Source organism: Brevundimonas intermedia, from assembly GCF_027922165.1.
Lineage (GTDB): Bacteria > Pseudomonadota > Alphaproteobacteria > Caulobacterales > Caulobacteraceae > Brevundimonas > Brevundimonas intermedia.
Genome location: NZ_BSFD01000003.1, coordinates 12943 through 66139, shown reverse-complemented (window position 1 = coordinate 66139; position 53197 = coordinate 12943). Strand labels below are relative to the sequence as shown.

Genomic DNA, 53197 nt, shown 5'->3' with positions numbered 1-53197 from the left:
GCAGCGCCTCGGCCGGTCCTGAACCGCCCTCGATCTCGATGACCCGCATGTCGCCTCCGCTTGCAATCGTCCGTATCCGGGCGTTCAGATAGGCGTCCCGGCCGCGTGCGGCCATGACTAGACGCAGAAAGGCGACGACGATGTTCGAGGACCTCGAGCCCCGCCCCCGGCGCGGAGACGCCCTGAACGCCCTGGGCCGCGAAGATCTGGACGCCTATTCGATCGAGGATCTGCAGGAACGGATTCAGGCTCTGGACGATGAAATCCGTCGCGCCCGCGCCGCCATAGACTCCAAGACGGCCAAGAAGAGCGCCGCTGACGCCCTGTTCAACTTCCGCTCATGAATCGCGCCCGCGCCAAATCCATGGCATGACGGTTGCAGTCGGCACGACAAAGGCCGCGTCTTGGCCCAAAGTCGTAACGAGCGTCCAATTCTCATGATGATGTCCACCATGACCCTGAGCGACAACCAGAGCACGGGCTCCACGCCAGACCGGGCCCGCGTTGTTCGGGACTTTTCCCGCTCGGAGCTGTTCGACCGCACCTTCCGCGAGGGCATGGACCTTGTCGAGGATACGGCCGCCTATCTGGACGGCGAAGGCCGCCGCGACTCCAAGATGCTGTCGCGCAGCGCCGCCCTGGCCTATGCGGCCGAGAGCATGAAGCTGACGACGCGCCTGATGCAGATCGCCTCCTGGCTGCTGGTCCAGCGGGCCGTGCGCGAGGACGACATGACGCCGGAAGCCGCCTGCGAGCCGCGCTATCGCCTCAATGACCGCAAGATCGAGAGCGAGCCCAGCCACGCCGAACTGCCGATCGCCCTGGTCGAATATCTGGTCCGGTCCGAGAAACTGTTCGACCGCACCCTGTACCTCGACCGCCGCATGTACCTGGACGCCCAGGAGGAGCAGCCGCAGAACCCGGTGCTCAGCCAGCACGGCCTGCTGGAAGCCGCGTTCAAGATCTGAAGCCAACCATTTCTCCCTCCCTCCCGCAGGGGGAGGGAAGGATTGTTGCCCTACGGCCCGACGTCGTTGGCGTCGCGGCGGCCGTCGTCCACCGGCTTGGGCAGGCTGACGGCGATGCCCAGGGCCTGGGCCAGCTTGTCGTCCCGGCCATAGACGTCTTCGCGGAACGCCACCCGGCCTTGACCGTCGACGAAGGCCGTCCAGTACAGCAGCCGCACGGTGATCTCCCGGCCCGTCGTCACCCGCGTGGTCTCGCGGCTGTCCTGGGCCGTGTCGAACTCGGACAGTTTGACGGGGTCGGGCGACAGCAGCAGCCGCGCGAACTCGACCGCGTTCTGCACCCGCACGCAGCCGTGGCTGCGCTGACGCATCGACAGATTGAAGGCCGCCTTCGACGGCGTGTCGTGCAGGAAGATGGCGTAGCTGTCGCGCAGTTCGAACTTCACATAGCCCAGGGCCGACTTGGGCCCCGCGCGTTGAATCACGGTTCCGTCCCGAACGAACATGTCGTTGGCGGCCAGATAGGCGGGCCCCTTGGGCAGGATCTCGCGACGCGCGATTCCGGCCGGCACATACCAGGGCGGATTGGCGACCACCGAGGCGAAGGGCTTCTCCAGGCTGGGGGTCTGGTTCTCCGCCGATCCGACCACGACCCGGTTGGAGTGGACCGGCTTGCCGTCCTTCCAGTAGACCATGATGGCGGCGGCGGTGTTGACCTCGATCCGCTCCGGCGCGACGTCGCGCTTCAGCCAGCGACGGCGTTCCAGGTTCAGCGCGATCTGGCGGGCGCGATCCTCGGCCGAGGCCGACAGCGACCGCTGGGTCCCCGTTCCGATCCGTCCGTCGGCCCCCAGGCCGTGCCGGACCTGGAAGCCCTGGACCGCCCGTTGCAGTTCGGCGCCATAGGTCAGGCCCTGCGCCTTCAGTCGCGCCCCGTCCGCCGCCGTCAGGTCGCCTTCCGCCGTCAGTCGGTCGATCAGCGCCGGAATGCGGCGATCGCTCATGTTCGGTTCGATGGTAGGCCCGACCGGGAAGGCCGGCCAGCCGCCCTGCGCCGCCAGACGACGATAGCGGACATAGCCGGCCGACAGGTTCTGATAGCCGATGTCGGTCGGGGCCAGCCCCTCGAACCAGTCCAGCAGGACATTGCGCGCCAGGGCGTCGCTCATGCCGCGCGGCAGATCGACCCGGTTCTTCTGCATCTCCCACAGGTCTTCGACCGTCTCGGGCCGAACCTTGCCCTCGGCCAGGATCCGGCCATAGGCCAGGGCCGCGGCGGTGGCGCGCAGGTCCGACGAGGCGGGGTCGGCGGCCAGGCCGACGAAGTCGAAATAGTCCCCGCCCGACAGGCCGTGGCGCTCGGCCCGGCCCGCAACGGCGTTCAGCGCCCGCATCCGCTCGGCGTTCCACACCGGCCGCCAGCCGTTCATTTCATAGAAGGCGCGGACATCGGCCTGCTGAGTCTCGGGCAGGCGGGAAATCTGGTCGTTGAAACTGTTGTAGAAGGCGGTCGCCTGCGGTCCGCGCTGCACGGTCACCTGCTGTGCGCGCGCTGTTGAGGCGAGGGCCATGGCCGCCGTCGCGACGCCCAGACCCATTTCCCGTCTATTCATAACCTGTCCGCTTCTCGATGGGTCGATCCCCGTGAATCGACGCCGGTACTGCCGTATCCGAACGCCGTCTACGTTACCGGCGTTCCGGGCAAACAAAAAGCGCCGGTCATCCGACCGGCGCTCTTCGTGATCCGATTGCCGCGATGTGTCGCAGCCAGGACGCGCTTACTTCTTGATGAAGCCGGCGAACTTGTTGTTGAAGCGCGAAACGCGACCGCCACGGTCCATCAGATGGGCGTTGCCGCCGGTCCAGGCCGGGTGGGTGGTCGGGTCGATGTCCAGGTTCAGCGTGTCGCCTTCCTTACCGTAGGTCGAACGGGTCTGGTAGGAAGTGCCGTCGGTCATCACCACATTGATGAAGTGGTAATCGGGGTGCGTGTCCGCTTTCATGGTCGTCGTCCGGTCTCTGGCGCGATGACGATGCCGACCGTCGCTGCGCATGAAATTGAGAATCCCGCCGAAAGATTCAGCGGGAAAGAGCGGGGCGTTTACACCGGGGGGCGTTCCGGGGCAAGAGGCGGGCGCAATGACCGATCAAACCGCCGCCTCCGCCCGTTCCGCCGCTGTTCCGGGGCGCGCTTCCGGCGTCGGAACGGCTGAAGGCCGCCCCAGCGCCGGCGCCCTGTTGATGGAGCAGATGTCCGAGGCGGGCGAGAAACGCGCCAAACGCCGCGACATTCGCCCCCTGGCCCGGCTGATTCCCTATGCCCTGCGCCACAAGGGTCATGCCCTGATGGCGGTCTTCTGGCTGCTGCTGTCCACCACCGCGTCTCTCGGACTGACGGTCCTCGCCCGCGGCGCCATCGATCACGGCTTCGAGGCTGGGGGCGCCAATCTGAACCTGTGGTTCCTGCTGCTGGGCGCCAACGCCCTGTTCCTGGGCCTGGCCACCGCCGCCCGCTATTTCTACGTCACTCGCACGGGCGAGCGCGTCATCGCCGATGTGCGCAAGGGGCTGTTCGGCCGCATCCTGACCCTGGACCCATCCTTCTACGCCCAGATGCGCACCGGCGAGGTGCTGTCGCGTTTGACCACCGACATCGCCCTGGTCGAGACCCTGATGACCACCTCGGTCTCCTATGCGCTGCGCAACTTCCTGACCCTGATCGGCGGGGTGATCCTGCTGTTCTTCGTCAGTCCGAAACTGACGGGCTTCGTCCTGCTGATCGTGCCCTTCCTGCTGGGCCCGATCTTCATCTTCGGCCGCCGGGTGCGCAAACTGACCGTCGCCTCCCAGGACCGGTTCGCCAACGCTGTTGGTTTCGCCGGCGAGAGCGTGGACGCCATCGAGACGGTCCAGGCCTTCGGCCGGGAACGCAGCGCCATCGCCCGCTTCGGCGCGGCGGTCGAGGACGCCTTCTCCGCTTCGCTCACTCGGATGCGGGCGCGGGCCTGGATGACCGCCCTGATCATCATCGTCATGTTCGGCGGCGTCACCCTGGTGCTGTGGCTGGGGGCCCAGGACGTGGTCGCCGGGACGATGTCGCCGGGCGCCCTTCTTCAGTTCGTGCTGCTGTCAGTGTTCGCCGCCGGCGCCGTGGGCGCCCTGGGCGAAAGCTGGGGCGATGTGCAAAAGGCCGCCGGCGCCATGGAGCGGATCGAGGAACTGATGCGGGCCACCCCGGACATCGCCCCCCCGGCCCAGCCCACGCCCCTGCCGTCGCCGCCGCGCGGCGAGGTGTCCATGTCCGCCGTCGGCTTCTCCTATCCCGGCCGTCCTGACCTGCCGGCCCTGAAGGGGTTCAGCCTGACCGTGCGGCCGGGCGAGACCGTCGCCCTGGTCGGTCCGTCCGGCGCCGGCAAGTCGACCGTCTTCCGTCTTCTGCTGCGCTTCTATGATCCCCAGACCGGCGTGGTCTCGGTCGACGGCGTCGATGTGCGCCAGGCCGATCCCGTCGCCGTGCGCGACCGGTTCGCCTGGGTGTCGCAGGAGACGCCGCTGTTCTCGGGCTCGGCATTGGAAAACATCCGCTTCGGCCGCGAGACCGCCACCCTGGATGAGGCCCGCGCCGTCGCCGACAAGGCCCAGGCCCTGGGCTTCATCGACGCCCTGCCGGAAGGCTTCGACACCCCGCTGGGCGAACGCGGCAAGAGCCTGTCGGGCGGCCAGCGCCAGCGTCTGGCCATCGCCCGGGCCCTGGTCCGCGACGCCCCCATCCTGCTGCTGGACGAGGCCACCAGCGCCCTGGACGCCGAAAGCGAACGCCTGGTCCAGATCGCCCTCGACCAGGCCATGGAAGAACGCACCACCCTGGTCATCGCCCACCGCCTGGCCACGGTCCTCCGCGCCGACCGCATCGTCGTCATGGACGACGGCCGCGTGGTGGAGGAGGGGACGCACGACCAACTGGTGGCGAAGGGCGGGCTCTATGCGCGTCTGGCGGAACTTCAGTTCAGGGCCGGTTGAGGCTTCCACCTTCCGTCCTCGGTCCCGCCGTCGCCTTCCGTCTTCCTCGCACCCTCCTTCATCCTCGGGCGGGGTATTCACCGGAACCGACAATGGCTGGCGGCGGCAATCTGAACGTCCGCTTGTCGGTCAGAAGCCAAGGCGCGCTTTCGACCCGTTGCGGACCTTTGCTGGCAGACCCAAACTCTTCGGAATGTGGGAGGCCGAAATGAAGCCAAGCAACGGCACTTTGCTAGCCAATTTACTGATCGTTTTCACACTCGCAGGATGTGAGCGAGCGGCGACAATCTCAGAGCCGAAGTCTCGCGCGACATTGGCCCGCTACTACGGGGACAGGGTCACCGTCCGCCAAGAGATTTCAGCAAATGGCGTGGTCTGCGGCTACGCGTATGTGCCCGATGCCATAACCGATTTCGCTTTCCTGGTTGAGGACAGCTCGCTCTCACTTTTCTCCGATCATCCTGAACGCTTTGATCGGTGTGGACCGGAGTTCGTCACTCCCCGGCTGGTAGGCCCCGTAGCCGATTAGAATCGCCCCACGCACCGAGCTCCGATGCGCGCTAACCACCCGTTGCTGACATTCTAGACAGCCTACATACTCATCCTATGTCTGCCCCATACCATTGGCCCCATGCTTGCTTTGCGTGCCGCAAGTCTTGGAAGCTCGCTGAGCGCTCTAACGCGAAGTGCCCAGAGTGTGGAGATCCGTTGCACTGGATGGGTCGCGCTTTCAAAGCGCCGAAGAAGACCGACAAGGAGCAGTGGAACAAGGTTAACTCCTTGTGGGGTGCCGGGTATCGCTTCATCAACCATGAAGGTTGGAGGGCGGTGGTCCCCTATCCAGAGCGGCTGACGGAGGTAGCGGCTTTTATCCGTGACAACCCAGACCACCCCTTCCGGGTGAAAGTCTAAACGACCGCTTCCCACCCTATCGGAAGTCCGCAACGTCCGCTCCTGGCAATGGCAACCGATGTCCGCTTTCGGGAAGTGAGCCAACTTCGCAAATCGACCCATTGCTGACACTAAAGTCGGCCAAAGTCTCGGTGCCCAACTCAATTCAAGGAGTCGCCATGCCCGCCGCTCGTCCCGTGCTAACAGCCGCGGTCGCATTTCTGGGGCTGACCTCTATCCCGGCTATTGCTCAAGACGCGACCACGCAGAGGCAAGCCCACTATCAGACGCGGCTCAACGGTCTCACGGCCGGTGACGTGAGTGAGTTGGCCGTGCTGCTCAAGGCAGCTCAGCAGGCGTTGAGGGAAGACAAGGGTGTAAGCTTCGAGCTCTTGTCCGGCGCCCCGGCGTCGTACCCCATGATCGCGACATCCCCACGCGACGCTTTTCTCGCGGTCGACTTTGATAACCCTTTCGAAGCCGAACGTCTGCCGGCGCCTAACAGCAACTGGAACCCATATAGGCTAACGCTGCTGCCGAACGGTCCTGGCGCATTGCTATGGGATGTAGAGGTAATTCTCGATGGCGCCGGAGCTCTCGCGCGGGTCGAGATGCTCTATCGGGCGCCCCATCCATTCTGAACATCGGATCGAAGATTGGGCCAGTAGACGGCCAGGCTTTTCTGTCCGCTTCCCACCCCTAGCTGAACTTAAGGGCGTCCACTCGCCGGCGCACAGGCCAACTTCCGTTGTGGGAAGCCATGCCTATTTTGCAAACCGACCCATTGAGGACGTACCGGACTCGGTGGAAAGGTCTTCATATGGCGAAGGCAAAGGTCGGTATTGGCGCGTTCGTATTTTTCCTGACGGCTGGCTGTCAGCCTGCTGAACCGACAGCCTCTTGCGGCGTAAACTTTTGCCTGCCGGATGGACTGACGTTTGCAGATGTCCAAGCCTACAATGGGACGTTCATTTACGTGGCTCTTCCCGGCGACGGCACCGGGATCATCATCGCGGAGACAAATGAGCAAGACTGGCCGCTGGGAGGGGGATCTGTCGCCAAAAGCGCCAACGGAACGCCGCTCCCGCTAGCTATCAACAAGGACGCAAGGTTTATCCCTTCAACGATACAAGGCGATGTGCCAGGGGCTGCGGTAGAGATGCACTTCTTGGGAAGCCCGTCCCCCCATGTCAGGCTGACTGGCTTCTGCGAGTCTAGTTCCTCGTGTGTCGTCGCCGACTTCGCGAAAAACCTGAGGCCACGCTAGTTCCGCTTTCCACCCCAAACCGACCTTCGGGATGTCCGCCTTCTGCGCCAGCGACCGGCTTTGTCGGTAGCGGTCTATCCCCCTCATTTCAGGGCTTGACCCGAGGATGACGGGGGAAGGGGAGGTCCAACCCGCCAGCGCTCCCAATTTTTCCGTCGAATAACTGACTTTTCAATGTCTTGGCGTCCGAAAACGCCGCTCAAGTCAGCACGCCCCAAAACCGTGAGATACTGTCGGCACGGTCTTTGAAAACCAAATCCCCGCTCAGTCCCGCGCCGCCTGAAAATTGCACTCTTTTGCACATTGCACCGCTTTTTCCGGCCTGTGCAATTCCATCGCGCCCGCGAAGAATGGACGAAAATAGACTCATTTTTTTCGCAGTGGATTGAGTCTATTCCTCAGCCGCCCCCTGTCGCGCCAGGGCCGGAAAGTCGCTGAACATCGCGTCCACGCCGGCCTCGGCGAAGGCGGCGGCGTATCCCGCCATGTCGCCGTGCTCCGCAAGACCTTCGCCCCGCCGCCGCTCGACGGGCAGGAAGGCGTTCTCGGCCCTCAGGGTCCAGATCACCACCTTCAGCCCCGCCGCATGGGCCTCCGCGACCAGGGCGCTGGGCGCGGTCGTGCGGCCCTCGGCGTCACGCGGCAGGACCAGGGTCATCTCGGGCGCGACCCAGTCGGCATAGCCGGCCATGGCCTTCAGGCCCTGCGGCGTGATCATCTGGGCATAGGTCACGTCCGGCCGGTCCGCCGGGCCGCCCGTGCTGCTGACCAACTGAGCCAGGGGCGCGTCGATCCGCGTCGCCAACCGCTCCAGCGGCCCCACCTCGAAACACTGGACGATGATCGGGGCGTCGGCGCCGGTCAGCCCCAGCCGCTCCAGTTCGGCGACGAACCCGTCCTCCATCGGCAGGCCGATCCCGGCGAAATAGGTCGGATGCTTCAACTCGGGCGCCACCGCGATGGTCCGCCCGGTCCGCACCGAGGCCTCGCGGGCGATGGCGACCACCTCGTCGAAGGTCAGGATCGCCTCTTGCCCGTCATAGGCGGCGCTGCCGGGCCTGAAGGCGGGCAGCCGCTCCTTGGCCCGCAGCGTCTTCAGCTCGGCCAGGGTGAAGTCCTCGGTGAACCACCCCGTGGTCGCGACGCCGTCGATGGTCTTGGTGGTCTTGCGATCCGCGAACTCCGGTCGCTCGCCCACATCGGTCGTGCCGCCGATCTCGTTCTCGTGCCGGTCGATGAAGACCCCGTCCTTCGACAGCACCAGGTCCGGCTCGATCACATCGGCCCCCTGTTCGATCGCCAGTTCATAGGCCGCCCCCGTATGCTCCGGCCGTTCGCCCGAGGCCCCGCGATGGGCGATGATCAGCGGCTGGGCCACGGCAGGCGTTCCGGTCAGCAGGACAAGGGCGGTGACGATGGCGCGGATCATGCCCCTTGGATAGGGCGGCCGCGCGACAAGCGAATGACGACGGCGTTTCTCCCTCCCCCTGCGGGGGAGGGGGGCGAAGCGCAGCGGAGCCGGGTGGGCCGGGCCGAGCGACGTCCCACAGACCTGATCGCCTCAGTCCGTGCGCCCTGGCCTTGCCGTCCCCACCCCGTCGCTTCGCGACGCCCCTCCCCGGTCGGGGAGGGAGAGGCGGCTGTACGGCCTCAGGACGCCTGAAGCACCTTGCGCAGCTGCGGATGGAGCTCGCTGTTGCTGGCCAGGATCGACACGCCCGTCTTGGGATCGCCGTCCGCCTCGATGGTCGTCACCGACCCCCCGGCCTCGGTGACGAACAGGATGCCCGCCGCCACGTCCCAGGGCTTCAGGCCGCGCTCATAGAAGGCGTCATAGCGGCCGGCCGCGACCCAGGCGAAGTCCAGGGCGGCCGAGCCCAGGCGGCGGATGCCGGCGACGCGCTGGCCGATGGCGTGGATGTCCTTGATGGCCTGGGCGTGGCCCGACTTGCCGATGAAGGGCAGGCCGGTGGCGATCAGGCTCTCCGACAGGTCGCGCCGACCGGCGACGCGGATCCGCTGGTCGTTCAGATAGCAGCCCTTGCCCTTCTCGGCCCAGAACAGCTCGTTCATGACGGGGTTGTAGGTCACCCCCGCGACGATCTCGCTCGACCCGTCGGGCGCGCGCCGCTCCAGCCCCACCGTGATGGCGAAGTGGGGCATGGCGTGCATGAAGTTGGTCGTGCCGTCGATCGGATCGACGATCCAGGTGTGGGACTTGTCCGTTCCCTCGATCATGCCGCGTTCCTCGCCCAGGAAGCCATAGCCGGGGCGGGCCTTCATCAGCAGTTCGTACAGGGTGTCTTCGGCCTTCAGATCGGCCGCCGTGACGAAGTCGCCGGGCCCCTTCCTCGACACCTGAAGCTGGGAGACTTCACCGAAGTCGCGCAGCATGGGGCGGGCGGTCTTGCGCACCGCGTCGAGCATGACTTGGAGCAGGGCGGAAGCGAGGGCCATCGGCGGATCTCCTGGTCCGCATGTCCTGAAAAGGCCCCTTCTGTGGGGCCCGGACATGCGGAGAAGTTCAAGAAGGGAACCGACCCTGGACCAGGGCCGGCCTTGGTGGGTCTTAGTCGGCGCGGCGGACGTATTCGCCGCTGGTCGTGTCGACGATGATGCGCTCACCCGCCGACATGTAAGGCGGGATCATGATCCGCACGCCGTTCGAGGCGATGGCGGGCTTATAGGAGGACGAGGCCGTCTGACCCTTCACGGTCGGCTCGGTCTCGGCGACTTCCAGCACGACCTGATCCGGCAGCTCCAGGCCGATCGGACGCTCTTCGTGCATCTCGATGATGACCTTCATGCCCTCTTGCAGATAGGGAATACGGTCCTCGCCGACCCAGTCCTTTTGCAGCTCGATCTGTTCGTAGGTGGCGTCGTCCATGAAGACCAGGCTGTCGCCGTTGTCGAACAGATAGGAGAAGTCCTTCTGCTCCAGCGTCACGCGCTCGACCTTGTCTTCCGACCGGAAGCGTTCGTTCAGCTTGTTGCCGGTCTCGAGGTTCTTGGCTTCGACGTTGGCGAAGGCGCCGCCCTTGCCGGGCTTGACGTGGCTGGCCTTGGTGACGACCCACAGGCCGCCATTGTGCTGCAGGACCATGCCGGGCTTGATGGTGTTGCCGTTGATCTTCATGGGGTCACATCGGGAATGGAGTTGCGCCCACGCGTCCGGTTGGGGCGTGGCGAATAGGGCGCGATCCCTAGAGGAAGCCCCGGCAAAGGGCAAGGCGGGCCTAGTGCAGGGTGCGTTCGCCCGACGCCTGGTCCACCTTGCGGTGCAGGAAGTTGCCCAGCCTTACGCCGCCGCCAGTCGGTGCGGCCATCTTGCCCGCCCCCTCGTCCAGCTTGCGCGCCTCATGGGCGAACGCGGCCGCCAGTCCCGCCGAGGACATAGCCGCCGCCACCTGTTTCCACATCGACGAGGGGCGCAGGCCCAGCCAGATGGCGTTGACGGTCTGGGCCGCGACCCACAGGCCCATGGCCGTCGTCCGCTCACGCTGCGGCGGCGCATTCCAGACCCGTACAGCCGACAGGGTGGTGGCCGAGAACACCGCCGGCAGGATCAGACTGAAGGCCCCGTGCGGCTTCTCGGTGATCGGCAAGTCCTTGTTGCGGACATGTTTCAGCTTGCGCTTCGGCGTCAAGGCGCCCGACGCGATGCCGGTCGCCAACAGGGCGAAGCCTACGGTCAGCGCCACGCCCATCGCAACATGTCCCGCGCTCCGCCCCTCGCTGTTCAGCAGGTCCACGGCGGCGTCCCGCACGTCGTCGATGGCGTCGTCGATATCAGTCATGGTCCACTCCAGCTTGCCCGCCGGAATCAAATGGGCGGCGCCGGACGCGGTTCCGTCACACTTCGTCTGGCTCGACCGGTTCTGTCTCGCGCGGATCGAAATCATAGTCCAGCAGGTCGCCGGGCCGGCACTCCAGCACCGCGCACAGCCGCGCCAGGGTGCTGAACCTTATGCCCTTCACCTTGCCGGACCGGAACAGCGAGAACTGCGTCTCGCTGAGGCCCACCTGGGCGGCGACATCGCGCGCCTTCAGGCCTTTACGCACCATCAGATCGTTCAGGGTCACGCGAACCGGCATTCAGATCATCTCGTCCATCTCGGCCTGTAGTCGAGTCGCCTGATCGAGAACCCGACCGAGCAGGAAAAGGGCGCCGCCGATCATGCCCAGGGTCATTCCCGCCACATCGAAATAGGCCCAACTGCTCCGTTCGTCGCCCAGAAGCCGCATCAAATTGGTGACGCCGAAGACGCTGAGCACCCCGCCGAAGCCCAGCGCCAGTCCCACCCGACGCAGCGCCGACGACAGGGTCGGCTGGATCAACCGCCCCCTGGCCAATTGACCCAGCGCCGACCCGATCGACCAGACGGCGAATAGGTAGAGGAGCGAAGGCGAGGCCCAGACGATCTCCCGAACCAGTAGCGTGAGATCTCTGTGTTCTCCGCGCACCACAAACACCGTCGGCACGATCACATACATCAGCGCCAAGATCGCGCCCACGCTGCAAACCATGAAGATCGCGAGCCGGCGGAACTGGCGGCACATGTGGCGGAAACGGGCGAGATCGTCGGCGGCCATGGGTCTGTCCGGGGATAGAAACCTGTCTTGTCTTTAATCTTGACTTAAAAATCTGTCGCTCGCAACTTTATCTGAGAGTTAAATATGAGGGCGGCGATATGGCGGCGATCGAGACGGAGGGGCTGACGCGAATCTTCGGGCGTCGGCGGGTGGTGGACGCGGTGTCCATGTGTGTGCCGGACCGGGCCGTCTACGGCTTCCTGGGGCGAAACGGCGCCGGCAAGACCACCACGATGAAGATGCTGATCGGCCTGCTTCGTCCGACCTCGGGCGGGGCGCGGGTCTGCGGCGTTGATGTGGTGCGAGACCGGATTGGCGCGGCGCGCACGATCGGCGCCCTGCTGGAGGCGCACGGCTTCTATGTCCATCTGACGGGCCGAGAGAATTTGGACCTGACGCGGCGTATGCTGGGTCTGCCTGCGACCGAGATCGACCGGGTGCTCGAGGTGGTCGATATGCTGCGCGACGGCGGTCGCCGGGTGTCCGACTATTCGCTGGGCATGCGCCAGAGGCTGGGGATCGCTCGAGCCATGCTGGGGGCGCCTCCGGTGTTGATGCTGGACGAGCCGACCAACGGCCTCGATCCGGACGGGATCGCCGACATGCGGCGCTTCCTGCGTGCTCTGCCGGAACGGGCGGGGGCGACGGTGCTCCTGTCCAGCCACCTGTTGGGTGAAATTGAGCAGACCGCCAGTCACGTCGGCATCATCCACGAGGGGCGGCTGGTCTTGGAAGGTGAACTGGCGCGTCTGAAGGCCGAACTGGCGCCCGAGATCGGTCTGAGGGTCGACGACGCCGACCGGGCTCGCGCCGTTCTGCGCGGCCGGGATCTGACTTTGGTCGAAGACGCCGAGGGTCTGGTGGCCCGGCTGCGGCCCGGCGACGACCATGACATCGTCTCCGCGGCCCTAAACCGCGATCTGATCGAGGCCGGTGTGTCGGTCTTCGCCATCGCGCCGCGCGCCCGTTCCCTGGAGGGGATCTATCGCGCCGCCTCCGCCATCGCGTCCCATCGTCAGGAGACCGTCTGATGCTCGCCGTCCTTTCCGTCGAAGTCCGCAAGTTGAACCGTTCCCTGGCCCTGCTGCTGGCCGCCGCCGCCCCCACGCTGATCGCAATCTTCGCCTTCGCCATGGTGCTGCGGTCCGAGAAGCCGTCAGAATGGTCGATGTGGATCGGCAGTGGCACGGCGATCTGGGCCTATTTCATGCTGCCTATGTGCGTCACAGCCCTCACCGCCCTGGTCGCTCACATGGAGCACGGGCCCCGCAGTTGGGACCACTTGCGCGCCCTGCCGGTTCCGCGCTGGACCCTCTATGCGTCTAAAGCCATCTGCGTGATCGGCTTGGTGGTGATCATGAGCGCGGCGGTGCTGGCCATGACAATAGGGGCGGTGGCCGTCGGCGGCCTCGTCAAGCCGGATGCGGCGGCGGTCGGCCGACTTGATCTCGCCGCCCACGCCTGGGTCCTGGCCCAGATGGCCCTTGCAGCCGTTCTGATGATCGCCCTGCAGTTTTGGACAGCGATCCGCTTCGCCAGTTTCGTGCCCGGACTGGTGCTGGGTATAGGCGGAACCTTCTTCGCCGTGGTGGCCACGTCGGCGAAACAGGGCGTCTTCATGCCTTGGCAGATGCCGGTGAACATCCTCGCGACGGAGGCGTGGCGGGTTCAGACGGCTTTGATGCTGGGCGGCGGTCTAGGCTTGGTCGTGCTCGCGGCGGCGGTGATCCACCTAGCCCGCCGCGAGGGCTGAGGATGGATCAGCCGCCGGTGGCGGCGCTGTCGGTGACGATTTCCTTCATGGCCGACTGGAGATAGTTCTGCGCGCCCATAAGTTCGATCAGCTTGTGCTGGTTCTCGAGGAAGTCGATATGCTCCTCGGTGTCGGCCAGGATCTTCATCAGCAGGTCGCGGCTGACGTAGTCGCGGGCCTCTTCGCACTGGGTCACGGCGGCGGCGGTGGTGGTTCGGCTGTCGAGCTCCAGTTGCAGGTCGGCGCCCAGGCATTCGATCGGATGCTCGCCGACCTTCAGCTTGTGCAAATCCTGCAGATTGGGCAGGCCGTCCAGAAACAGGATGCGCTTTATCAGCATGTCGGCGTGTTTCATCTCGCCGATCGATTCTTCGTAGATCACGTGCCCGAGGTGGGCCAGGCCCCAGCTTTCAAACATGCGGGCGTGCAGGAAATACTGATTCACCGCCGTCAGTTCGTTGGTCAGCACCGCGTTTAGGGTGCGGAGGATCGCGGGATCGCCCTTCATGGCCATGGTCCTTGGTCTCTCGGCGGCGCCTTCGCCGTCCTTCGAGCTCTGCGATACCACAGTAAAACCCGCATTGTTTATTTGCGAGTTTTTATCACCGCATTGATAGTGCGAGTGATTTCCAGGTGCTAAAGCCGTTGGCCTATTCAGCCGCGATTGCGAAGGCTTCGCGGCTGTCCTGAATCATCTGGCGCATTTCGCAAACGCACTTGGCGCACTGCGGCTGACACTGGTGACGGGCGAAGATTTCGCGCGGTCTGCAAGCGCCGGCCTCGATGGCCTGGGCGACGTCACGCTGGCGAAGGCCATTGCAGTTGCAAACGTACACGAGAATCTCGAACTCACCGACTGAGAATGGTTCGCTATAGCAGTCCTTAGGGTGATTGCAAGTCGTTCGCACGGCGGTTCCGTCATTGCGCCGTTGACGAATGGTCGCAGGGGAGGGAAGTCAGCCTATGGCCAGACCCCCCGCTGTTTCCGCTCGTCCCCCCTGCCGACTGTATCTGATCACGCCGCCCGCGATCCCTGATTTGGACGTCTTCGCCGCCATGCTTGAAGAGGCATTGGGCGCGGGCGACGTCGCAGCTCTGCAAATAAGGCTCAAGCCTGCAGATGACGCCGCCATTGTCGCCGCCGTCGAACGGCTGGCCCCGATCGCGCGCCGGCATGGCGTGGCGGTGCTGGTGAACGACCGGCCCGATCTGGCTCGGGCCACCAGTTGTGATGGCGTTCACATCGGTCAACAGGACGGGTCTCTGGTCGAGGCGCGTCGGATCATGGGGCCTGACGCGATGATTGGCGTCACCTGTCATGACGACCGCGACCTCGCGTGGGACGCGGCCGAGGGCGGCGCCGACTATGTCGCCTTCGGCGCCTTCTATCCAACCGGGACCAAGGAAACAGCGCACCGACCCGGTCTGGAAATCCTTACTGTCTGGCAGGAAACGGTGGAGGTCCCTTGCGTCGCCATCGGTGGCATCACCGTCGAAACCGCGGAAGAGGTAGCGCGGGCCGGCGCAGACTTCGTGGCGGTGAGCGCGGGAGTGTGGACTTATGAAAGCGGTCCAGCAGCTGCGGTTAAGATGTTCAATCTTAGATTGAAAGCCTAGTGGGCGCATATATTTCAGGGGATATTAGGAACCGCATGTTTTGATAGTGCGAGCAAACCGCGCCGAGACCGTGCATGACCATGAGCCCCGTGCTCGACATAGATGCTGCCAAGCCGCTAACGCCGTCACCGAGCGCAGCCTTGCGGATGCAGGCGCCAGAGTGGAAGGGCGAGGCTGTATTTGCGCATCCTTTGGTTCCTGTAATCACTGGAGTATGCATCGCAATTCTTGCAGCGACCTCAATCGGCTGGGCGCGCAGCCTGGATCTTATCACGGGCCTTTGGGGGGTGTGCGGGGTGGCCGTCGCCGTTTGGCTGCGCACTGGATGGGGGCGACGCCACGACACCGCTTTCGCCGTTGTGCTGACAATCAGCATCCTGATCGGAGAACTGATCGCCGGGTATAAGCCGGCGCTGTCTGTGATGCTCGCCTTGGCGAACATGGTGGAGATTATTGGCGCGATCCTGCTGGCCCGCCGTTTCGTTCCAAACCTGGACGTGTCCAGCCTGAGCGGCGCAGCGCGTTTTTTGATCTTCGGCGCGGTCCTGTCGCCTATTCCTGCCGGCTTGTTCGCTGCTGCGGTCCTCGCACCGTTCGGATCGGGCGACGTCTTCGAAACCTTTAAGACCTGGTGGTTTGGTCACGCCCTGGGTCTGGCCGTAATCGGCACGCTCGGGCTGGCGCTTACCCCATCGACCTTGTCCCGTTTCAGCCGCCCTGGCGCGATTTTGGAAGCGGCCGTCTTGTTAGCCGGGGTGCTGGTTGTTCAGTACATAGGGCTTTCAGGGCTGTCAGCTGTGGGCGTCGTCATGATTCCCCTGTTGCTCTGCGTGGCTGTCCGGACGGGGGTCGCGGGAACGGCTTTCAGCCTTTTGGTGGTCACTGTCCTCTCGGTCGGCGGAGCCATGTTGGGTTACGGCCCTCAGGCTGACGACATGACCCGCACTCAGCTGGTTATGATGGCGCAGATTCAAGTCCTGGCCGGATACATGCCCATTCTTCTGGTCGCGGCTCTGCTGGAAGAACGCGACCGCTTCGCCGATCGCGCCCGCACGGGTCAGATTCGTGCAGAACGAGCGTCGGAATCCAAGTCGCGGCTGCTGGCCAATGTCGCACACGAGATCAAGAGCCCCGTCGCCGGCGTCATCGGGATCGGCAATCTTTGGTCGACCGGCCAACTCGGTCCCGTCACGCCTCAGCAGACAGAAATGGCGGACATGCTGGTCAAGACGGCGCGGCAGGTCGAGACCTTGGCCCACGACCTGCTTGATCTGGCGCGGGCGGAATCCGGCGCGATCAAGGTCGATTTGCGACCGACAGACGTAGCTGGCCTGCTCGAAGACGTCCGACTTTCGGCTAGAATTCGGCCGGAAGCTCAAGCGATTGATCTGCAAGTTGTGTGCGAGGGCGAGGGGCTAATCGCGATCGCGGATTCTCAGCGGCTAATGCAAGTGATCGACAACCTCACCACCAACGCCCTCAAGTACGGGGGCTCCGGCGGTCGAGTCGTGCTGAGGGCGTTGAGCGCGGAAGATCATGTGCGGATCGAGGTCATTGATTTTGGGCCCGGCTTGTCCCTGGAAAAGCAGGCGCAGCTCTTCGAGCCGTTCAACCGACTCGGTCTGGAGCGTTCCGGCATCGAAGGGCATGGGGTGGGGCTTGCGATCGCAAAGCGGCTTGTTGAACTTCAGGACGGCTCCATTGGGGTGGTTTCAGCGCCGGGTCAGGGCGCGATCTTCTGGCTGACCTTACCGCACGCCTGACCGCCCTTGCGGTTCCACCTGCGCCGCGTAATGGTCCCGGCATGTTCGTCATCGCCTTAGCCGCCATCCTCCTGTCCGGGCAGGACACGTCAAGCCAGCGTTCGACCTCGGATCTGACGCGCGACCTCAACAGCGGGCCGCCCTTCAAGCCTGCGTCGCCGGTTCAGCAGCCCACGCCGGTCGAGCCCACGGCGCCGGCGCCCCCTCCCGTGGCCCAGAGCCAGAACGCGGCTCCGTCAGCGCAAGCCGCTACCCCTGCTTCCGCGTCCTTGACGCGCGATCTGAACAGCACGCCGCCTTCGGCGGTGAGGCCCGCCGCGCCTGCAGCAACGGCCGCGCCGCCGGCTACAACACCGCCTGCTGCGACGCGGCTTGTGGCGGCCCCATCCGAGACGACGACCAGGCCTGTCGCACCCCAGCTGGCCCCTTCGCGTCCGACCCCGACCTCCACCCCGTCTCCTACCCCACGCCAGACAGCGCCTTCGTCTCAGACCCAGACGCCTCCAGCCCCATCCCCCAGGTCGGTCCCGGCTACGGCGGAGCCGGCTCCTGTTGCGCCGGCCACGACGCCGCAAGGCCTGGACGCCGCAGCGATTGCGGCCTTGCCCTTTACGCTGGAGCTTCCATCCGGAACGGTGCTGACCCAGTCGCGTGCCGGCGCTGACGCCCGAATCTACGCCGTCCGTCGCGAGCAGACGGCCTTGGTCATGATCTATGCCGGCCCGGCTTCACAGTTTCCCGTTTACGATGGACAGGTCGTTCAGGCGGGGGGGCGCGCCTCGATCGTTGTGACCGAGGGCGGGCGTCGCCTGGCGCTGGAGCATCTGTTCAAGCGGCCGTCCTCGCCAGAGGAAATCCACGTCTGGGTCTCCGCCGCAGAAGGCGCCGATCGCGACCTGGGCGAGCGGATCGCCCAGTCGGTCGACGCGCGCTAGGCGATCAGTCGGTAGACCAGACCGCCATCTCGGTGCCGGCCGGATCGGCGAAATGGAAGCGGCGTCCACCTGGGAAGGCGTAGATCGGCTTCAGGATCACGCCGCCCGCCGCCTCGACCTTGGCCTGCATGGCCTCCAAGTGGTTCGCGTAGAGAACGGGCAGAGGCGTCTTTGTCCGATCGGCCTCATCGGCGTCGAAACCTCCGTTCAGGCCCTGGTCGAAGGCGGCGTAGGTCGGGCCGTAGTCGATAAAGGTCCAGCCAAAGGCTTGGCTGTAGAATTCCTTGGTGGCGGGCAGGTCTGCGGCGGGCAATTCGAGGTAGTCCAGCTTTCCGTCTTCACGCACGGTTGATCTCCTAGAGTGCGGCGCCACCGACGAACCTGTCTTGCACGCCGCCCCGATCCGCGCAAATCTGCAAACGGTTCGCAGTTGCAGGAGTCGGCGATGATCGTGATGACGACGGGTCTAACCGGCCTGATGGCGCTGATGCGGCAGGACGAGAAGGCGAAGGACAGAGCGGGGGGCGGTAGCTGTCAGCCGTCCAGCCTCCGGCCCAGTACAATCACATCCTGCCGCTCCAAACCAAGCCGGTGATAGAAGCCTAGCGCCGCCTCGTTATCGGAGCGGACCATCAGCTGAAGCTTGGGGGCGCCCCTTTTCTTCAACCAGTCTTGCGCCGCCGTCATCAGGTCGCGGCCCAGGCCGCTGCGGCGCCGGTCAGGATCTACCGCCAGATAATAGATCCAGCCGCGATGGCCGTCGAAGCCGACCATGACCGTGCCGCTGATCCCCACCTCATCCGCCGCGACCAGCAGGGTGGAGGTTGCGCCATCCTTCGCCAGATTCAGGTCAGCAACCGGGTCGTTCCACGGACGGGTCAGATCGCTTGCGGTCCACAGGGCGATGACAGCCTCGTCTTCGCCGCCGCGGATGGGGCGGATATCCGTCATCCGACCTGAGCGCGGTGCCGTAGGAAGGCGTCGGCCAGGACGCAGGCGGCCATAGCTTCGACCACCGGCACGGCGCGAAGAGCCACGCACGGGTCATGGCGGCCCTTGGTCCGCAGATCAGTTTCCTCGGCGTCGCGGGTGATGGTCTGGCGCGGCGTCAGGATCGAGGACGTGGGCTTGAACGCCACCCGCGCCGTCAGCGGTTGCCCCGTGGAAATCCCGCCCAGAACCCCGCCGGCATGATTGGAAAGAAAGACCGGCTGCTTGTTCAGGTCCAGCCGCATCTGGTCGGCGTTGTCCTCGCCCGACAGTTCGGCGGCTTTAAACCCTGCGCCGATCTCCACGCCCTTGGCGGCGTTGATCGACATCAGCGCGGAAGCCAGTTCGGAGTCCAGCTTGCCATAGAGGGGCGCGCCCCAGCCGGCGGGCACGCCAGTGACCTCCAGGGCGACCACGGCGCCGATGGACGAGCCGGCCTTGCGGACTTCGTCCAGATAGGCCTCCCATTCCGCCACAACATCGCTGGAGGCGGCGAACAGGGCATTGTTGTGCACGGCGTTGAAATCGATGGCTTCCGGCGTGATCCGGTGCGGACCGATCTGCACGACGCCGGCGCGGATGATCACGCCGTCGCCCAGCACCTTGCGCGCTACGGCGCCCGCCGCCACCCGGCTGGCCGTCTCTCGCGCCGACGAGCGCCCGCCGCCGCGCGGGTCGCGCACCCCGTATTTGGTCTGATAGGTGAAGTCGGCGTGGCCCGGGCGATAGGCGCGCGCGATCTCGCCATAGTCTTTCGACCTCTGATCCTCGTTCTGGATCAGGATGGAGATGGGCGTGCCGGTCGTGACTGGACCGTCGCCGTCGTCGAATACGCCGGACAGGATCTGCGCCGTATCGCTTTCACGCCTTTGGGTCACGAAGCGCGATCCGCCGGGCTTTCTCTGGTCCAGCCAAGGCTGAAGATCAGCCTCGGTCAGCGGGATCATCGGCGGGCAGCCGTCCACGATGCAGCCGATAGCCGGCCCGTGGCTCTCGCCCCAGGTGGTCACGCGAAACAGATGGCCGAAGGTGTTGTGCGACATGGCCGACGTAATGGTCGAGGACGGCGACGAGGTCCAGTGTCTGCGCGGTAAACCAGGCGAAGTGAAGGGGCGTCAGGCCGCCAGACGCTCCGGCGCCCAGGCGCGAGTGAACCGCACCAGCAGGTCTTCGGCCGGCGAGGGCGCCTCTGACGACGGCGTTAAAGTGACAAACAGATGGCCCTGCGCGCGAGAGCCTCTTGCCGGCAATCCCAGGCCTTTGAATCTCACCCGCGCAGGGGCGGTCATCTCCGGGGTGATCCAGGCGGATCGCGGGCCTGCATGGGTCTCGACTTCCACCCGGCCGCCTTCCTGAAGCAGCCGCGACGAGGTTGGCCAGCTCATGAACAGGTCGTCGCCCAGGACGGAGATTCCGTCCTGGGGTCTGATAAGAACGGCCAGATAGAGGTCTGCGCCATCCGTCCCGCCCCCCCTTAGTCGCAGATGCTCGCCCGTCCGAAGGCCGGCGGGCGCCGCAACCCTTATTGTGCGCTCACCCAGCCTCAGGTCCAGTTTGGCCCCGGCGACCGCTTGCATGGGGCTTAAAACCAGGACCGGCGCAGGGGCGGCTGTCTCGCCCGGCGGCGTCAAGCTTGGCCGCGACGGCGCGTGCGCTTGGATCAGGCGATAGGCGGCGATGACGCGTCGGAACCGTTCCGCGTCCCCGCTGGGCTGGTCCGGGCGCGCCTCCTTCACCGCCGCGCGGAAGGCGGTCTTCAACGCCTCGGCGTCGGCCGCGCCGTGCAGGCCCAGGGTGGCGAGGGCCTCCCGAATGGCGGCGACATCGGATGTGGGGCGGATAGCGCTCATTCCCCTACCGTTCGCGCGATAGGGTCAATGCGCGGTTAACCGCGATTCGATCTTGGCTGTTTTGATCCCGATCATTTCATCACGCGCCTGCTCGGGTTAGAGAACCGCCATGACCGCCCTCGTGATCCCGCCCAGCCCTTCGCGCGAAGAGTACGCGCGCGACTATGCCGCCGCCCTGGCCGCCAATGGCGACGAAACCATCTTCCAACTATCCGAGCCCGTCGGCCTGTTCGTCGAATGGCTAGCTGAGGCCAGGGCGAACGAAGTCAACGATTCCAACGCTATGACCCTGTCTACGGTCGATGGTGACGGCCTGCCCGACGCGCGGATCGTTCTGCTCAAGGACGTCGATGATCGGGGCTTCACCTTCTATTCCAACAGCCAGAGCGACAAGGGCGTGGAACTGGCCCAGCGTCCGGTCGCCGCCCTGACCTTCCACTGGAAGTCGCTGCGTCGTCAGGTGCGAGTGCGGGGACGGGTCGAGCCCGTCACTGCGGAGGAGGCCGACGCCTATTTCTCCAGCCGGGCCCGCGAAAGCCGGATCGGGGCTTGGGCCTCGGACCAGTCCCGCCCCCTCGACGCCCGCGAGACCCTTGAAATCGCAGTGGCGCGCGAAACGGCCCGGTTCGAAGGCGGCGAGGTGCCTCGGCCCGAACACTGGACCGGCTGGCGAGTTGTCCCGCAAAGCGTCGAGTTCTGGCGCGACCGCCCTTTCCGTCTGCACGACCGGCTGCGCTTCACGCGCGACGGAGACGCCTGGACGCGCGAACGTCTCTGGCCTTGATGTCGCGGCCGTTAGGCGTGAACGAAACGCTCAGGCTTCGCCCGCGTTAAGCCCGTCTCGCCACGGCCAAGGTTTTCGATGCGTCTTCTCTCGCTGCTGTTCGCGTCCCTGCTGCTGGCGGCCTGCGCCACCCATCCGGGCAAGGTTGATCATGTCCGGTTCGCGCCGGGCGCTGAACGGGTTCTGGCGAAGACGGAGGCTGGAACCGTGCGGGGGATTGAAGGCGCGGGCGTGCGCGCCTTCCTGGGCGTGCCGTTCGCTCAGGCTCCAGTGGGGGATCTGCGGTGGCGGGCGCCTCAGCCTGTCCGGCCGTGGGAGGGCGTGCGCGATGCGACGCGGCTTGGATCGGACTGCACCCAGGCCATCGGCCGCCAGGCCATTCTGGGCGGGGGCGGCGGGCTGGTCGTCGGGTCCGAGAACTGCCTCTACCTGAACATCTACGCCCCAGCCGGAACGACGGCCCAGCCGCGACCGGTGATGGTCTATATCCCCGGCGGCGCCTTCACCATCGGATCGGGGGCCAACTACGATCCGTCGAAACTGGCGGCCGAACAGGGCCGGGTGGTCGTAACCCTCAACTATCGGCTCGGCGCCCTGGGCTGGCTGGCCCACCCGCAGTTCGAGCCGCAGGGCGAGGGCTTCGGCGGAAATTTCGGCCTGATGGATCAGCAGGCGGCCTTGCAGTGGGTGCATGGGAACATCGCGGCCTTCGGCGGCGACCCGGCCAATGTGACCCTTTTCGCCGAGAGCGCAGGGGCCTGGTCGGCCTGTTATTTGATGGCGTCGCCTGGGTCCGAAGGCCTGTACCAGCGCGTCATCCTGCAAAGCAGCGGCTGCCTGGAGCCGTCATCCCTGGTCAGTGCGCAGGATGCGGCGGCGACGGGCCCCCTGTTTGCAGAACGCCTGGGCTGCAGCGGGTCGGATCAGGTCTCGTGCCTCAAGGCACTGCCGGCCTGGCGCTTGTCGCGCGCGCCGTCGTTGAGGGCGGGGATCAACGGGCCGGGGTCGTGGGGACCGGTCCATACCGACGCGACCGTACCTGAAAATCCTGCGCTGGCGATCCATGAGGGCCGGTTCACCCGCGTCCCCGTCATCGTCGGCACCAACCTGGACGAAGGGCGGCTGTTCGCCAATGAGGTCAAGGACATGGATCGCTACCAAAAGGAGACGATCTGGATGTACGGCGACGTCGGTCCGCGCGTGCTGGATCGCTATCCGGTCGGTCCTGACGGCCCGGCCTACGCCATCGCTACGAACTTCACCGACCAGAGGTTCGCCTGTCCGTCACAGGCCCTGCGCCGCCAGCTGTCCCGCTATGTTCCGGTCTGGGGCTATGAATTCGCGGATCGTGGCGCGCCCTTCGTCCTGCCGGACTGGATCGTGGGGCTCGATCTGGGCGCCTATCACGCCAGCGAACTGGCCTATGTGTTCGGGACCAGTTGGGTGTTCGCCGACGTGAAGCGGCTCACCCCGGAGCAGAAGGCCCTGTCCGAGCGGATGCAGAGCCTGTGGGCCGGCTTCGGTCAGAGGGACTTTGGCCCGGACTGGCCTCGCGTTGAGGTCTCCGGACCGGTCCGGGTGTTCAGCCCCGACGGCGACCGGCTGGACGCCGACTTTTTCGACCGCCACCACTGCGACTTCTGGGACGGCACCCCGTTCGGCGCCGTCCAATAGTCAGATGAACCGCACCGTGACGCCCGGCTTGACCTTGTCGGCCAGGGTCCAGGCGTCCCAGTTGGTCAGGCGCACGCAGCCGTGCGAGGCGGTCTTGCCGACCAGATGCGGGTCGGGCGTGCCGTGAATGCCATAGCTGGGCTTGTTCAGGTCGATCCAGACCACGCCGACCGGATTGTTGGGCCCCGGCTTGACCACGACCTTGTGGTCCACGTCGCCATAGCTGAGCTTTGACGGGTCATAGGTGTAGTCGGGATTGCGGGCGACGCCGTTCACCTTGACCGTGCCGGTCGGGGTGGGATTGTCGCCGCTGCCGATGGTGGCCGGGAAATAGGCGATCAGCGTGCCGTCGGCGGCGAAGGCCCTGACCGAGCCTTCGGCCTTGTCGACGTCGATATGATCCACTTCGGCGGGCAGGGGCGTGGTGTTGATCGCCGGAACCACCAGGGACTGACCGACCCGGTTGAAGTCGGCGCCGGGGTTCATGGCCCGCAGCAGATTCTCTGTGACATGGAAGCGTTCCGCCAAAGCCTCCACGACATTGGCGTAGCCCATGAAGGGGGCCAGGCCTTGCGCCTTCAGCTCTGTCGGAACCGCGCCCAGATAGGGGCCGGCCAGATCCTGTTGGGTGATCGTATAGGTCGTTGTCACGGCGCCGACGCCGGCCGCCCGCAAGCGGCCCATGATATCGGCGTCAAGCTGGCCGCTGGCGGGCAGGCTCTGGGCCTCCTGAAAGGCGGCGATCGCCTGGCGCATGTTGGAGCCCGCCAGACCGTCGATGGCGCCGGGCGAAAAGCGCGCCCGTTCCAACAGTACCTGGGCCCGGATCAGGGCCGGGTCCGGCTGAGCGGGGTTTTGCGTTGTCGTCGGGGGAGCATCGGGCGCGGGCGGCGAATAGGCGCCGTTTTCGATGGCGTCGCGCGAAAGCGTGCCTTCATTGCGCGTCTCCGCAGCCGGAGCTGACGCTCCGTCTTCGGCGGGTGGCGAACAGGCGGCCAGGCTCAAGATTAGCAAGCTGGGCAATAGGTAGGCGAAGCGGTGGTTCATTCAGCAGCTTTCGGTAGCGACAAGGGCAGGCGAGGGCGAGTGGAACCTCAGTTCTCTTCGCCGGTCGCAGGGTCGGTGGCGGTTTCGCCAGAGTTGCTGGAGCCTTCCGACCCCTTGGGCTCGGTAGCGGGGCGCGGCGGCTCGCCGTCCCGGTCGGGGCGCAGGTTTTCGTTTTCGACCTTGCGATCGTCGGGCCGGGCGTCGGTCATGGGCGTTTCTCCAGGCGGATCAGGTCTCCGCCATCAGGCAACGCGCCCGAAGCGTCGGGGCTCCCGCGAACCCGACCTAACGACCGTTCACCATTCCGATGAACCGTACCGCAACGGGACAGGGTGCAGGATCGCGTCTGGACCGGGCCTTGCTCGACAGGGCTCTATGAGGATGCGCATGCCCGAAACGCTACAGGTCGAGATCATCAAGGCGGAGGCGACGGACGCCGCCGCGATCGCTCTGTGGCGCGACTGGACGACGACCAATCCGTCGCTGCAAAGCCCCTATTTCCGGTGGGACTATACGGATATCGCCGCGCGCGTCTGTCCCGGCGCCGCCGTGGCGGTGTTTCGGCGCGGTGGGCGGATTGTCGGGTTCTTTCCGTTCCAGAAGCGCGGCGGATCGGTGCAGCCGTTGGGCGCGCCGATGAACGACTATCACGGCGTGATCGCCGCCGAGGACGAGATCATCACCCTGGAAGAGGTGGCGCATCTGCTCAAGGCGCGCCGGCTGAACGTGCCGGGCTGGATCGGCGCCGGCGAGACGGGGCAGGCGCGCGAGACTGTGCAGGTCGTGATGCCGGACTCGGGCTTCGACGCTTGGTACGCCGAGCGCCGCTCGACCTTCGGCAAATACTTCAAGGACAAGGAGCGGGCGCGGCGCAGCCTGGAGAACGAACTGGGTCCGGTGCGAGTCGAACACGGCCTGCGGGATCCGGCCCTGCTGGATCATTTGATCGACCTGAAGGCGGCGCAGTACCGCCGCTCGGGGCTGCACGACATCTTCGCCTGTGGCTGGACCCGCGATCTGCTCCACGCCCTGATGGAGACGCCGGCGCCTGATTTCGGCGCGTCGATGGCGGCCATGTATGCGGGCGAAAAACTGGTGGCGGTCGAGTTCTCTCTTCACGCCGGTGGTCACCATCATTTCTGGTTCCCGGTCTACGAGCCCAGCCTGTCGCGCTGCTCGCCGGGGATTTTGCTGAGCATGGACACGATGCGGCTGGCGGCGGCCGACGGATTCCGCGTGTTCGACTTCGGTTTCGAAGGCGAGAGCTACAAGAAGTATTTCGTCAACGCCCGTCAGACGGTGCGCGAGGCGGTGGTGATGCGGCCGGGCCTCGCCCAGGTTCTGGGCGACGCGGCCGTCGGCGTGCTGGATCGGACCGGGACGCGCGGCGAGGCCTTGCGCGCGTCGCTGCGCCGCCGATGGTCCACCATCGAAGCCTGCGAGGCCTCGTCGGTCGGGCGTCTGCGCGGCGCGGCCGTCGCCGTTCGCTCGGCCGTTCACAAGGCCGCCGCCCGCAAGAGGACGCCGGCGCGCGTCGCTCACGTCTAGGATTGAACATGAGCGACCGCCGCACCCGCTATCCCGGTCCCGTCGCGGAGGCCCAGATCCATCCGCACAGCCTGGTCGATCAGGGCTTCGCTGAGGATGCGGCTCTGGCCGCCGTGCTGGATCGCTACCCGGCCGAACTGTTCGACATCAACCTGTACGACTACGACGACGCGGGCCAGGTGTCCTTGCGGACCGGTACGCGCGGCGGTCTGTCGGGCGAGAAATTGCTGGAGGCGATCAAGCAAGGCCGTCTGTGGGTGAATCTGCGCGGCGTCGAGACCGGCTGGCCCGAGCTGTGGCGGGCCGCGATGAAGGATTTCCGCGCGATCCAGGCGACCTATCCCGGTATGCGCGCCGTCCGCAATGCGGGCCAGTTGATCCTGTCGTCACCCAAGGCGCGGGTGCCCTATCATTTCGACGCCGCCGGCGTGGTGCTGTTCCATCTGCGCGGTCGCAAGCGGCTGTTCGTCTATCCGGGCGACGAGGGGCATCTGCCCGAGCGCAATATGGAACAGGTCGTGGCGCGTCAGACGACCGAGGAACTGCCCTATAGGCTGGCGTTCGAGAACGACGCTCAGGTGATGGATCTTGAGCCGGGCTGCGCCCTGACCTGGCCGCTGTACGCCCCGCACCGGGTCGAGAACCTCGACCGGTTCTGCGTCAGCCTGTCGATGGACTTCCAGACCTGGCCTTCGCGCTTCCGCAACGGGGCCCTGTTCACCAATGCGGTGCTCCGCAGCCTGGGCGGGCGGCCGCGCTTCACTGACCGCATGACCAACCCGGAACTGGCGGCCCGCTGGGCGGCGTCCCTGGCGCTGAAGCGGGCTGGCGCGATGAAAAGCCGGATCGCGAGGTTCGAACGCGATTTCGAACCTCGGCTCGGCGTCGCGGACGGCGCGGGCGCGCTGGACGGCCCTGTTAATTCGAGTTCATGACCTCGAGTTAAAATGACTCGTGGCGGCCGGGCGCGCACCTTCCTCTCGTAATCGGGAAAGGGAAGGCCGCACATGAAGACCGCATTGATCGCCGCCGCCGGAGTCTCCGCATTTCTCGGATTGGCGGCCGCCGCGCCCGCCTCCGCCGGCGAGGTCGAGATCCGCAACGCCGTGGCGCGCGTGATCGTCATCGTCGAGGATCGTCAGGACATCGGCGTCGAGGTGACGCAGGGGCGTTCGCGCCTGCCCGCCATCCAGGTGCGCCGCAACGGCCGCGACGTCGAGATCGACGGCGGGCTTCGCCGCAACGGCCTCTGGGGGCGAAGCGACGGCATACGCAACTGCAACTCCGGTCGCGCCGATGCCGCCCAGCCCGGTCAGGGCGCCACGGTCGAGGTGCGGGATCTGGGTCGCATCCGTCTGGAGGATGCGCCTCTGATCGTGGTGCGGACCCCGCGGAATGTGGACGTCAGCGCCGGCGGCGCCGTCTTCGGCGCCGTGGGTCGCGGCGCGCGCTCCGTTGAACTCGACAGCGGCGGATGCGGGACCTGGACTGTCGCCAATGTGGACGGTCCGCTCGAACTGAGCGTCGGCGGGTCAGGGTCGGTTCGCGCCGGCACATCCAGGTCGCTGGAAGCCAACGTCGGTGGATCGGGCTCGATCTCGGCAGGCGCGACCGGAAATCTTGAGACAGCCGTAGGCGGTTCCGGCAGCGTCGAAGTCGCCAGCGCCAACGGTCGTGGCGACGTCTCCATCGGCGGTTCCGGAGGCGTCAACATCCGACAGGGCCGAATGGACAAGCTGTCCGTAGCTATCGGCGGATCCGGCGACGTCCGTTTCGGTGGCACCACCCGAGACCTCAGCGTCGCCATCGCGGGATCCGGCGATGTCCGCGTCGCCGCCGCGACCGGCGCAGTATCCCGTTCCATCGTCGGATCCGGAACGGTTCATATCGGGCGCTAAGACCCGGCTCTCCGCCGCGAGAGGAAAGGCCCCCGGTTTGTGGAACCCCGGGGGCCTTTTTCGTTTCTACAGCAAAGAAAAAGCCCCGGCGGATCGCTCCGCCGGGGCCTCTGCTTTCAGGAAAACCTGAAGGGCTTAGAAGGCGCCCAGAACGCTCGTGATCGACGAGACGCCCAGGCCGGCGCCGGCGCGGTCACGCGCTTGCAGACCGCCGCCGAAGCTGTAGCGCAGGCCGAGCGACCAGGTGTCGACGTCGATGGAATCGACGTCGGCGCGGGTGTAGGCGGCGCCGACCGAGAACGGGGTGTTCTCGATTTCGTACTCTGCGCCCACGCCGTAGGTCCAGGCGTCCACGTCGCCGCCGTCGAAGTCGACGTTGTTGTAGCTGACGCCCGCGTTCAGGCGCAGGTTCGGCATGACGTAGAAGGCGGCGTCGCCGCCGACGGTCCAGATGTCCGCGTCGACGTCGTCAGCCGTGGTGTAGGCGACCAGGCCGGTCAGGGTCGCGTTCGACAGGTACTTCTGGGCTTCGGCGCCCACGGTCCAGACGGGATCGTTGCCCGAACCGATGTCGTTGGCGGCGACGAAGGCGCCGGCGCGGACGTCGGAGGTCCACATCTTGGTCAGGTGAGCGGCGGCGACGCCGGTGACGTCTTCTTCACCGAAGGCCTTGGTGTAGTCGATGGCGCCGTTCAGGGTCACGGTCCAGTCGGCGGCCGGCAAGGCGACCGTGCCGTCCACGGTCCAGACGTCGGCGTCGACGTCATTGCCTGCGACTTCGATCGAAGGGTTGGAGTAGGTCACGCCGACCGAGCCGATGGCGTCTTGGGCGAAGGCCGGGGCGGCGAACAGGGCGGCGGCGGCCGTGGCGAGGAGGATCGTCTTCATTTTCTTTTGTCCTTAGCAGTCTCGACCCGGATGGGGGTCCGGGGAGGGCGGCTGCTATCAGGCGCGGACCAAGCTGAGCATTAAATCGCCGTTATATAAGTGTCTTGAAACTGCCATGTGGCCCATCCGCCACGCCTTGTGGCTGCAATGTGTCAGGGGTGAGCAAATCTCAGGGCAAACGGTTAAGATCGGTCAATCGTATAATCACATAAGCATATCCTTATATGTCTTGACGGCCGAGCGATTGTGAGACCATTCTGAGGCGTCGTGGTCTCCCCGTGTCTTTCGGTGCGTGGAGCTAAGAGGGAAGCCGGTGTGAAACCGGCGCTGCCCCCGCAACTGTAAGCGGCGAGTCGTGGGTCCATCTCGTGTCACTGGCGTTCGCGCCGGGAAGGCCGGACCCGAGGCGTCGACCCGTGAGCCAGGAGACCTGCCCCGACAGATAACGTCCTCCGGCGGGGTGCCCGGTCAGGCCGCATGCGCGCCGCCGGACCTCCACGTCCGCGTCGGCGTCCGCGCGACCCTGTCCGAAACCTGGCCACAACACAGGTTTCGAACGTCATGACCCGCCACACCGTCCAGGTCGCCACCCTCGGCTTTCCCCGCATCGGCCCCAAGAGAGAGCTGAAGGCTGCGCTAGAGGCCTATTGGGCCGGAAAGACCGACGCAGAGGCTCTGCTGTCCACCGCCGCCGACCTGCGCGGCCAGACCTGGGCGCGCCAACGTGCCTTGGGTGCCGACATCGTGCCGTCGAACGACTTCTCTCTTTATGATCAAGTGCTGGACCTGACGGCGATGGTCGGCGCCGTGCCGGCCGCCTACGGCTGGGGCGAGGACCGGGTCGATCTGGCCACCTATTTCGCCATGGCCCGCGGCTCGCGCGGCGATGACGAGGTCTGCGCACACGGCCATGTCCATGCAAGCGGCGAAGGGACGCCGGCGATGGAGATGACCAAATGGTTCGACACCAACTACCATTACCTCGCGCCCGAGTTCACGGCTGACCAGCTGTTCCGCCTGGGCTCGACCAAGGCGCTGGACGAGTATCTGGAGGCGAAGGCCCAGGGGGTCGAGACCCGGCCGGTGCTGCTGGGCCCGGTCAGCTATCTGCTGCTGGGCAAGACACGGGGCGACGCGTTCGACGTGCTGAGCCTGCTGCCGCGCCTGCTGCCGGTCTATGCCGAGGTGCTGCGCTCATTGGCCCGCGCCGGCGCCACCTGGGTCCAGATGGACGAACCCTGCCTGGTCACGGATCTCAGCGACGAGGCGAAGGCCGCCTATGACCACGCCTACCGCGTGCTGACGGATGTGACGCCGCCGATCAAACTGATGCTGACGACCTATTTCGGGGCGCTGGGCGACAATCTGGACACGGCGCTGCGACTGCCGGTTCACGGCCTTCACATCGACCTGATCCGCGCGCCGGAGCAGTTGGCGCAGGTCGCATCGGCGGCGCGAGCCGACCAGGTCCTGTCACTGGGCGTCATCGACGGCCGCAACATCTGGAAGGCCGATCTGAACGCCGTGCTCGACAAGGTCGAACCGCTGGTCGCCGCAGGACGCAAGGTGGTGATCGCCCCCTCCTGCTCTCTGTTGCACACGCCCATCGATCTGGATCGAGAGACCGTGCTTGATCCGGAGATCAAGGACTGGCTGGCCTTCGCCGTGCAGAAGGTGGCTGAGCTGGCGATCCTGGCGCGAGCGCTGAATGAAGGACGCGCTGCGGTGAAGACGGCGCTGGACGCCTCGACCGCCTCCGTCGCCTCGCGCCGCACCTCGCTCCGCATCAATGATCCTAAGGTGCAGGCTCGAGCGGCCGACTCCGACCCCGCCCTGGCGAGCCGGACCTCCAGCTTCGAGATCCGCCGGCAGGTTCAGCAGCGGCGTCTGAACCTGCCGGCCTATCCGACCACAACCATTGGGTCGTTCCCGCAGACGGTCGAAGTCCGCAAGGCGCGGGCCGACCACGGCAAGGGCGTCATCGACGATGCGGCCTATGCCCAGTTCCTGCGCGAGGAAACGGCGCGGACGGTGAAATGGCAGGAGGATCTAGGGCTGGACGTGCTGGTCCACGGCGAGTTCGAGCGCAACGACATGGTCCAGTATTTCGGCGAGCAACTGTCGGGCTTCGTCTTCACCAAGGCGGCCTGGGTGCAATCCTATGGCTCGCGCTGCGTCCGCCCGCCGATCATCTTCGGCGACGTCTCGAGGCCCAGGCCGATGACGGTCGAATGGTGGCGTTACGCCCAAGGCCTGACCGAGCGGCCGATGAAGGGGATGTTGACCGGCCCGGTGACGATCCTGAACTGGTCCTTCGTGCGTGACGACCAACCGCGCAGCACCACCTGCCGCCAGATCGCCTTCGCCATCCGCGACGAGGTGACGGATCTGGAGACGGCCGGCGCCGCCGTGATCCAGATCGACGAGGCGGCCCTGCGCGAAGGCCTGCCGCTGCGTCGCGCCGACTGGGCGGCGTATCTGGAGTGGGCGGTGGAGAGCTTCCGCATCACGGCCTCGGGTGTTCGGGACGAAACCCAGATCCACACCCACATGTGCTACTCGGAGTTCAACGACATCATCCAGTCCATCGGGGCCATGGACGCCGATGTCATCTCCATCGAGACCTCGCGCTCGAAGATGGAGTTGCTCGACGCCTTCTCCGACTATCGCTATCCGGCCGAGATCGGGCCCGGCGTCTATGACATCCACTCGCCGCGCGTGCCTTCGGTTGATGAGATGTCGGCCCTGCTGACGGCGGCGGCGGGCAAGCTGCCGGCGGATCGGTTGTGGGTGAACCCGGACTGCGGCCTGAAGACCCGCGCCTGGCCGGAAACCGAGGCGGCGCTGGCTAACATGGTGTCGGCCGCAAAGGTCGCGCGTCACGAGGTCGCGTAGGCGTGAGCGTCACACTTATAGATATGGTGTTCCCCGGAGATGCCAATCACCACGGAACCTTGTTCGGGGGCATCGGTCTGGCGCACCTGGACAAGGTCGCCTTCCTGGCCGCCGCGCGTCATGCGCGGCGGCCGACCGTCACGGCTGGGTGCGAACGGATCGACTTCGCTGCGCCCGCCCGTATCGGCGAGATGGTCGAGGCGACGGGCCGGGTCGTCCGTGTTGGTCGCACTTCGATGGGCGTCGAAGTCGAGCTCTGGGCCGAGGCGCCGGTGAGCGGCGAACGGCGGCTGTGCACGCGGGGCGTCTTCAACATGGTGGCACCGCGAGAAGAAGGGCAGGGCGACCTACCGCCGTTGGAGGACGACACGCCCAATCGCGATGCCTGGCTGCGGGCGGTGGAGATGGTCTTCCCGGCGTGGACCAATCACTACGGCACCCTCTACGGCGGTGACGCCCTGAAGCTGATGGGCAAGGCGGCCTTCGTCTGCGCCACACGCAAGGCCAGGGCCGTCATGGTCATGGCGGCGTCGAACCGCATCGATTTTTCTTCTCCCATAAGAGAAGGCGACATGATCGAGCTGGCGTCGCGCGCGACGCGGGTCGGCCGTTCCTCCATTACTATAGAGGTGGAACTGTGGGCCGAGGGCCTGCTGACGGGCGACCGGCGGCGGTCTGCAGCGGCGGAATTCGTCATGGTGGCGGTCGATGAAGCCGGGCGGCCCCGGTCGATTTCCGGGGCGTCGTCGGCGCTGGAACCTGCCTGACGAAATCCTGTCTCAGCCGGGGTTTGCGCGCTTGACGAAATCAGAATCGATAGGCATAAGCCACCACTCTTGTTGGACCGGCTGTGCAGTTCGCTGCAAACGCGGTCCGCAGGAACGACCTAAGTCACTGTTCTTTGCAGCTTCTTGGGATTTCAACGGCCTTCGCGGGCGACTGCGTGGGCCGATCGTTTTTGCGGATTTGCGTTCCCTGAGGGCTTTTTGCCCGAAGGCCTTCGGTCTTTGAAATGGTTCACAGGGACGCGGTCCTCCGACCGCATTGGAAGTAAGCACCGATATGGATCAAAGCATCCGCATCAGGCTCAAGGCCTTTGATCACCGCGTCCTCGATTTCTCGACGCGCGAGATCGTTAATACCGCCAAGCGCACCGGCGCGACCGTTCGCGGTCCGATTCCGCTGCCGACCCTGATCGAGAAGTTCACCGTGAACCGCTCGCCGCACGTCGATAAGAAGTCGCGTGAGCAGTTTGAAATCCGCACGCACAAACGCGTGCTCGACATCATCGACCCCACCCCGCAGACCGTGGACGCGCTCATGAAGCTCGACCTGTCCGCCGGTGTGGACGTCGAGATCAAGATTTAAAGTAGAAAGAGGCGGGATCCGATGCGCACGGGCGTGATCGCCAAGAAGCTGGGCATGACCCGCGTGTTCGCCGATGACGGCGCGCACGTACCGGTCACTGTGCTGCAGCTCGACGGCTGCCAGGTCGTCGGCCAACGTACCCAGGAGCGTGACGGTTACGTCGCTCTCCAGCTGGGCGCTGGCACGAAGAAGGCTAAGAACACCAACAAGGCTCAACGCGAGACCTTCGCCAAGGCGGAAGTCGAGCCCAAGGCCTATGTGACCGAGTTCCGCGTTGATGCGGACGGTCTGCTGGACGTGGGCGCCGAACTGTCGGCCGAACACTTCCTGGTGGGCCAGAAGGTCGACATCCAGGGCGAGACCATCGGTAAGGGTTTCGCCGGCGCTATGAAGCGCTGGAACTTCGGCGGCCTTCGCGCCACCCACGGCGTCTCGGTCTCGCACCGTTCGCACGGTTCGACGGGTAACCGTCAGGACCCGGGTCGCACCTTCCCTGGCAAGAAGATGGCCGGTCACTACGGGACCGAAACCGTCACCACCCAGAACCTGACCGTCGTCCGCGTGGACGCCGAGCGTGGCCTGATCCTGATCAAGGGCGCTGTCCCCGGTCACGACGGCAGCTACGTCAAGGTTCGCGACGCCATCAAGAAGGCTCGTCCGGCTGACGCTCCGTTCCCCGGTGCGCTGAAGTCGAGCAAGTCTGCTGCTCAACCCGCCTCGACCCCGGCTGAAGAAGCCCCCGTCGAAGCGACCGAAGGCGGTGAAGCGTAATGAAACTCTCTGTCATCCAACTCGACGGCAAGGCCGCTGGCGACGTGGAACTGTCGGACGCCGTCTTCGGCATCTCTGACATCCGCGGCGACATCCTGGCCCGCACCGTCAACTGGCAACTGGCCAAGCGCCGCGCCGGTACGCACAAGGTTCAAACCCGCAACGAGAATTCTCGTACGGGCAAGAAGATGTACAAGCAAAAGGGCACCGGCGGCGCTCGTCACGGTTCGCGCCGTGCACCGCAGTTCGTCGGCGGTTCGCGCGCCTTTGGTCCGGTCGTTCGCGACCACGGCTTCTCGCTGCCGAAGAAGATCCGCGCGCTCGCTCTGCGTCACGCCCTGTCCTCCAAGGTGAAGTCGGGCGACCTGATCGTCGTCGACACCGTCTCGGTCAAGGAAGCCAAGACCGCCTCGCTGCGCGAGACGCTCGGCAAGCTGGGCTGGACCAAGGCTCTCATCATCGCGGGTCCGGAAGTCGACACGAACTTCGGCCTGGCCGCACGCAACATCCCGCACATCGACGTGCTGCCGAACGCCGGCCTGAACGTCTATGACATCCTGCGGGCTGACAAGCTGGTGCTGACCAAGGCCGCTATCGAGGCGATCGAAGCCCGCTTCAGCGATAAGGAAGCCGCGTAATGGCCGCTCAACCTACCGCCAAGCACTACGACACCATCCTGGCTCCGGTGATCACCGAAAAGGCCACGATCCTGTCCGAGCAGAACAAGGTCGTCTTCCGCGTCGCCGACACGGCGACCAAGGACGAGATCGCCGCGGCGGTCGAAAGCCTGTTCAAAGTCAACGTCCTGAAGGTCAACACCCTGGTTCAAAAGGGTAAGACCAAGCGCTTCCGGGGTATCCTGGGTCGTCGCGTGGACATCAAAAAAGCAATCGTGACCCTGGCCGACGGCCAGTCGATCGACGTGACCACGGGGCTCTGATCAGATGGCCTTGAAACATTACAATCCGACCTCGCCGGGCCGTCGCGCCCTCGTGCTGGTCGACCGTTCGGAGCTCCACAAGGGCCGTCCGGAAAAGTCGCTGACCGAAGGCCTGACCAAGTCGGGCGGACGCGGGCAGGGCGGTCGCATCGCGGTCCGCTTCCGCGGCGGCGGCGCCAAGACCCTGTACCGCAAGATCGACTTCAAGCGTCGCAAGTGGGACATGGTCGGCACGGTCGAGCGTCTGGAATACGATCCGAACCGCACGGCCTTCATCGCCCTCGTGACCTACGAAGACGGCGAGAAGACCTACATCATCGCGCCCCAACGCCTTAAGGCCGGCGACGTGGTGATCGCGGGCGAAAAGACCGACGTGAAGCCGGGCAACGCCATGCCGCTTCGTTCGATGCCGGTGGGTACGATCATCCACAACATCGAGATGAAGCCGGGCAAGGGCGCTCAGCTGGCCCGTTCGGCCGGCGCCTACGCCCAACTGGTGGGTCGCGATCAGGGCTACGCCCAGATCCGCCTCGGCTCGGGCGAGCTGCGCATGGTTCTGGACGGCTGCATGGCCACGGTGGGCGCGGTTTCGAACCCCGACCACATGAACCAGAACCTGGGCAAGGCCGGTCGCAAGCGTCACATGGGCTTCCGCCCGCACGTCCGCGGCGTCGCCATGAACCCGATCGACCACCCGCACGGTGGTGGTGAAGGCCGGACCTCTGGTGGTCGCACCCCCGTCACGCCGTGGGGTAAGGACACCAAGGGCACTCGTACCCGCAAGAACAAGGCTACGGACAAGTACATCATCCGTACCCGCCACGTTAAGAAGGCTCGCTAAGAATGGCCCGCTCCTCCTGGAAAGGCCCGTTTGTCGACGGGTATCTGCTCAAGAAGGCCGACGCCGTTCAAACGTCGGGCCGCAAGGACGTGATCAAGACCTGGTCGCGCCGCTCCACCATCCTGCCGCAGTTCGTCGGTCTGACGTTCGGCGTCCATAACGGTCAGAAGCACGTGCCCGTGTCGGTCTCGGAAGAGATGGTCGGCATGAAGCTCGGCGAGTTCGCCCCGACCCGGAACTTCCCGGGTCACGCGGCGGACAAGAAGGCCAAAAGGAAGTAACTGATGGCCCAGACCAAGAACATTCGTCGGGTCGCCCCGACCGAGGCCCGCGCCAAGCTGGTCAACGTGCGCATCAGCCCGCAAAAGCTGAACCTGGTCGCCGCATCGATCCGCGGCATGCCGGTTCAGAAGGCGCTGAACGAGCTGGAATTCAGCCGTAAGCGTATCGCGACTGACGTCCGCAAGGTCCTGTATTCGGCGATCTCGAACGCTGAGAACAACCACAACCTCGACATCGACAACCTCGTCGTCGCCGAGGCCTTCGTGGGCAAGAACCTGGTGATGAAGCGTTTCGCGAGCCGTGCTCGTGGCCGTTCGTCGCGCATCCTGAAACCGTTCAGCGAGATCACCATCGTGGTCCGTGAAGCCGGCGAGGCCGCCTGATGGGTCAGAAAATCAATCCGATCGGTCTGCGCCTCGGCGTGAACCGTACGTGGGACAGCCGTTGGTTCGCCGCCGGCGCCGACTATTCCCGCCTGCTGCACCAGGACCTGAAGCTGCGCGAGTGGCTGCGGGAACGTCTGGCCGCCGCCGGCGTGTCGCGCATCATCATCGAGCGCCCTCACAAGAAGTGCCGGATCACCATCTACGCCGCCCGTCCGGGTGTCGTGATCGGTAAGAAGGGCGCTGACATCGAGAAGCTCCGCAAGGACATCTCGGCGCGCACCGAGGGTGAAGTTCACCTGAACATCATCGAAGTCCGCAAGCCGGAAACCGATGCTCAGCTGATCGCCGAGAACATCGCGCAGCAGCTGGAACGTCGTGTTGCATTCCGTCGTGCGATGAAGCGGTCGATGCAGTCGGCGATGCGTTTGGGCGCCAAGGGCATTCGGATGAATGTCTCGGGTCGTCTGGGCGGCGCTGAAATCGCGCGGATGGAATGGTATCGCGAAGGTCGCGTGCCGCTTCACACCCTGCGGGCCGACATCGACTATGGCTTCTATGAAGCCAAGACGACCTACGGCATCATCGGCGTGAAGGTCTGGGTGTTTAAGGGTGAAGTGCTCGAGCACGATCCGATGGCCCAGGACAAGCGTTGGGCCCAGGAAGCGTCGGGTCCGTCCTCGAACGAAGGCCGCGAACGCGGCGGCCCCCGTGGCGACCGCGGTCCGCGTCGCGACCGGGGACGTGAGAACTAAGTCATGTTGCAACCGAAGAAGACCAAGTACCGCAAGGCCTTCAAGGGCCGCATCCACGGCTCGGCCAAGGGCGGCTTCTCGCTGAACTTCGGGTCGTACGGCCTGAAGACGCTGGAGCCGGAACGCATCACCGCGCGTCAGATCGAAGCGGCTCGCCGCGCGATCACCCGCCAGATGAAGCGCCAGGGCCGCGTCTGGATCCGCGTCTTCCCCGACCTGCCCGTCACGGGCAAGCCGGCCGAAGTCCGGATGGGTAAGGGCAAGGGCGCCGTGGACCATTGGGCCGCGCGTTGCCACCCGGGCCGCATCCTGTTTGAAATCGACGGTGTCACGGACGAAGTCGCCCGTGAAGCCCTCCGTCTCGGCGCCGCCAAGCTGCCGGTCCGCACCAAGGTCGTGACCCGCATCGACGCCGGCATCGCCCATGTCGAGGTAGCCGCCTAATGACCAAGATCGCCGATCTGCGGTCGCAAACGACCGACCAACTTTCCGACGAGCTGCTGAAGCTCAAGAAGGAACAGTTCAACCTGCGCTTCCAGGCGGCCACCGGCCAAATGGAAAAGACTCACCGCGTTGGTGAAGTCCGCAAAGACATCGCCCGCATCTCGACGCTTCTGCGCGAGAAGCGTGCGGCCTCGTAAGGAAACGAATATGCCCAAGCGAATTCTTGAAGGCGTGGTCGTGTCCGACAAGGGCGACAAGACCGTCGTCGTGAAGGTGGAGCGCACGCTGCTTCACCCGGTTCTGAAGAAGATCGTTCGTCTTTCGAAGAAGTATCACGCCCACGACGAAGCCAACGCGCTCAAAGTCGGCGACATTGCTCGCATCGTCGAGTGCGCCCCGAAGTCCAAGTTGAAGCGCTGGGAAGTCCTTTCCAACGCCTCCGCCTCGTAATCAGAAGGATCTGATCTTATGATCCAGATGCAAACTAACCTGGAAGTGGCCGATAATTCGGGCGCCCGCCGGGTCATGTGCATCAAGGTGTTGGGCGGCTCCAAGCGCCGCTACGCCTCGATCGGCGACACAATCGTCGCCTCCGTGAAGGAAGCCATCCCGCGCGGCCGTGTGAAGAAGGGCGACGTTGTTCGCGCCATCGTCGTGCGCACCGCCAAGGACATCCAACGCAAGGACGGCTCGGTCATTCGTTTTGACAAGTCGGCCGCCGTCATCGTCAACAAGCAGAACGAGCCTGTCGGCACGCGGATCTTCGGCCCGGTTCCCCGCGAACTGCGCGCCAAGAACCACATGAAGATCATCTCGCTGGCTCCGGAGGTCCTGTAACATGGCCGCCAAGATCAAGAAAGGCGACCGCGTCGTCGTCCTCACCGGCAAGGACAAGGGCCGCACGGGCAACGTGCTGAAGGTCCTGCCCACCGAAAACCGCGTCCTGGTTGAAGGCGTCAACATGGTTCAGCGCCACACGCGCCCGAGCCAGGCTGACCCGCAGGGCGGCATCAAGAACAAGGAAGCCTCGCTTCACCTGTCGAACGTCGCGATCGCCGACGCCAACGGCAAGGCGACCCGCGTCGGCTTCAAGATCGATGGGGACACCAAGGTCCGCATCGCCAAGACGACGGGAGACGTCATCTGATGGCTACCGAGAAGTACACTCCGCGCCTCAAGGGCGAGTACCAGGCGCGCATCCGCCAGGTGCTGAAGGAAAAGTTCGGCTACACGAACGAAATGCAGGTGCCCAAGCTGGACAAGATCGTCCTGAACATGGGCATCGGCGAAGCCGTCGCGGACTCCAAGAAGGCGAACGCCGCCCTCAAGGATCTGACGGCCATCGCCGGTCAGAAGGCCGTCGCCACCAAGGCCCGTAACTCCATCGCCGGCTTCAAGCTGCGTGAAGGCATGGTCATCGGCGGCAAGGTCACCCTGCGCGGCGACCAGATGTACGAGTTCCTGGACCGGTTCATCACGATCGCGCTGCCGCGCGTGAAGGATTTCCGTGGTCTGAAGGGCACGTCGTTTGACGGTCGCGGCAACTACGCCACCGGTCTGAAGGAACACATCGTGTTCCCGGAAATCAACTACGACCAGATCGACCAGATGTGGGGCATGGACATTGTCGTCTGCACCACGGCCAAGACCGATGAGGAAGCCAAGGCTCTCCTCACCGAGTTCAAGTTCCCGTTCGTGAAGAACTGAGCGGGAAGGGAAGAGAACAATGGCTAAGAAGAGCGCCGTAAACCGCAACGAAGCCGTCAAGGCCCTGGTTGCGAAGTATGCCGCGAAGCGGGCCGCCCTGAAGGCGACCGCCAACGATGAAAACCTGCCGCTTGAGGAGCGTTTCGATGCGCGCCTGAAGCTGGCTGAACTGCCGCGCAACTCCGCGCCGAGCCGCATTCGCAACCGTTGCGAAGTGACGGGTCGTCCGCGGGCGTTCTATCGCAAGCTCAAGATGAGCCGGATTGCGCTGCGTGAACTCGGCAACCAGGGCCAGATCCCTGGCCTGACCAAGTCCAGCTGGTAAGGGGAGCGAACAGACATGATGATCAACGATCCCCTGAGCGACATGATCGCTCGCATCAAGAACGCGGCGACCCGCAAGCGTTCCAAGGTGCTGACCCCCGCTTCCCGTCTGCGCCAGCGCGTCCTCGACGTGCTGCAGGACGAAGGCTACATCCGCGGCTACAACCTGGTTCAGAACCCGGGTGAGTTTCCGCAGTTCGAGATCGAGCTGAAGTACTTCGACGGTCAGCCCGTCATCGCCGAGATCGCACGCGTGTCCAAGCCGGGCCGCCGCGTCTATTCGGCGATCGGCGATCTGAAGCCCGTCAAGAACGGCCTCGGCATCTCGATCCTCTCGACTTCGAAGGGCGTCATGTCCGACGCTTCGGCCCGCGACGCCAACGTCGGCGGCGAAGTCCTCTGCAGGGTCTACTGATATGTCCCGTATTGGCAAAAAAACCATCGCTGTGCCGAAGGGCGTGACTGTCACGCTCAACGGTCAGACCGTCTCCGTGAAGGGCCCCAAGGGCGAGAGCTCCTGGACCGTCGCCGAGGAAATCGAAGTCACGCACGAAGGCGACGAGCTGTCGCTGGGCCTGCGCACGGACACGCAACGCGGTCGCGCGATGTGGGGCCTGTCGCGCACCCTGGTCGACAACATGGTCGTCGGCGTCACCACCGGCTTCGAGAAGTCGCTTGAGCTGGTCGGCGTGGGTTACCGCGCCGCGATGAAGGGCAACGCCCTGTCGCTGCAGCTCGGCTTCTCGCACGAAGTCGACATCGATCCCCCGGCCGGCGTCAGCTTCGCTGTTCCGAAGCAGACCGAGATCAAGATCTTGGGTGCTGACAAACAAGCTGTCGGTCAGATCGCCGCGGTCATCCGCAAGCTGCGTCCGCCTGAGCCTTACAAGGGCAAGGGCGTCCGTTACGCGGGCGAAAAGGTCCGTCGCAAGGAAGGCAAGAAGAAGTAAGTCATGGCTCTTTCTCTTCGACAACAAGCCAAGCGCCGCTCGGAGCGCACCCGTCGCCGCCTGAAGGCCGTCGCCAACGGCCGTCTGCGCCTGTCGGTGTACCGTTCGGACAAGAACATCTCGGCCCAGATCATCGACGACGCCCAGGGCGTGACCGTCGCGTCGGCCTCGTCGCAGGAAGGCGGCAAGGGCAAGCGCGGTTCGGACACGGCCGCCGCCGCCGCGATCGGCAAGCTGATCGCCGAACGCGCCATCGAGAAGGGCGTCAAGGACGTCGTCTTCGACCGTGGCGAGTACATCTATCACGGCCGGGTCAAGGCGCTGGCGGAAGCCGCGCGCGAAGCCGGCCTGAACTTCTAAGGGACGCGAAGCATGGCGCATCAACCCCAGCGCGGCGGCGGCGGCAACGATCGCAACCGTCGTGACAACCGCAACGCTCCCGCAGTCGACGGTCCGGATTCGGACATCGTCGAAAAGCTGGTGCACATCAACCGCGTCGCCGCCACCGTCAAAGGCGGCCGTCGCTTCAGCTTCGCAGCCCTGATGGTCGTCGGCGACGGCAAGGGCCGCGTCGGCTTCGGTCACGGCAAGGCGCGTGAAGTGCCGGAAGCCATCCGCAAGGCGACCGAAGAAGCCAAGAAGACGATGATCCGCGTTCCGCTGCGCGAGAACCGCACCCTGCACCACGACGGCAACGGCCGTTGGGGCGCCGGCAAGATCATGATGCGCGCCGCCCCTCCCGGGACCGGCGTCATCGCGGGCGGTCCGATGCGCGCCGTGCTCGAAACCCTCGGCGTCCAGGACGTCGTGGGCAAGTCGACCGGTTCGTCGAACCCCTACAACATGATCCGCGCGACGTTCGAAGCGCTGAAGGTCCAGTCCTCGCCCCGTCAAGTCGCGTCCAAGCGCGGCAAGAAGGTCGCGGATCTGATGGGCCGTCGCAACGACGGCGCCTCGGCGCCCGAAGCTGTGGAGTCCTAATCATGGCCGAGCAAAAGACCGTCACCGTCAAGCAGACCGGTTCGCCCATCCGCCGCAAGAACGACCAGCGCGCCACCCTGGTGGGCCTGGGTCTGAACCGCCTGGGTCGTGAATCGACCCTGGAAGACACCCCCTCGGTTCGTGGGATGATCGCCAAGGTCGCCCACCTGACCGAGATCGTCGAAAAGTAAGACAAAGACTCTCCCTCCCCCTCGGGGGAGGGCAGGTCGCGCAAGCGGCCAGGTGGGGGCGGCTCGGCAAGAGTCGCCTTTACTGCTGTTCGGGGAGCCGCTATAGCGCCCGACCTTGAGATATCCGGGACTGGCTCGCTGAGCCCTTCCCACCCGGTCGGCTTCGCCGACCACCGTCCCCCGAGGGGGAGGGAGAAGACAAACTTTGAACGCCGAGTCCGGACGATGTCCGGGCGCTAGCACCCGAAAGGATCAGGCATATGAAACTGAACGAAATCCGCGACAACGAAGGCGCGCACAAGAAGCGCATGCGTGTCGGCCGTGGCCCCGGTTCGGGCAAGGGCAAGACCTCGGGCCGCGGCGTCAAGGGTCAGAAGTCGCGTACCGGCGTCAGCCTGCTGGGCTTCGAAGGCGGCCAGATGCCGCTGTACATGCGTATGCCCAAGCGCGGCTTCAACAACCCGAACGCCCTGAAGCTGGCCGAAGTGAACCTGTGGCGCCTGCAAGACGCCATCGACGCCGGCAAGCTGGACGCCAAGTCGGAACTGAAGGGCGACGCCCTGGTCGCCGCAGGCGTGATCCGTCGCGTCAAGGACGGCGTGCGTCTGCTGGGCACCGGTGAAGTCAAGCAAGCCCTGAACCTGGTCGTCTGGTCGGCCACCGCCGGCGCCAAGAAGGCCATCGAAGCCGCCGGCGGCACGGTGCTGGAACAACGTATCGAAGCCGAAGCCAAGGCCGCTGCGCGCGTCGAGAAGCGCAACGCCGCCAAGGGCAAGGCTCCGGCTCCCAAGGCCCGTCTCGGCGGCGAGAACAAGATCTCGGCCCGCACCAAGCGCGCCGCCGCCAAGGCCTAAGCAACGCGTCGTCGCGGCTGGACTAGGCCGTGGCCTGATTACACCTGCGACGACGAAACAACGGANNNNGGCCCCCTTTCCGCCTATCTGACGACTCAGTCAGTCGTGGGGACGCATAATGGCTTCGGCCGCAGAACAACTCGCCGCCAATATGAACATGGGCTCGTTCGCGAAAGCGACCGAGCTGCACAAGCGCCTGCTGTTCACGCTGGGCGCCTTGCTGGTTTATCGCATCGGCACCTATGTGCCGATCCCGGGCATCAATTCGCAGGCCTTCCTGCAATTCTTTCAAGACCCCTCGGGTCAGCGCGGCATCCTGGACATGTTCAACATGTTCTCGGGCGGCGCGGTCGAGCGGATGGCCATCTTCGCGCTGAACGTCGCGCCCTATATCTCGGCGTCGATCATCGTGCAGCTGATGGGCACCGTGTATCCGCCCTGGGAGAAGCTGAAGAAGGAAGGCGGCGAAAGCGGCCGCAAGCAGCTGAACCAGTACACCCGCTATCTGACGGTGTTCCTGGCCCTGGCCCAGTCCCTGGGCATTGCGGCGGGCCTCAACGCCCAGCCGGGCCTGGTCGACAATCCGGGGATCTTCTTCCTGGTTTCGACCGTCGTGACCCTGACGGGCGGCACCATGTTCCTGATGTGGCTGGGTGAGCAGGTGACGGCGCGCGGCGTCGGCAACGGCATCTCGCTGATCATCTTCGCCGGTATCGTGGCGGTCCTGCCGTCCACCATCGCCCGGATGCTGGGCCTGGCCCAGCAGGGTCAGATGTCGGCCTTCGCCCTGTTCTTCATCGCCGTTCTGGCGGTCGTGACCGTGGTCTTCATCGTCTTCATGGAACGGGCCCAGCGCCGTCTGCTGATCCAGTATCCGAAGCGCCAGGAAGGCAACCGGATGGCCGGGGGCGAGCGTTCGTTCCTGCCGCTGAAGGTCAATACCGCCGGCGTCATCCCGCCGATCTTCGCCTCGTCCCTGCTGATGCTGCCGACCACGGTGGCCAGCCTGACCGCCAATGCGGATCTGCCCGGCTATCTGAGCTGGCTGCCGCTGGTGACGGCCCAGCTGACGCATGGCCAGCCGCTGTTCATGGCCCTGTATGCGGCCCTGATCATCTTCTTCTGCTTCTTCTACACCTCGATCACCTTCAACCCGGAGGACACGGCCGAGAACCTGCGCAAGTACGGCGGCTTCCTGCCGGGCATCCGTCCAGGCAAGCGTACGGCCGAGTATCTGGACTATGTCCTGACCCGTCTGACGGTGATCGGCGCGGCCTATATCACCGCCGTCTGCCTGCTGCCCGAATTCATGGTCGCCCAGATGGGCAACAGCCTCTACTTCGGCGGAACGTCTATCTTGATCGTGGTGTCGGTGACGATGGACACTGTGGCCCAGATCCAGTCCCAACTGCTGGCGCACCAGTACGAGGGTCTGATCAAGAAGGCCAAGCTGCGCGGTCGCGGCGGTCGTGGCGCGCCTACGCCCGTTCGTCGCTGACCCGGGCGTCGCTGAGTTGACTACAAGAAGCCTGGGGAGGGCTTACGCGTGAACTTGATCCTGTTCGGACCGCCGGCGGCGGGCAAGGGGACACAGGCCAAGCGGCTGGTCGAAGAGAAGGGCATGGTCCAGCTCTCGACCGGCGACATGCTGCGGGCTGCGATCGCCTCGGGCTCGGAGCTGGGGCTCAAGGTCAAGGACGTGCTGGCGCGCGGCGATCTGGTGACGGACGAGATCGTTATCGCCCTGATCGAGGACCGTCTGCCGGAGGCCGAGGCCGGCGGCGGCGCCATCTTCGACGGCTTCCCCCGCACCGTGGCCCAGGCCGAGGCCCTGGACGCCATGCTGGCCAAGCGCGGCGCCCAGATCGACGCCGTGGTGCGGCTGAAGGTCGATGATTCCGCCCTGCTGGAGCGGATCGCCAAACGCTATGCCGAACAGGGCCGGCCCGACGACAACCCCGACACCTTCGTGGTGCGTCTGGACGCCTACAACCGCAACACCGCGCCGCTGCTTCCCTATTACGACGCCCAGGGCAAGCTGACCGAGGCGGACGGCATGGGCTCGATCGAGTCTGTCGCCAAGGCGATCGACGAAGCTCTGGCGTGACCAAACCGGACGTCGGGCGTTAAACGACCGATGTCAGACGCAGATACCACCCATGACAGAAGGCGCGCCCGCAGACGCTGGCGCGCCTTCGCCGTTTTCGTCGGGGTGGCCGGGGCGGAGCTGGGCCTCGCCCTTCTGCTGGGCCAGGTGAAGGGCAGGGCGCCGGAGACCTTGGGGACGCCGCCGCGACCGGTCGAAGTCCTGCTCTATGAGCCGCCGCCGCCGATTTCGCTTGAGGCGCCTGCGCCGGAGACGGGGGGAGGCGCCCCGGCCGCGCCGTCGCGCATTCACACGCCCCCGCCGCTGAAACAGCCGCGTCCGGTCGAACTGCCCGTTCCGCCCAAACAGGCGCCCGAGCCGGCCCCGGTCGTCGGGATCGCGCCCGCGCCTTCGCCGGCGCCCGGTTTCGGCCAGGGCGGGCAGGGGAGCGGCAGCGGATCCGGCGTGGGAGCGGGCTCGGGGCCGGGCGCCGGCTCGACCCGCGCGCGCGTGCTTCGCTCTCCGCCCGTGGCGGAAATTCGGGCCAATCACCCGCGTGCGGCGCGCAGCCGTTACGGCAACGCCGCCCTGTCCTGCGTCGTTCGCCTGGACCAGCGGCTGGAAGACTGCCGGGTGATCAGCGAGACCCCGCCGGGCCTGGGCTTCGGCGAGGCCGCCCTGCGTCTGGTCGATCAGTTCCGCGCCCAGCCCCCGACCGAGGACGGTCGTCCGGTCGAAGGCCAGAGGCTGGTGGTGGGAATCGACTTCGGCAATCGGCCCCGTTGACGACGGCCCGCGCACCGGGCATTTCAGACGCAGCGGCCTTCGCCCGTCTTCGATCCCACCAGGCGTTGACGCGATGTGAATCATCTGTATAAGGGCGCCTTCCCGCGAAGGGCGCCACGCTCCTGGTTTGTTAACCGGAGCGTTTGTTGCGTCTGACTAACGCGTATCTGGAGAATTTCGTGGCCCGTATTGCTGGCGTCAACATCCCGACCAACAAGCGCGTTGAAATCGCGCTTCAGTACATCCATGGCATCGGCCCCGCCGCCGCCAAGGACATCACCGAAAAGGTCGGCATCGAGCCGGCTCGCCGGGTGAACCAGCTGACGGACGCCGAAGTCCTGTCGATCCGCGAAACCATCGACAAGGATCACACCGTCGAGGGCGACCTGCGCCGCGAGACGTCGATGAACATCAAGCGCCTGATGGACCTGGCCTGCTACCGCGGCCTGCGTCACCGCAAGGGCCTGCCGGTCCGCGGTCAGCGCACGCACACCAACGCCCGCACCCGCAAGGGTCCCGCCAAGCCGATCGCCGGCAAGAAGAAGTAAGACAGACACATGGCCAAGGAACCGGGTCGCGTAAAGAAGCGCGAGCGCAAGAACATCACCTCGGGCGTCGCCCACGTGAACGCCAGCTTCAACAACACCATGGTGACCATCACCGACGCTCAAGGAAACGCGATTTCCTGGTCGTCGGCCGGTCACATGGGCTTCAAGGGCTCGCGTAAGTCGACCCCGTATGCGGCCCAGATGGCCGCTGAAGACGCCGGCAAGAAGGCGCAGGAACACGGCGTGAAGACGCTGGAAGTGAACGTCTCGGGTCCGGGTTCCGGCCGTGAATCGGCCCTGCGCGCGCTGCAGTCGGTCGGTCTGACGATCACCACCATCCGCGACGTCACCCCTATGCCGCACAACGGTTGCCGTCCGCCCAAGCGTCGTCGCGTCTAAGCGACACCGCCTAAAGCACCCCCATCTCCGTCGGCTCCACCATGGCCTCGTCGACAAGGCCGGAGCCGACGAAACCCGTTCGAGGGACAAAATGATCGAAAGAAACTGGCAAGAGCTGATCCGTCCCGAGAAGCCGCAGATCGAGATCGGTTCCGACGCCCAGCGCAAGGCGCGCCTGGTGGCCGAACCCCTCGAGCGTGGCTTCGGTGTGACGCTCGGCAACGCGCTCCGTCGCGTTCTGCTGTCCTCGCTGCAAGGCGCGGCTGTCACCGCCATCCAGATCGACGGCGTCGTCCATGAGTTCTCGTCGCTGGAAGGCGTTCGGGAAGACGTGGTCGACATCGTCCTGAACATCAAGCAACTGGCGCTGCGCATGCACGCCGAAGGCCCCAAGCGCATGACCCTGCGCGCCACGGGCCCCGGCGTTGTGACGGCCGGCCAGATCGACGTGCCGGCGGACATCGAGGTTCTGAACCCCGATCACGTCATCTGCACCCTGGACGACGGCGCGTCGGTCCGCATGGAACTGACCGTCCAGAACGGCAAGGGCTATGTGGCCGCAGAGCTGAACCGTCCGGAAGATGCGCCGATCGGCCTGATCGCCGTCGACGCCCTGTATTCGCCGGTCAAGCGCGTCGCCTATCGCGTCGAGCCGACCCGTCAGGGCCAGTCGCTGGATTACGACAAGCTGCTGCTGGAAGTCGAAACCAACGGTGCGGTCACGCCGGTTGACGCCGTGGCCTATGCCGCGCGCATCCTGCAAGACCAGCTGCAGATCTTCATCACCTTCGAAGAGCCCAAGAAGGCTGTCGAGCAGTCGGACGGCAAGCCCGACCTGCCCTTCAACCCGGCCCTGCTGAAGAAGGTGGACGAGCTGGAGCTGTCTGTCCGTTCGGCCAACTGCCTGAAGAACGACAACATCGTCTACATCGGCGACCTGATCCAGAAGACCGAGGGCGAAATGCTTCGCACCCCGAACTTCGGCCGCAAGTCGCTGAACGAGATCAAGGAAGTTCTCGCGACCATGGGGCTCAGCCTCGGCATGGACGTGCCGAACTGGCCGCCCGAAAACATCGAAGACCTGGCCAAGAAGTTCGACGACCAGATCTAAGTTCAACCCTCCGCCCGTCTCCTCTCGGGGAGAATGACGGGGCGGTTAGAAGATTACGAGCCTAGGTCTTCCTCAACGAAGATACCGGGCTCGGAGTAGGAGAGACCCTGATGCGCCACGGCGCCGCCCATCGTAAACTCGGTCGCACGAGCAGCCACCGCACCGCCATGTTCGCGAACATGGCCGCCTCGCTGATCAAGCACGAGCAAATCACCACGACCCTGCCCAAGGCGAAGGAACTGCGTCCCTTCGTCGAGAAGCTGGTCACCCTGGCCAAGAAGGGCGATCTGCACGCTCGTCGTCAGGCCATCAGCCAGGTTCGCGACGTGCCGCAAGTCGGCAAGCTGTTCGAAACGCTCGGCCCGCGCTACAGCGAGCGTAACGGCGGCTATATCCGCATCATGAAGGCGGGCTTCCGCCACGGCGACAACGCCCCGATGGCCGTGATCGAGTTCGTTGATCGCGACGTCGAAGCCAAGGGCAAGGACTCCGGTCCGGTCCTGGCCTTCGAAGGCGACGACGAGGCTTAAGCCTCGCGTCTCTGGCGAGACTGATGTTCGAAAGGGCGGCCGGAGCAATCCGGCCGCCCTTTTGCTTTCCCCGGACATGGGGCAAGAGGCGGGAATGACCGTCGCCATTGTCGATTACCGCCCCGACCACGCCGCCGCCTGGGCCCAGCTGAATGAGGCCTGGCTGGCCGAGGGAGGCTTCGTCATCGAGGCCAAGGATCGGCGCTCGATCGACGACCCGCACGGGGTCTTCATCGCCGGCGGCGGCCGGATCTTCATCGCCGAAAGGGACGGGGAGGCGGTCGGTTGCTGCGCCCTGATCCGCATTCCGGACGGCTTCGAAGTGTCGAAGATGACGGTGACGCCCGCCGCGCGCGGTCTGGGCCTGGCGCGACGTCTGCTGGAGGCCTGTGAATCGGCGGCGCGCGAGGCGGAGGCGACGCATCTGTACCTGGAGACCAACAGCGCCCTGAAGCCGGCTATCGCCCTGTACGAAAGCTTCGGCTTCCTCCACCTGCCGCCCCGCCCGACCCCCTACGCCCGCGCCGACGTCTTCATGGAGAAGCGGCTCTAGCCGGTGAAGGCCTCGCCCAGGGCCAGGATCCATATGAGCAGAACGCACAGGCCGTAGACCAGCTTGTCCAGGCGGGTGCGGCGTGGCGGGCGTGGCGGCGGGTCGAACTGGGGCATGACCAGCTTGGAGCCGATTTCCCTGGAGGTCGAAATCGATTAAGCGGGTCGGGGTCTGTGAGGGGAAGTCACATGAAGTCCGCCGCGCCGCCGCCCTTGAACGCCCTGCGCACCTTCGACGCCTTCGCCCGCCACGGCAGCATGACCCGCGCCGCAGCCGAGCTTTGCGTCACCCATGGCGCGGTCAGTCGCCAGATCGCGGCCTTGCAGACCGCCTTGGGCGTGGTGCTGGTGTCCGGCCCTCGTCACGCTCTGGTCCTGACCGAGGCGGGGACGCAGTTGGCCGAGCGGCTGACCCCGGCCTTCGGCGCCATCACCGACGCGGTCCAGGCGACCCGCCACGGCGTCGCGCGAGAGATCGAGATCTCCTGCCTGGGCACCTTCGCGCTGAAATGGCTGATTCCCCGCCTGCCGGATTTCCTCGAGGCCCATCCCGAGGTTCGGGTGCGGGTGTCGGAATCCTATGCGCCGGTCGATTATCGGCGGGATCGATTCGACGGCGCGATCCGGATCATCGAGCCGGACGAGGTTCATCCGCGCGCCCAGGCGACACGTTTCCTGCCCCAGCATCAGGGGCCGGTCGGGGCGCCGGAGTTGATGGCGTGTCTGCCGACCCTGGCGGCTGTGGCCGACGCTCCGCGCCTGCGCTCCGCCACCTTCCGCCGCGCCTGGCCGGCCTGGGCCGTGATGGTGGGGCTGGACCTGCCCCCGGCGAAGGTGGAGCGGGAGTTCGCGCATAATCATTCGATGGTCGAGGCCGCCGCGTCCGGCATGGGCGTGGCCATCGCGCCCTGGGCCTTTGTGGCGCCGGACGTGAAGGCGGGTCGGCTGGCGGCGCCCTTCGGCTTCGTCGAACGTCCGTCCTGGTTCGCCTTCCTGCGCCCGGAGGGACGCCGCGACCCCGCCGTCGACGCCTTCCGGGATTGGCTGGTGGAGCAGGGGGAAATCAGTCCCCCGCCGCCGGGGCGCGCCTCTGGTCGTTTGAGCGAAGGCGACGGCCAGCGCGCCTAATTTCTGGAGTTAAGTCCAAGACGTTCAATGCCTTGGCTCCGCGGCTCCTCATCTTCTCAGCACGCTCGCGACAGGACGCATACTGGGCGCGTGATGAATGCGCCCGTCTGCGTCCTGGGGAGAATGTACGAAAATAGACTCCAAAAAATTGGGGTGGATTGAGTCCATTCCCACGAAGGTTCCCGCGCTAAGTATCACGGCCGAAATGGGTTGCAATTGAGAGTCGTTCGCGGCAATTGGGCGCCCACGGTCAAGGTGTCGCGGATGTCGCGCCGCCCCGACCGCGCCGCAGCGCTCCTCGCGCGGCCGTTTCCAGATCTGGAGTTCATCCCGTGCGCAGTCGCCGTCCTCTCGCCGCCGCCCTTGTGATCAGCCTGGCCGTGCCGGCCTCCGCCGCCCTCGCTCAGGCCCAGACCGGCAGCGGCCCGATCCGACCCGCCGGCGGACATAGCCGCACGGCCTTCATCCAGGGCTATGACGCGAATCGCGATGGCCGCGTGGACCGGGCCGAGTACGACGCCCTGCGCGAGGCGCGCTTCAAGGCCGCCGACGCCGACAGCAATGGCGTGCTGACGGAAGACGAGTATGTGGCGGAATACGCTGGGCGCCTGCGCTCGCAATACGCCGCCGCCTCGCGCCCCTCGGACGAGATGTTCGAGCGTCAGCTGAAGCAGGCCGTGGTGCGGTTCTCGGTGATCGACCGCGATCGCGACGGTCAGCTGACCCCCGAAGAGAACCAGGCCGTGGCCCTGCGCACCTTCGAGGAGCATGACACCGACAAGGACGGCGTGGTGTCTCCCGAAGATCCCGAGCCCAAGCCCGAGACCGATGGGGACGCCGCTCCGGCCGCGCCCCGGTCATGAGCAGGGTTTCGCTCGGTCTCGGGGCGGCGGCGGTCGTCCTCTGCGCGACCAGCGCCTCCGCCGCAGACCTCAGCATCGAACTGGACGTGCCGACCCAGACCTCGGCCGCCTATCACAAACCCTATGTGGCGATGTGGATCGAGCGCGCGGACGGCGCCCCGGTCGGGACCCTGTCGGTCTGGTACGATGTCCGCGTCCGGCACGGCAACGGCACCGTCTGGCTGCGCAACCTGCGCACCTGGTGGCGTAGCGGCGGGCAGGCCCTGACCCTGCCGGCCGACGGCGTCAGCGGCGCGACCCGCGCGCCGGGCCGTCAGACCCTGCGCTTCAAGGGCGACCAGGGCGTTCTCGCCGGCCTGCCTGACGGCGACTACAACCTCGTCGTCGAAGCCGCCCGAGAGCAGGGCGGCCGCGAAGTGGTGCGGGCCCCGTTCCAATGGCGGAGCCGCGCGCGTGCCGCTCGAACCGAAACGCGAGCCGCCGGCTCGAGCGAACTGGGCGCCCTGACAGTCGCCGTTCTCCGATGACCTGATCCGCCGCCGGCCAAGGGCCATTTCCACCCATCAACTGCAAATGCGACGCAAAACTAGGCGATGAAAGCCGACGACCAAAGGACCAACTTCCGATGACCTCTCCTCTTGCCAATCCCCTGAACCGCCGTCTGCTGGGCGCCTCCGCCCTGGCGCTGGTCCTGTCTGCCTCCGGCCAGGCCTTCGCCCAGACGACGCCGCAAACCGATGAGACCGACGACGCCACGACCCAGCTGTCGCTGGGCAAGATCGTCGTCTCGGCCGGTGTCGAGAAGATCGCCACCGACACGCCCCAGGCGGTCACCGTGCTGAACCAGGACGACATCGACGACACCCAGGCCTCGACCATCGGCGACCTGCTGGACGATGTTCCGGGCGTCTACACCGCCGGCGGCGCCAGCAACCTGGGCCAGACCTTCAACATCCGCGGCATGACCAGCAACCGGGGCGAGGTCCTGATGCTGGTCGACGGGGTCGAGAACTATTTCGAGGGCTACCGCATGGGCGCCTTCTTCTCGGAGCCGGAGCTCTACAAGCGGGTCGAGGTCCTGCGCGGCCCCAGCTCCTCCACCCTCTACGGCTCGGGCGCCCTGGCCGGGGTGATCAACTTCACCACCAAGGACGCGTCGGACTTTCTGACGGGCGACGACCGTTTCGCGCTGCGGACGCGGTTCGGTTATGAGTCGAACGGGGACGGGAAGCTGGGCTCCATCATCATGGCGACCCGGCCGACCGAAGACGTCGATCTGTTGATCGCCCTGAACGGTCGCACTAGCGACGACTATGAGGACGGGAACGGCGACGTCGTCACCCCGTCGGACGCCAGCGCCAACTCCGTTCTGGCCAAGGCCCGCTACTATATCGGCGGCGATCGCAAGCACAGCGTCTGGGCCTCGGCCCAGGTCTGGGAGAGCGACAGCTATCAGCTGTATGACCAGATCACCGGCTTCACGGCCTTCGGCACGGTGCGCCGCCGGACGCGCGACGAGGCCTTCGCCGTCGGCTATGACAACAGCTTCGAGGGCAACGACCTGCTGGACCTGAAGGCGCAGGTCTCTGTCTCGGAAACCCTGACCGACCAGGACGGCATCGCCCTGGCCAGCAGCCTCGGCTATGCATCGGAGTACAGCTATTCGACCGTTCAGGCCCGTCTGGAGAACACCTCCAAGTTCACCCTGTCGCCGGATTGGACCGCCTTCGTCACCGCCGGTCTGCAGTACTACAGCCAGGAACGGCGCAACCCCCGCTACAAGGCCGACGGCAGCCCCCTGAGCAATGGGGCGACCACCCACCCGGAAGGCGACACCACCCGGTACGGCGGCTTCGTCCAGGCCGAGATCCTGTGGCGCGACAAGCTGGTGATCACGCCCGGCCTGCGGATCGACCATACCGAACTGAGCCCCGGCGCCGGCGTCGTGGTCGGCGGCGGATCCACCGCCGTGCCGGAGGATGCGACCAACACCGGCTATTCGCCCAAGCTGGCCGTGCTCTACAATCTGACCGACTATCTGAACGTCTTCGGCTCGGTGGCCCATACCGAACGGATGCCGATCCTGGACGAGGTCTACAGCCGTTCGGGAACCGCTCCGGTCAACCTGAATCTGGATCCGGAGAAGTCCGACAACTACGAGCTGGGGGCGTCGCTGACCCTGCGCGGCCTAGCCACCTCGTCCGACCGTCTGAACGCCAAGCTGACGGCCTTCAACAATACGGTGGAGAACCTGATCACCTCGGCGTCCGCCACCTCGGGCTATTTCATCAATGTGGGCGAGGCCAAGTACGAGGGCTTTGAAGTCGAGGCGGAATATGCGACCCGCAGCCTGTTCGCCCGGGCGTCCTACGCCACGGTGGACGCCACCAACGAGACGACCGGCGTCCTGCTGAACACCCGCCCGGCGGACGAACTGAACCTGAACCTGGGCTATGTTCTGAACAGCCTGGATCTGACGGTCGGTTGGCGCGGCGAGTTCGTCAGCGGGATCACCAACTACAACGCCACGACGGGCGCGGTGTCCTCGACGGTGGACAGCTACAATGTCCACGACCTCTATGCGACCTGGCGGCCCCGCAGCGGCAGCCTGGCGGGCATGGACGTCCGGGTTTCGGTCGACAATGTCCTGGACGACTATGTGAAGAACAACCTCGCCTCGTTCGCGGGCCAGGGGCGAAGCTTCAAGCTGAGCCTCGGCAAGACCTTCTGACGTCCGTGGTCCTGTCGCGCAAAGGGCGTCTGGGCGCCCTGACGGCCTCCGTTCTTTTGAACGGAGGCCTGCTGCTGGCCGCTGTGAGCCAGCCGATGGAACGGACCTTGTTCATCGAGCCCCAGGCCATGGTGGTCGAGCTGATCGGGCCCGAACAGGGCGTGGCCGTGCCCGACAGCCTGAAGTCCGACACGCCCAAGGACCAGTCGAGCAAGATGGCGGCGTCGGCTCCCCCGACGCCGCCGACGCCCGTCCCGGCGCGCCTGGCCCCCGTTCCAGCGGCGGACCCCA

69 protein-coding genes and 1 riboswitch (1 of these 70 cut by a window edge) are annotated in these 53197 nt (G+C 65.6%); of the genes, 51 read left to right on the top strand and 18 right to left on the bottom strand.

What is annotated here, in order from left to right:
• A protein-coding gene (locus PKE72_RS07510; protein ID WP_271164885.1) for an NAD(P)H-quinone oxidoreductase crosses the window boundary here: on the bottom strand, window positions 1–49 show its 5' portion. Its footprint begins 923 nt before the window's first position; only the first 49 of its 972 coding nucleotides appear in the window; the start codon lies at window positions 47–49; its stop codon lies off the left edge, out of view.
• A 64-nt stretch (window positions 50–113) separates the two neighbouring features.
• Here PKE72_RS07510 and PKE72_RS07505 point away from each other — a divergent pair, with 64 nt between their 5' ends.
• Both PKE72_RS07505 and rcdA read left to right on the top strand, forming a co-directional pair.
• Window positions 114–344, top strand: a complete 231-nt coding sequence (locus tag PKE72_RS07505) for a DUF1192 domain-containing protein (RefSeq protein WP_271164757.1) — start codon at window positions 114–116, stop codon at window positions 342–344.
• Window positions 345–452: 108 nt separating this feature from the next.
• Entirely contained in the window at window positions 453–968 is a 516-nt protein-coding gene (rcdA, locus tag PKE72_RS07500; RefSeq protein WP_271164756.1) for a protease adaptor protein RcdA, read from the top strand.
• Window positions 969–1018: 50 nt separating this feature from the next.
• Here rcdA and PKE72_RS07495 read toward each other — a convergent pair whose 3' ends face one another.
• Together PKE72_RS07495 and rpmE are read right to left on the bottom strand one after the other, a co-directional pair.
• Complete coding sequence (locus PKE72_RS07495) at window positions 1019–2581, bottom strand: L,D-transpeptidase family protein (protein ID WP_271164755.1); 1563 nt, start codon at window positions 2579–2581, stop codon at window positions 1019–1021.
• 165 nt (window positions 2582–2746) lie between these two features.
• Complete coding sequence (rpmE, locus tag PKE72_RS07490) at window positions 2747–2971, bottom strand: 50S ribosomal protein L31 (RefSeq protein ID WP_271164754.1); 225 nt, start codon at window positions 2969–2971, stop codon at window positions 2747–2749.
• 136 nt (window positions 2972–3107) lie between these two features.
• Between rpmE and PKE72_RS07485 the strand changes: the two genes are divergently transcribed.
• The 3 genes from PKE72_RS07485 to PKE72_RS07475 all read left to right on the top strand — a co-directional run bounded on the left by PKE72_RS07485 (window position 3108) and on the right by PKE72_RS07475 (window position 6520).
• A complete protein-coding gene (locus tag PKE72_RS07485) occupies window positions 3108–4988 on the top strand; it encodes an ABC transporter transmembrane domain-containing protein (RefSeq protein WP_271164753.1) in 1881 nt (626 codons plus the stop codon).
• A gap of 208 nt (window positions 4989–5196) precedes the next feature.
• Window positions 5197–5517 carry a hypothetical protein gene (locus PKE72_RS07480; protein WP_271164752.1) on the top strand — a complete coding sequence of 107 codons (321 nt, stop codon included), beginning with the start codon at window positions 5197–5199 and terminating at the stop codon, window positions 5515–5517.
• Between the two features lie 541 nt (window positions 5518–6058).
• Complete coding sequence (locus PKE72_RS07475; RefSeq protein WP_271164751.1) at window positions 6059–6520, top strand: hypothetical protein; 462 nt, start codon at window positions 6059–6061, stop codon at window positions 6518–6520.
• Window positions 6521–7537: 1017 nt separating this feature from the next.
• On the opposite strand, the gene PKE72_RS07470 is transcribed toward PKE72_RS07475, so the two are convergent.
• From PKE72_RS07470 to PKE72_RS07445, 6 genes are all read right to left on the bottom strand, one after another.
• Window positions 7538–8575 carry a glycerophosphodiester phosphodiesterase gene (locus PKE72_RS07470; RefSeq protein ID WP_271164750.1) on the bottom strand — a complete coding sequence of 346 codons (1038 nt, stop codon included), beginning with the start codon at window positions 8573–8575 and terminating at the stop codon, window positions 7538–7540.
• A gap of 221 nt (window positions 8576–8796) precedes the next feature.
• On the bottom strand, window positions 8797–9603 hold the full coding sequence (locus PKE72_RS07465) for an inositol monophosphatase family protein (protein ID WP_271164749.1): 807 nt from the start codon (window positions 9601–9603) through the stop codon (window positions 8797–8799).
• A 112-nt stretch (window positions 9604–9715) separates the two neighbouring features.
• The gene (gene efp / locus PKE72_RS07460; protein WP_271164748.1) at window positions 9716–10282 is read right to left on the bottom strand and encodes an elongation factor P; all 567 of its coding nucleotides are present in this window, start codon (window positions 10280–10282) and stop codon (window positions 9716–9718) included.
• A 100-nt stretch (window positions 10283–10382) separates the two neighbouring features.
• The gene (locus PKE72_RS07455; RefSeq protein ID WP_271164747.1) at window positions 10383–10943 is read right to left on the bottom strand and encodes a TspO/MBR family protein; all 561 of its coding nucleotides are present in this window, start codon (window positions 10941–10943) and stop codon (window positions 10383–10385) included.
• Window positions 10944–10998: 55 nt separating this feature from the next.
• On the bottom strand, window positions 10999–11241 hold the full coding sequence (locus tag PKE72_RS07450; RefSeq protein ID WP_054765434.1) for a helix-turn-helix domain-containing protein: 243 nt from the start codon (window positions 11239–11241) through the stop codon (window positions 10999–11001).
• Window positions 11242–11739 carry a DUF2975 domain-containing protein gene (locus tag PKE72_RS07445; RefSeq protein ID WP_271164746.1) on the bottom strand — a complete coding sequence of 166 codons (498 nt, stop codon included), beginning with the start codon at window positions 11737–11739 and terminating at the stop codon, window positions 11242–11244.
• 98 nt (window positions 11740–11837) lie between these two features.
• Between PKE72_RS07445 and PKE72_RS07440 the strand changes: the two genes are divergently transcribed.
• Together PKE72_RS07440 and PKE72_RS07435 are read left to right on the top strand one after the other, a co-directional pair.
• Window positions 11838–12770: an ABC transporter ATP-binding protein gene (locus PKE72_RS07440; protein WP_271164745.1), complete on the top strand. Its 933-nt coding sequence runs from the start codon at window positions 11838–11840 to the stop codon at window positions 12768–12770.
• Window positions 12770–13492: an ABC transporter permease gene (locus PKE72_RS07435; protein ID WP_271164744.1), complete on the top strand. Its 723-nt coding sequence runs from the start codon at window positions 12770–12772 to the stop codon at window positions 13490–13492. Before PKE72_RS07440 ends, PKE72_RS07435 begins: the two co-directional genes overlap by 1 nt.
• A 7-nt stretch (window positions 13493–13499) precedes the next feature.
• Here the strand turns inward: PKE72_RS07435 and bfr are convergent, their stop codons facing one another.
• The gene (gene bfr, locus PKE72_RS07430) at window positions 13500–14000 is read right to left on the bottom strand and encodes a bacterioferritin (RefSeq protein ID WP_271164743.1); all 501 of its coding nucleotides are present in this window, start codon (window positions 13998–14000) and stop codon (window positions 13500–13502) included.
• A gap of 142 nt (window positions 14001–14142) precedes the next feature.
• Window positions 14143–14328 (bottom strand): (2Fe-2S)-binding protein, encoded by a 186-nt coding sequence (locus PKE72_RS07425; RefSeq protein ID WP_271164884.1) that lies wholly within the window; start codon window positions 14326–14328, stop codon window positions 14143–14145.
• 127 nt (window positions 14329–14455) lie between these two features.
• On the opposite strand from PKE72_RS07425, the gene thiE reads away from it, so the two are divergent.
• From thiE to PKE72_RS07410, 3 genes are all read left to right on the top strand, one after another.
• Window positions 14456–15109, top strand: a complete 654-nt coding sequence (gene thiE / locus PKE72_RS07420; protein WP_271164742.1) for a thiamine phosphate synthase — start codon at window positions 14456–14458, stop codon at window positions 15107–15109.
• Window positions 15110–15183: 74 nt separating this feature from the next.
• Window positions 15184–16872: a sensor histidine kinase gene (locus PKE72_RS07415; RefSeq protein WP_271164741.1), complete on the top strand. Its 1689-nt coding sequence runs from the start codon at window positions 15184–15186 to the stop codon at window positions 16870–16872.
• Between the two features lie 602 nt (window positions 16873–17474).
• Window positions 17475–17807, top strand: a complete 333-nt coding sequence (locus tag PKE72_RS07410) for a hypothetical protein (protein ID WP_271164740.1) — start codon at window positions 17475–17477, stop codon at window positions 17805–17807.
• A 4-nt stretch (window positions 17808–17811) separates the two neighbouring features.
• Here PKE72_RS07410 and PKE72_RS07405 read toward each other — a convergent pair whose 3' ends face one another.
• The 4 genes from PKE72_RS07405 to PKE72_RS07390 form a co-directional block, all read right to left on the bottom strand.
• On the bottom strand, window positions 17812–18153 hold the full coding sequence (locus tag PKE72_RS07405) for a VOC family protein (RefSeq protein WP_271164739.1): 342 nt from the start codon (window positions 18151–18153) through the stop codon (window positions 17812–17814).
• A gap of 188 nt (window positions 18154–18341) precedes the next feature.
• On the bottom strand, window positions 18342–18758 hold the full coding sequence (locus PKE72_RS07400) for a GNAT family acetyltransferase (protein ID WP_271164738.1): 417 nt from the start codon (window positions 18756–18758) through the stop codon (window positions 18342–18344).
• Window positions 18755–19840 (bottom strand): chorismate synthase, encoded by a 1086-nt coding sequence (aroC, locus tag PKE72_RS07395; protein WP_271164737.1) that lies wholly within the window; start codon window positions 19838–19840, stop codon window positions 18755–18757. The genes PKE72_RS07400 and aroC overlap by 4 nt, the downstream gene beginning before the upstream one ends.
• A 72-nt stretch (window positions 19841–19912) precedes the next feature.
• The gene (locus tag PKE72_RS07390) at window positions 19913–20647 is read right to left on the bottom strand and encodes a J domain-containing protein (protein ID WP_271164736.1); all 735 of its coding nucleotides are present in this window, start codon (window positions 20645–20647) and stop codon (window positions 19913–19915) included.
• Between the two features lie 109 nt (window positions 20648–20756).
• Between PKE72_RS07390 and pdxH the strand changes: the two genes are divergently transcribed.
• Together pdxH and PKE72_RS07380 are read left to right on the top strand one after the other, a co-directional pair.
• Window positions 20757–21431 (top strand): pyridoxamine 5'-phosphate oxidase, encoded by a 675-nt coding sequence (gene pdxH / locus PKE72_RS07385; RefSeq protein ID WP_271164735.1) that lies wholly within the window; start codon window positions 20757–20759, stop codon window positions 21429–21431.
• Window positions 21432–21509: 78 nt separating this feature from the next.
• Entirely contained in the window at window positions 21510–23105 is a 1596-nt protein-coding gene (locus PKE72_RS07380; protein ID WP_271164734.1) for a carboxylesterase/lipase family protein, read from the top strand.
• Here the strand turns inward: PKE72_RS07380 and PKE72_RS07375 are convergent, their stop codons facing one another.
• Window positions 23106–24152 (bottom strand): L,D-transpeptidase family protein, encoded by a 1047-nt coding sequence (locus PKE72_RS07375; protein ID WP_271164733.1) that lies wholly within the window; start codon window positions 24150–24152, stop codon window positions 23106–23108. It lies immediately after the preceding gene.
• A 47-nt stretch (window positions 24153–24199) separates the two neighbouring features.
• Window positions 24200–24361 (bottom strand): hypothetical protein, encoded by a 162-nt coding sequence (locus PKE72_RS07370; protein ID WP_267516076.1) that lies wholly within the window; start codon window positions 24359–24361, stop codon window positions 24200–24202.
• Between the two features lie 178 nt (window positions 24362–24539).
• Here PKE72_RS07370 and PKE72_RS07365 point away from each other — a divergent pair, with 178 nt between their 5' ends.
• The 3 genes from PKE72_RS07365 to PKE72_RS07355 all read left to right on the top strand — a co-directional run bounded on the left by PKE72_RS07365 (window position 24540) and on the right by PKE72_RS07355 (window position 27598).
• Window positions 24540–25700: a GNAT family N-acetyltransferase gene (locus PKE72_RS07365; protein ID WP_271164732.1), complete on the top strand. Its 1161-nt coding sequence runs from the start codon at window positions 24540–24542 to the stop codon at window positions 25698–25700.
• 8 nt (window positions 25701–25708) lie between these two features.
• Entirely contained in the window at window positions 25709–26635 is a 927-nt protein-coding gene (locus PKE72_RS07360) for a transcriptional regulator (RefSeq protein WP_271164731.1), read from the top strand.
• A gap of 72 nt (window positions 26636–26707) precedes the next feature.
• On the top strand, window positions 26708–27598 hold the full coding sequence (locus PKE72_RS07355) for a head GIN domain-containing protein (RefSeq protein WP_271164730.1): 891 nt from the start codon (window positions 26708–26710) through the stop codon (window positions 27596–27598).
• A gap of 135 nt (window positions 27599–27733) precedes the next feature.
• On the opposite strand, the gene PKE72_RS07350 is transcribed toward PKE72_RS07355, so the two are convergent.
• A complete protein-coding gene (locus PKE72_RS07350) occupies window positions 27734–28486 on the bottom strand; it encodes a porin (protein ID WP_271164729.1) in 753 nt (250 codons plus the stop codon).
• A 251-nt stretch (window positions 28487–28737) separates the two neighbouring features.
• Window positions 28738–28938, top strand: a riboswitch (cobalamin riboswitch).
• A gap of 109 nt (window positions 28939–29047) precedes the next feature.
• Here PKE72_RS07350 and metE point away from each other — a divergent pair.
• From metE to PKE72_RS07170, 36 genes are all read left to right on the top strand, one after another.
• Complete coding sequence (gene metE / locus PKE72_RS07345; protein ID WP_271164728.1) at window positions 29048–31381, top strand: 5-methyltetrahydropteroyltriglutamate--homocysteine S-methyltransferase; 2334 nt, start codon at window positions 29048–29050, stop codon at window positions 31379–31381.
• A gap of 2 nt (window positions 31382–31383) precedes the next feature.
• Window positions 31384–32148: an acyl-CoA thioesterase gene (locus PKE72_RS07340; protein WP_271164727.1), complete on the top strand. Its 765-nt coding sequence runs from the start codon at window positions 31384–31386 to the stop codon at window positions 32146–32148.
• A 295-nt stretch (window positions 32149–32443) separates the two neighbouring features.
• Window positions 32444–32749, top strand: a complete 306-nt coding sequence (rpsJ, locus tag PKE72_RS07335; RefSeq protein ID WP_105563630.1) for a 30S ribosomal protein S10 — start codon at window positions 32444–32446, stop codon at window positions 32747–32749.
• Window positions 32750–32770: 21 nt separating this feature from the next.
• Window positions 32771–33520 (top strand): 50S ribosomal protein L3, encoded by a 750-nt coding sequence (rplC, locus tag PKE72_RS07330; RefSeq protein WP_055753390.1) that lies wholly within the window; start codon window positions 32771–32773, stop codon window positions 33518–33520.
• The gene (rplD, locus tag PKE72_RS07325; protein WP_271164726.1) at window positions 33520–34158 is read left to right on the top strand and encodes a 50S ribosomal protein L4; all 639 of its coding nucleotides are present in this window, start codon (window positions 33520–33522) and stop codon (window positions 34156–34158) included. Before rplC ends, rplD begins: the two co-directional genes overlap by 1 nt.
• The gene (locus tag PKE72_RS07320) at window positions 34158–34460 is read left to right on the top strand and encodes a 50S ribosomal protein L23 (protein ID WP_008260292.1); all 303 of its coding nucleotides are present in this window, start codon (window positions 34158–34160) and stop codon (window positions 34458–34460) included. Before rplD ends, PKE72_RS07320 begins: the two co-directional genes overlap by 1 nt.
• A 4-nt stretch (window positions 34461–34464) precedes the next feature.
• Window positions 34465–35301, top strand: a complete 837-nt coding sequence (gene rplB / locus PKE72_RS07315; RefSeq protein WP_267516094.1) for a 50S ribosomal protein L2 — start codon at window positions 34465–34467, stop codon at window positions 35299–35301.
• 2 nt (window positions 35302–35303) lie between these two features.
• Window positions 35304–35582: a 30S ribosomal protein S19 gene (gene rpsS, locus PKE72_RS07310; RefSeq protein WP_008262211.1), complete on the top strand. Its 279-nt coding sequence runs from the start codon at window positions 35304–35306 to the stop codon at window positions 35580–35582.
• A 3-nt stretch (window positions 35583–35585) separates the two neighbouring features.
• The gene (gene rplV, locus PKE72_RS07305) at window positions 35586–35966 is read left to right on the top strand and encodes a 50S ribosomal protein L22 (protein ID WP_008262904.1); all 381 of its coding nucleotides are present in this window, start codon (window positions 35586–35588) and stop codon (window positions 35964–35966) included.
• Window positions 35966–36721, top strand: a complete 756-nt coding sequence (rpsC, locus tag PKE72_RS07300; RefSeq protein WP_183194940.1) for a 30S ribosomal protein S3 — start codon at window positions 35966–35968, stop codon at window positions 36719–36721. The genes rplV and rpsC overlap by 1 nt, the downstream gene beginning before the upstream one ends.
• A 3-nt stretch (window positions 36722–36724) precedes the next feature.
• Window positions 36725–37165 (top strand): 50S ribosomal protein L16, encoded by a 441-nt coding sequence (gene rplP, locus PKE72_RS07295; protein ID WP_267516103.1) that lies wholly within the window; start codon window positions 36725–36727, stop codon window positions 37163–37165.
• Window positions 37165–37362, top strand: a complete 198-nt coding sequence (gene rpmC, locus PKE72_RS07290; RefSeq protein WP_008263673.1) for a 50S ribosomal protein L29 — start codon at window positions 37165–37167, stop codon at window positions 37360–37362. Before rplP ends, rpmC begins: the two co-directional genes overlap by 1 nt.
• Before the next feature lie 10 nt (window positions 37363–37372).
• Complete coding sequence (gene rpsQ, locus PKE72_RS07285) at window positions 37373–37615, top strand: 30S ribosomal protein S17 (RefSeq protein WP_267516110.1); 243 nt, start codon at window positions 37373–37375, stop codon at window positions 37613–37615.
• Window positions 37616–37633: 18 nt separating this feature from the next.
• Window positions 37634–38002: a 50S ribosomal protein L14 gene (gene rplN / locus PKE72_RS07280; RefSeq protein WP_003164378.1), complete on the top strand. Its 369-nt coding sequence runs from the start codon at window positions 37634–37636 to the stop codon at window positions 38000–38002.
• Between the two features lies 1 nt (window position 38003).
• A complete protein-coding gene (gene rplX, locus PKE72_RS07275) occupies window positions 38004–38312 on the top strand; it encodes a 50S ribosomal protein L24 (protein WP_008263379.1) in 309 nt (102 codons plus the stop codon).
• Window positions 38312–38872 (top strand): 50S ribosomal protein L5, encoded by a 561-nt coding sequence (rplE, locus tag PKE72_RS07270; RefSeq protein WP_154726240.1) that lies wholly within the window; start codon window positions 38312–38314, stop codon window positions 38870–38872. Before rplX ends, rplE begins: the two co-directional genes overlap by 1 nt.
• A gap of 19 nt (window positions 38873–38891) precedes the next feature.
• Complete coding sequence (gene rpsN / locus PKE72_RS07265) at window positions 38892–39197, top strand: 30S ribosomal protein S14 (protein ID WP_135195330.1); 306 nt, start codon at window positions 38892–38894, stop codon at window positions 39195–39197.
• Window positions 39198–39212: 15 nt separating this feature from the next.
• On the top strand, window positions 39213–39611 hold the full coding sequence (gene rpsH / locus PKE72_RS07260) for a 30S ribosomal protein S8 (RefSeq protein ID WP_008262310.1): 399 nt from the start codon (window positions 39213–39215) through the stop codon (window positions 39609–39611).
• 1 nt (window position 39612) lies between these two features.
• Complete coding sequence (rplF, locus tag PKE72_RS07255) at window positions 39613–40146, top strand: 50S ribosomal protein L6 (protein ID WP_271164725.1); 534 nt, start codon at window positions 39613–39615, stop codon at window positions 40144–40146.
• Between the two features lie 3 nt (window positions 40147–40149).
• Entirely contained in the window at window positions 40150–40506 is a 357-nt protein-coding gene (gene rplR / locus PKE72_RS07250; RefSeq protein WP_271164724.1) for a 50S ribosomal protein L18, read from the top strand.
• Window positions 40507–40518: 12 nt separating this feature from the next.
• Complete coding sequence (gene rpsE, locus PKE72_RS07245) at window positions 40519–41127, top strand: 30S ribosomal protein S5 (protein WP_271164723.1); 609 nt, start codon at window positions 40519–40521, stop codon at window positions 41125–41127.
• 2 nt (window positions 41128–41129) lie between these two features.
• Window positions 41130–41318, top strand: a complete 189-nt coding sequence (rpmD, locus tag PKE72_RS07240) for a 50S ribosomal protein L30 (RefSeq protein WP_183194946.1) — start codon at window positions 41130–41132, stop codon at window positions 41316–41318.
• Window positions 41319–41578: 260 nt separating this feature from the next.
• Complete coding sequence (gene rplO / locus PKE72_RS07235; protein WP_271164722.1) at window positions 41579–42172, top strand: 50S ribosomal protein L15; 594 nt, start codon at window positions 41579–41581, stop codon at window positions 42170–42172.
• Between the two features lie 118 nt (window positions 42173–42290).
• Window positions 42291–43670 carry a preprotein translocase subunit SecY gene (gene secY, locus PKE72_RS07230; protein ID WP_271164721.1) on the top strand — a complete coding sequence of 460 codons (1380 nt, stop codon included), beginning with the start codon at window positions 42291–42293 and terminating at the stop codon, window positions 43668–43670.
• A 48-nt stretch (window positions 43671–43718) separates the two neighbouring features.
• On the top strand, window positions 43719–44279 hold the full coding sequence (locus PKE72_RS07225) for an adenylate kinase (protein ID WP_271164720.1): 561 nt from the start codon (window positions 43719–43721) through the stop codon (window positions 44277–44279).
• 30 nt (window positions 44280–44309) lie between these two features.
• Window positions 44310–45044: an energy transducer TonB gene (locus PKE72_RS07220; RefSeq protein ID WP_271164719.1), complete on the top strand. Its 735-nt coding sequence runs from the start codon at window positions 44310–44312 to the stop codon at window positions 45042–45044.
• A 179-nt stretch (window positions 45045–45223) separates the two neighbouring features.
• Window positions 45224–45592, top strand: coding sequence for a 30S ribosomal protein S13 (gene rpsM / locus PKE72_RS07215; protein WP_026108555.1), 369 nt, complete (start codon window positions 45224–45226; stop codon window positions 45590–45592).
• A gap of 9 nt (window positions 45593–45601) precedes the next feature.
• Window positions 45602–45991, top strand: coding sequence for a 30S ribosomal protein S11 (gene rpsK / locus PKE72_RS07210; RefSeq protein WP_008264180.1), 390 nt, complete (start codon window positions 45602–45604; stop codon window positions 45989–45991).
• Window positions 45992–46082: 91 nt separating this feature from the next.
• A complete protein-coding gene (locus tag PKE72_RS07205; RefSeq protein WP_267516149.1) occupies window positions 46083–47102 on the top strand; it encodes a DNA-directed RNA polymerase subunit alpha in 1020 nt (339 codons plus the stop codon).
• Between the two features lie 110 nt (window positions 47103–47212).
• Complete coding sequence (gene rplQ / locus PKE72_RS07200) at window positions 47213–47632, top strand: 50S ribosomal protein L17 (protein WP_271164718.1); 420 nt, start codon at window positions 47213–47215, stop codon at window positions 47630–47632.
• A gap of 94 nt (window positions 47633–47726) precedes the next feature.
• Window positions 47727–48185, top strand: a complete 459-nt coding sequence (locus tag PKE72_RS07195; RefSeq protein ID WP_271164717.1) for a GNAT family N-acetyltransferase — start codon at window positions 47727–47729, stop codon at window positions 48183–48185.
• A 188-nt stretch (window positions 48186–48373) separates the two neighbouring features.
• Window positions 48374–49312, top strand: a complete 939-nt coding sequence (locus PKE72_RS07190) for a LysR substrate-binding domain-containing protein (RefSeq protein WP_271164716.1) — start codon at window positions 48374–48376, stop codon at window positions 49310–49312.
• A gap of 332 nt (window positions 49313–49644) precedes the next feature.
• On the top strand, window positions 49645–50175 hold the full coding sequence (locus tag PKE72_RS07185; RefSeq protein ID WP_271164715.1) for an EF-hand domain-containing protein: 531 nt from the start codon (window positions 49645–49647) through the stop codon (window positions 50173–50175).
• Window positions 50172–50702 carry a DUF2271 domain-containing protein gene (locus PKE72_RS07180; protein ID WP_271164714.1) on the top strand — a complete coding sequence of 177 codons (531 nt, stop codon included), beginning with the start codon at window positions 50172–50174 and terminating at the stop codon, window positions 50700–50702. The genes PKE72_RS07185 and PKE72_RS07180 overlap by 4 nt, the downstream gene beginning before the upstream one ends.
• A 98-nt stretch (window positions 50703–50800) precedes the next feature.
• Complete coding sequence (locus tag PKE72_RS07175) at window positions 50801–52906, top strand: TonB-dependent receptor domain-containing protein (RefSeq protein WP_271164713.1); 2106 nt, start codon at window positions 50801–50803, stop codon at window positions 52904–52906.
• A 5-nt stretch (window positions 52907–52911) separates the two neighbouring features.
• Window positions 52912–53197: hypothetical protein (locus tag PKE72_RS07170; RefSeq protein WP_271164712.1), on the top strand; the 286-nt coding region annotated here is incomplete at its 3' end.

Coding starts and splice junctions, on each gene's coding strand:
- PKE72_RS07505 (WP_271164757.1), top strand. CDS start 114: ATGACTAGACGCAGAAAGGCGACGACGATGTTCGAGGACCTCGAGCCC.
- rcdA (WP_271164756.1), top strand. CDS start 453: ATGACCCTGAGCGACAACCAGAGCACGGGCTCCACGCCAGACCGGGCC.
- PKE72_RS07495 (WP_271164755.1), bottom strand. CDS start 2,581: ATGAATAGACGGGAAATGGGTCTGGGCGTCGCGACGGCGGCCATGGCC.
- rpmE (WP_271164754.1), bottom strand. CDS start 2,971: ATGAAAGCGGACACGCACCCCGATTACCACTTCATCAATGTGGTGATG.
- PKE72_RS07485 (WP_271164753.1), top strand. CDS start 3,108: ATGACCGATCAAACCGCCGCCTCCGCCCGTTCCGCCGCTGTTCCGGGG.
- PKE72_RS07480 (WP_271164752.1), top strand. CDS start 5,197: ATGAAGCCAAGCAACGGCACTTTGCTAGCCAATTTACTGATCGTTTTC.
- PKE72_RS07475 (WP_271164751.1), top strand. CDS start 6,059: ATGCCCGCCGCTCGTCCCGTGCTAACAGCCGCGGTCGCATTTCTGGGG.
- PKE72_RS07470 (WP_271164750.1), bottom strand. CDS start 8,575: ATGATCCGCGCCATCGTCACCGCCCTTGTCCTGCTGACCGGAACGCCT.
- PKE72_RS07465 (WP_271164749.1), bottom strand. CDS start 9,603: ATGGCCCTCGCTTCCGCCCTGCTCCAAGTCATGCTCGACGCGGTGCGC.
- efp (WP_271164748.1), bottom strand. CDS start 10,282: ATGAAGATCAACGGCAACACCATCAAGCCCGGCATGGTCCTGCAGCAC.
- PKE72_RS07455 (WP_271164747.1), bottom strand. CDS start 10,943: ATGACTGATATCGACGACGCCATCGACGACGTGCGGGACGCCGCCGTG.
- PKE72_RS07450 (WP_054765434.1), bottom strand. CDS start 11,241: ATGCCGGTTCGCGTGACCCTGAACGATCTGATGGTGCGTAAAGGCCTG.
- PKE72_RS07445 (WP_271164746.1), bottom strand. CDS start 11,739: ATGGCCGCCGACGATCTCGCCCGTTTCCGCCACATGTGCCGCCAGTTC.
- PKE72_RS07440 (WP_271164745.1), top strand. CDS start 11,838: ATGGCGGCGATCGAGACGGAGGGGCTGACGCGAATCTTCGGGCGTCGG.
- PKE72_RS07435 (WP_271164744.1), top strand. CDS start 12,770: ATGCTCGCCGTCCTTTCCGTCGAAGTCCGCAAGTTGAACCGTTCCCTG.
- bfr (WP_271164743.1), bottom strand. CDS start 14,000: ATGAAGGGCGATCCCGCGATCCTCCGCACCCTAAACGCGGTGCTGACC.
- thiE (WP_271164742.1), top strand. CDS start 14,456: ATGGCCAGACCCCCCGCTGTTTCCGCTCGTCCCCCCTGCCGACTGTAT.
- PKE72_RS07415 (WP_271164741.1), top strand. CDS start 15,184: ATGACCATGAGCCCCGTGCTCGACATAGATGCTGCCAAGCCGCTAACG.
- PKE72_RS07400 (WP_271164738.1), bottom strand. CDS start 18,758: ATGACGGATATCCGCCCCATCCGCGGCGGCGAAGACGAGGCTGTCATC.
- aroC (WP_271164737.1), bottom strand. CDS start 19,840: ATGTCGCACAACACCTTCGGCCATCTGTTTCGCGTGACCACCTGGGGC.
- PKE72_RS07390 (WP_271164736.1), bottom strand. CDS start 20,647: ATGAGCGCTATCCGCCCCACATCCGATGTCGCCGCCATTCGGGAGGCC.
- pdxH (WP_271164735.1), top strand. CDS start 20,757: ATGACCGCCCTCGTGATCCCGCCCAGCCCTTCGCGCGAAGAGTACGCG.
- PKE72_RS07380 (WP_271164734.1), top strand. CDS start 21,510: ATGCGTCTTCTCTCGCTGCTGTTCGCGTCCCTGCTGCTGGCGGCCTGC.
- PKE72_RS07375 (WP_271164733.1), bottom strand. CDS start 24,152: ATGAACCACCGCTTCGCCTACCTATTGCCCAGCTTGCTAATCTTGAGC.
- PKE72_RS07370 (WP_267516076.1), bottom strand. CDS start 24,361: ATGACCGACGCCCGGCCCGACGATCGCAAGGTCGAAAACGAAAACCTG.
- PKE72_RS07365 (WP_271164732.1), top strand. CDS start 24,540: ATGCCCGAAACGCTACAGGTCGAGATCATCAAGGCGGAGGCGACGGAC.
- PKE72_RS07360 (WP_271164731.1), top strand. CDS start 25,709: ATGAGCGACCGCCGCACCCGCTATCCCGGTCCCGTCGCGGAGGCCCAG.
- PKE72_RS07355 (WP_271164730.1), top strand. CDS start 26,708: ATGAAGACCGCATTGATCGCCGCCGCCGGAGTCTCCGCATTTCTCGGA.
- PKE72_RS07350 (WP_271164729.1), bottom strand. CDS start 28,486: ATGAAGACGATCCTCCTCGCCACGGCCGCCGCCGCCCTGTTCGCCGCC.
- metE (WP_271164728.1), top strand. CDS start 29,048: ATGACCCGCCACACCGTCCAGGTCGCCACCCTCGGCTTTCCCCGCATC.
- rpsJ (WP_105563630.1), top strand. CDS start 32,444: ATGGATCAAAGCATCCGCATCAGGCTCAAGGCCTTTGATCACCGCGTC.
- rplC (WP_055753390.1), top strand. CDS start 32,771: ATGCGCACGGGCGTGATCGCCAAGAAGCTGGGCATGACCCGCGTGTTC.
- rplD (WP_271164726.1), top strand. CDS start 33,520: ATGAAACTCTCTGTCATCCAACTCGACGGCAAGGCCGCTGGCGACGTG.
- PKE72_RS07320 (WP_008260292.1), top strand. CDS start 34,158: ATGGCCGCTCAACCTACCGCCAAGCACTACGACACCATCCTGGCTCCG.
- rplB (WP_267516094.1), top strand. CDS start 34,465: ATGGCCTTGAAACATTACAATCCGACCTCGCCGGGCCGTCGCGCCCTC.
- rpsS (WP_008262211.1), top strand. CDS start 35,304: ATGGCCCGCTCCTCCTGGAAAGGCCCGTTTGTCGACGGGTATCTGCTC.
- rplV (WP_008262904.1), top strand. CDS start 35,586: ATGGCCCAGACCAAGAACATTCGTCGGGTCGCCCCGACCGAGGCCCGC.
- rpsC (WP_183194940.1), top strand. CDS start 35,966: ATGGGTCAGAAAATCAATCCGATCGGTCTGCGCCTCGGCGTGAACCGT.
- rplP (WP_267516103.1), top strand. CDS start 36,725: ATGTTGCAACCGAAGAAGACCAAGTACCGCAAGGCCTTCAAGGGCCGC.
- rpmC (WP_008263673.1), top strand. CDS start 37,165: ATGACCAAGATCGCCGATCTGCGGTCGCAAACGACCGACCAACTTTCC.
- rpsQ (WP_267516110.1), top strand. CDS start 37,373: ATGCCCAAGCGAATTCTTGAAGGCGTGGTCGTGTCCGACAAGGGCGAC.
- rplN (WP_003164378.1), top strand. CDS start 37,634: ATGATCCAGATGCAAACTAACCTGGAAGTGGCCGATAATTCGGGCGCC.
- rplX (WP_008263379.1), top strand. CDS start 38,004: ATGGCCGCCAAGATCAAGAAAGGCGACCGCGTCGTCGTCCTCACCGGC.
- rplE (WP_154726240.1), top strand. CDS start 38,312: ATGGCTACCGAGAAGTACACTCCGCGCCTCAAGGGCGAGTACCAGGCG.
- rpsN (WP_135195330.1), top strand. CDS start 38,892: ATGGCTAAGAAGAGCGCCGTAAACCGCAACGAAGCCGTCAAGGCCCTG.
- rpsH (WP_008262310.1), top strand. CDS start 39,213: ATGATGATCAACGATCCCCTGAGCGACATGATCGCTCGCATCAAGAAC.
- rplF (WP_271164725.1), top strand. CDS start 39,613: ATGTCCCGTATTGGCAAAAAAACCATCGCTGTGCCGAAGGGCGTGACT.
- rplR (WP_271164724.1), top strand. CDS start 40,150: ATGGCTCTTTCTCTTCGACAACAAGCCAAGCGCCGCTCGGAGCGCACC.
- rpsE (WP_271164723.1), top strand. CDS start 40,519: ATGGCGCATCAACCCCAGCGCGGCGGCGGCGGCAACGATCGCAACCGT.
- rpmD (WP_183194946.1), top strand. CDS start 41,130: ATGGCCGAGCAAAAGACCGTCACCGTCAAGCAGACCGGTTCGCCCATC.
- rplO (WP_271164722.1), top strand. CDS start 41,579: ATGAAACTGAACGAAATCCGCGACAACGAAGGCGCGCACAAGAAGCGC.
- secY (WP_271164721.1), top strand. CDS start 42,291: ATGGCTTCGGCCGCAGAACAACTCGCCGCCAATATGAACATGGGCTCG.
- PKE72_RS07220 (WP_271164719.1), top strand. CDS start 44,310: ATGTCAGACGCAGATACCACCCATGACAGAAGGCGCGCCCGCAGACGC.
- rpsK (WP_008264180.1), top strand. CDS start 45,602: ATGGCCAAGGAACCGGGTCGCGTAAAGAAGCGCGAGCGCAAGAACATC.
- PKE72_RS07205 (WP_267516149.1), top strand. CDS start 46,083: ATGATCGAAAGAAACTGGCAAGAGCTGATCCGTCCCGAGAAGCCGCAG.
- rplQ (WP_271164718.1), top strand. CDS start 47,213: ATGCGCCACGGCGCCGCCCATCGTAAACTCGGTCGCACGAGCAGCCAC.
- PKE72_RS07195 (WP_271164717.1), top strand. CDS start 47,727: ATGACCGTCGCCATTGTCGATTACCGCCCCGACCACGCCGCCGCCTGG.
- PKE72_RS07190 (WP_271164716.1), top strand. CDS start 48,374: ATGAAGTCCGCCGCGCCGCCGCCCTTGAACGCCCTGCGCACCTTCGAC.
- PKE72_RS07180 (WP_271164714.1), top strand. CDS start 50,172: ATGAGCAGGGTTTCGCTCGGTCTCGGGGCGGCGGCGGTCGTCCTCTGC.
- PKE72_RS07175 (WP_271164713.1), top strand. CDS start 50,801: ATGACCTCTCCTCTTGCCAATCCCCTGAACCGCCGTCTGCTGGGCGCC.